Source organism: Anaerotruncus sp. 80, assembly GCF_009936115.1.
Lineage (GTDB): Bacteria > Bacillota > Clostridia > Peptostreptococcales > Anaerovoracaceae > Senimuribacter > Senimuribacter intestinalis.
Genome location: NZ_QWES01000013.1, coordinates 1 through 54,799 on the forward strand (window position 1 = coordinate 1; position 54,799 = coordinate 54,799).

Below are 54,799 nucleotides of genomic sequence, written 5' to 3' on the forward strand. Positions count from 1 at the left end.
TGATATGTGTTTTTTAGGAATCCTTTTGGGACATTTTCTCTTGCGCTTTCTTAAGACATTATCACTTTTGGAGCAGACAATTATGCGAACTGGCTTATCGCAGACTTGACAACTCTGTTATATCAAATACATATTTGCAATGTACTCATCAAAAACCTGTCGCTTTATTACCCTCCGATTTCCAATCCATAATACAAATGGGCAATCTTCTCTATTTGTCATCTCATATAATTTTGCTCTGCCAATCCCTGTATAAGCGACCGCTTCATCAATAGAAAGATTTGTTTTATGCCACAATGGGACTTCATATTTAGACTGCTTTGCCTTCTTATTATCATTCATCAGCCTGTACCTCCTTGTCCCCGGTGGAAGTACACCTTTCATAAATGATATAATCCCAGCCCATATTGTCGCACTTATCGCATTTCTCCCTTTTGGAAGCCAGCGGATCAAGCCGCCTAACAATATAATTCTGTGTTTTCTTATATGCCTGTAAGCAGGCAGGACAAAGGCAGCGAATATCCCCCTTGTGCTTTTGCGGCTTATCCACCCACAAACCAAGCGCTTTCTTTAAGCCGTGATTCACCTTACGGAGCAGATATTCGTTGTCAACAAATCCGATATACTCCACAAGCTCGGACTGATTGACTGTTTTCAGTTGTTCCAGCATAACCATCGAAGGCTCTTTGAGTCCAAATTTATCTCCCAAGATAATATGGGACGGCAAATAACGCTTCTTTATAACTGATGTAAGAGCTGCAACAACCGTTGTCATGCTTGCCTGATTGCCTTCATCGCATTGAACTACAAGAACAGGTCTTACCCCATTCTGAATTGAGCCTGCATTGTTTCCAAAATCATGCAGATAAATTTCTCCACGCTTCACCTTTTCTTTATTCTCTGTTTGCATAGCATTGACCTCGCATTTCCAAGATTAAGTGAAGGGGAAATCTTTATCCGGATTCAAAACAACCCCTTCACTAATTTGGAATCAGTCAGCCAAATGACAACCTATTTTCGGAAAAATCCCTCAAATATTTTTTTCACTTTCTTGATCGCTGCGTTCAAATGCTTTTCAATCGCCTGATGAGATACACCCTCCGCTTCGGCAATTTCCCTTGCGCTTTTATTTGCAACATACCGAGATATGAGGTATTTGTATTGCTTTTCGGTAAGGGTTGAGAGAGCCTTGTCCATCAGCTTCATCTTCAACTGATAACGATTTTCTTCGTATTCCTCTGTTATCTGCTGCTCAAAAAAGTCAGGAACAAAGACCTCCGAATGGAATATCCCTATAAGCTCATCGTCACATCCAAAAGCGTCCTCGTTATTTAAGCTGCGCTTATAGAATTTGCTTTCATTTCTTCTAAACTCATATACTGCCTTTCCCTGTTCAACGGACAGCAGCACGAACGGTATGTAGCGGGATATAATATCAGGGTATTTTTCAAACAGTTCTTTTTCGGATAGTTCTGTAATAACCGCCCATTGCTCCACGCCTATGTATCCCTCATACTCGTACTTCAAATTGATAACCTTACACTCGTTCTGAAACTCCTCTTTCAGAACATCAAATTGGCTTTTTGCCATTTTCTTTACATCCAGTCTGAATTTTCAAAAATGTAAAAATTCAGACCGTAAGGCGGCGAACGGCAGCCGACACTATATAAGGTCGAAATACCACAAAATATAAAAACGCACCTGCATAGCGACAAATTTCGCCGTGCAAGTGCGTTTGTTTCATTGTATTTATGGCATATCAGTTCAGTATGTGAGCCGCATTGTCCTTTTGTGGGGTAAATGCTTTTTTCAATGAAATACTTTCTGATAATACCTTTGTAACAGTTTAATATTCGCTGCTCATCACAAGCAGCGGAACGCCGAGAATAATCCAGCGCATTAAAAAACCTCCGATCCAAAAAAACTCAGAATCGGAGGGTGTAGGCATATTAAATCGCCCTGTCAAAACCTCGTTTTTTTTATTTGGCAGGGTTCATATTTCTTTATAGTTCAGTTATCTGCGAACTGTCAGTCCACTTATAATTGAATTGCTGTGCCATTATAAAGATGGCATAAATCAGTATAATTATATATGGAAGTGGACTGTAAGTGCATAATAAACCTGAAACGCTTGGTTGTATCATTAAGGCAGCTCGTGAACACGCCGGGATCACCATAGAAGCGTTGGCTGAAAAAGCGAATATTACCGAGCGATACCTATATCGGATCGAGAACGAGGGCAAGAAACCGAGCTTCGATGTCCTACATAAGCTCGTCCGGGAATTGAACATTTCTGCGGATTCGATTTTCCACCCTGAGAAGCCGTCCAAAGATTCCGAGGTAGAAAATCTCCTCCGTATGCTTTCAGCTTGCGATGAACGGTCGTTAGAAGTCGTTAAAGCAACTGCGAAAGCCTTAATTGATACTGCACCCGAAAAGTAGCCGCAAGGCTGCTTTTTCTATCAGATTAAGTTTATCAAAATAACATCAAATCTGTTATCGCACTCTGATAAAATCCTTGTAAAGCAAAAACAGAGCCGCAGTTTTTACTACGACTCTGTTTCTCATTATGTTTAGTTTTTAGGAAATTTGATTGTAATTTCAGTACCTTTATTTACAATGCTGTGCAACTCAATTTCCGCATTATGCAGTTTTGCAGCGTGTTTTACAATAGACAGTCCAAGTCCTGTACCACCTATTTCTTTTGAATGACTTTTATCTACTCGATAAAATCGTTCAAAAATGCGCTCTTGATGTTCTGCCGGAATGCCAATACCCGTGTCGGTGATGGTCAGAACAGCAAATTCATTTTCATTCTTTACCCCTACAGATACCGAACCGCCCCTACAGTTATATTTGATCGCATTGTCACAGAGATTGTATATAATCTCCTGAAGCAGCTGCCTGATGCCGTTGATCAAAACAGTTTCTCCATACAGTTCAAATTTTATCCCATTGCTTTCTGCTTCGTCGGCAAGAGAATTTATCGTTTCCTCTGCTACCGCATATAAATCCACCATATCCCATTTCATATCTTCAGCGCCTTCGTCCAAATGTGAAAGCCGTATAATATCTTCCACTAATTGAATCATGCGTTGTGTTTCAGAGTAAATACGCTTTAAAAAGATGGGAATGTCCTCCGGCTTTACCATACCGTTCGCCAAAAGCTCAGCGCTTCCCGATATGGTATGCAATGGCGTCTTTAACTCATGTGAAACATTGGCTGTGAATTCACGGCGTAATTGTTCCGCCTTTTCTTTCTCCGTTACATCAAGTATTAAAAGCACAATCCCGGATACTATATTGTTTGATATAACAGGACTTGCCATCATTTGATACCGACCACATCCAAGTTCCACAACTCTTTCTGAATGTTCCCCGTTCTTCGCCCTATTAAGCAATTGGGCTAATTCCAAGCTGCGGTTTATTGACACGATATCCTCACCTATGCAAAAACAATCTGTCCCAAATAGTTTCGCAGCCGCCTTGTTGATACTCAAAACAGTTCCTCTATTATTCAGCAAAATAATTCCCTCAGACATAGCGGAGGTCATCACTTCAAGCTCATTCTGCCTTTGTCTTAATTCCTCACTTTGCCGACTAATCTCTTTTTGCTGTGTATCAATACGCCGAAGCAGAGGAGAAAGTTCATCGTATCCATTATTATCTAAAGGTTTATCCAAATTTAATTCATTCAACGGCTTAACAATTTTCTTTGACAGTCTCGAAGCTAAAAAAGCTGATAAAATAATAGCAATCACAAATATAATCATAATTGGCTGCAACATACCGAGTGTAAGTATGAGCAGAGAATTCTGTGTTACTGAAAGCCTGATAACAGTTCCATCTGGCAGTCGCTTTGCTCCATAGAGATAACGCTGCGTTAATGTGGAGGAATAACGGGAACTTGCACCATATCCCTCTGAAAGTGCTTCTTTTACTTCTTCCCGTTCAAAATGATTTTCCATTTCATCAGCCTCTGATATGCTGTCATAAAGAACTTTACCATCTGTTCCTATCCAAGTAACACGGTAATCTTTTATATTTAAGTTTTTCAGGTAATCAAGTCCTTCATCTTCAACGCCCTGTGAAGCAAGATCAATTTGCATACGCAGTTGATTTTGTTGGATTCCAGAAAAATAGTCATACAGTACAGTCATAAAAAGTACGGCTGAAGCAATAAATATGCTGATGGCAACAACGAATACAGTACGAAAAATTCTTTTTGTCATAGCTTCGCCTCCATTCGATACCCAACACCTCGGACAGTTTCTATATAACTTCCACATTCTCCGAGTTTTGTACGGAGAGTTCCAATATGAACATCGACTGTTCTTGTTTCGCCTATATAATCAGAACTCCATATTAATTGTAATAATCTGTCACGGGTGAAAACTTTTCCAAGATTATCCATAAACAAATACAAAAGATCGTATTCTTTTAATGTAAGCGTGATACGCTCGCCGCAGGCATAAACAGTATGCTCAGATTCCTTTATTTCAAGATTTCCCACCTTTAAAGTTTTTGGGGTGTTTTTTGGAGCTGTCCGCCTAAGTACAGCTTTCACACGGGAAACCATTTCCATCATTCCGAATGGCTTTGCAAGATAATCGTCTGCACCTGTGTCAAGACCGATTACCTTGTCATATTCAGTTCCTTTGGCTGTTGCCATAATAACCGGAATATCTGCGGTAACAGTATTGTTACGAAGCTTTTTTAGAATCGTGATTCCGTCATCACCCGGCAGCATAATATCAAGTATAATAAGTTTCGGCTGATCCGCTTGCAACGCACTAAAAAATTCTGTACCGTCCGTGAAGCCTTTTGCTTCAAACCCAGCAGAATTTAAAGCATATATCATTAAATCTCTAATTCCATTGTCATCCTCTACACAATAAATCATTGTCATTCTCCTTCTGCATAAAAATACCCATATTATATTATAGCGTAAATCCGCCTCTTTTTCAACTTTGCTTATATGCAATGAAATTATCGTTTATCTCTCTTTCCTTCCAGTAATAGAAAACAATACCCACTTTGCAATTTCCACCGCATGATCACCCATACGCTCAAAATACTTTGCAATCATAAGAAGGTCGAGAACTTTTTCTCCGTTTGATTCAGGATTACCAAATTTTTCTATCAAATCTGTCTTTACTTCGTCAAAGAGACCGTCTACCACATCATCGTAGGTAATGACTGCATTTGCAATCTCTATATCTTTCTTCACAAAGGCGTCAATACTGTCTGTTACCATTTTGATTGTCGCTCTTGCCATATCCTGAATATGCTCCGTATTATCGGAGGGTGAAATGTTCGCCATAGTCACAATTTCTACAATATCGCCGGAATTGTCCCCAATGCGCTCCATATCCGTCACCATTTTCAGTGCGGAGGAAATCGTTCGCAAATCCTTTGCCACCGGCTGCTGCTGAAGGAGCAGCTTCATACACATGGTTTCAATATCCCTCTCTTTTCTATCTATCTCAGTTGACAATTCGGGGACTTTTGCCGCCATTTTCGTGTTGCCCTCTGAGAGTGCTTTTGCCGCCATTGCTATGGCATTTTCACAAAGAGCGCCCATTTCAATAAGCTCTTTATGAAGCAGTTCCAGTTGTTCATCAAATTTTGACCGCATTTAACCAAACCTCCCTGTAATATAATCCTCTGTGCGTTTATCCCCCGGTTGTGAAAACATTGCTTCTGTCTCTGAAAATTCAACCAAATCCCCCAGCAGAAAGAATGCCGTATGATCTGAGATACGGACAGCCTGCTGCATATTATGTGTAACAATGACAATCGTATATTTTTCTTTCAGCTTCATTGCCAGTTCCTCAATATGCGAAGTGGAAATTGGATCAAGCGCCGAAGTCGGTTCATCCATCAGGAGAATCTGCGGCTCTACTGCAAGTGCTCTCGCAATACAGAGCCTTTGCTGCTGACCGCCGGATAGTCCCAAAGCATTTCTTTTCAGCCTGTCCTTTGCTTCCTCCCAAATAGCTGCATCCCGGAGTGAGCGTTCCACAATATCATCGAGTTTTGCTTTGCTTCTAATTCCGTGTGTACGAGGTCCGTAAGCAATATTGTCATAAATGCTCATTGGAAATGGATTCGGTTTTTGAAACACCATTCCGATATTTTTACGAAGTTCGTTTACATCAACTGAATTGTCATAAATATTCTCACCGTTATACATAACTTCGCCCGTAATCTTAACGCTGGAAACCAAATCGTTCATCCTGTTAAGTGTTTTCAAAAATGTGGATTTTCCACAACCCGACGGACCGATAAGCGCCGTTATGCTTTTTTCGGGGATTTCCATATTGATATGTTTAAGTGCCTGTGCTTTTCCATACCATAAGCACAGATTTCTTACTGTCATTATACTGCTCATAGGCTTCTCCTTTTCTTGAAATAACGGCTGACAATATCAGCGGCAAGGTTGATAAGCAGCGTCATAATCATTAGTATTGCGGCAATCGCAAAAGCTATTTCAAATTCACCCTGTTCCTTTGCATAAACATATAACGCTACTGTCAGCGTACTGCCGGAGTTTTGCAGCCCCTCAAATAATCCATATAATTCGTGGGCAAGTCCAGCTGTAAATAAAAGCGCCGCCGATTCGCCAAGAATTCTTCCGATTGACAGGATACATCCTGTGACCACCCCATCCACACAACCGGGAAGTACCACAGTACGAATTACCCGCCATTTTCCGGCTCCAAGTCCGAACGCACCTTCCCGGTAGTTCTGTGGCACGGTTTTCAGGCTTTCCTGCGTAGTGCGCATAACAGTAGGCAGATTCATAATAACAAGCGTCAGCGCACCAGCCAAAAGGGATGTTTTCATATTTAAAAACTGACAGAAGAACAACATACCAACAAGCCCGTAAATGATTGATGGGATTCCCGACAGGGTTTCCGCAGCATATTCAATCGCCGTAACAATTCTTTTATTCTTTGCATATTCCGTTAAATAAATCGCCGCCCCCACTCCAAGAGGTATTACAAAAACAAGCGTGGCAAGAATAATATACAAGGTGTTCAGAATATTTGGCAGAATCCCAATGCGTTCTTCAATATAGCTCGGTTTTGTAGAGAGCAGTTCCCAAGTGATATGGGGAATTCCTTTCACAAGAATATATCCGAGCAAAAACAATACAAGTGCCGCCGTAATTCCCACTGACAGCCAGCAGAGCCACTTCATAGCAAAAATATATCCTTTTCGACTTTTGTTCACTTTGAACCCTCCTTATCCCGCTTCAAAAAGAAATTAAGTGCAGCGTTTATCAGCATAATAAAGAGAAACAGTACAAGGGCGATGGAGAACAATGCCTGCTGTTGTAACCCACTTGAATAAGACATTTCTGAAGCAACTGCTGTTGTAAGAAAACGCACACTCCCAAATAGGGATGGCATATTGGCTACATTTCCTGCCACCATCATTACTGCCATCGCCTCGCCAATGGCACGTCCTACGCCCAACACAACAGCCGCCGCAATTCCGCTTTTTGCCGCCGGAACAGACACCCGGAAATAGGTTTCCACCGGAGTAGCGCCAAGTGCCAAAGATGCGTCCTCATATTCCTTCGGTACAGCTTCCAATGCGGTTATGGAAACTTTGATAATTGACGGGAGAATCATTACCGCCAAAACAATCATTGCCGCAAACAGACTTGCACCGTCCGGCAGATGAAACAGCGTCCGAACTGCCGGCACTAATACAAGCATTCCCACAAGACCGTAAACCACCGACGGGATTCCCGCAAGCAGACTGACCGCCGATCCCATAATGGTTTTTATTTTTTCCGGAGCAAGCTTTGCAAGATATACAGCGGTCATAAAGCCGACCGGTACACCGATTACGATAGCTCCGGCTGTACCGTAAACGCTGGTTAAAATAAACGGCAGAATTCCATAGGAAGCTTTTGCTGCTGTGGAAGCCCAAACTTTCCCAAACAGAAATTTGAAAACTCCAATTTCCCGAATAGCGGGAATACCCGATATGATAAGATACACTGTAATCAGCAAAACAAATCCTACTGTAATAAGCCCCAATATCAGGAATATGCCGTGTATGATGGTTTCAAATAATCTCTTTTTCTTCATCACTACATTCCTTTCAAAATGTGAAAAGCAGCGGTTTCCTATCGCCGTCGCTTTTACAGTCCTTTATTTTACCGGTACGGCTCCTGCTTTCCTGATTAGTTCCGAAGCGTCGCTTGAAGTAATGTAGTCAAAGAATTTCTGTGCTGCATCAGACAGTTTACCCTCGGTTTTCGTAACCAGCACAAAATTACGCTGCACCTTATAACTGCCGTCCTTAATTGTTGTTTCGCTGGGCGTTACGCCTCCGACTTTCAATGCTTTTACGCTGTCCTTTACGGAAGCAAGAGACGCATATCCGATTGCTGCCGGATTCCCCGCAACGGTCGTAATCACATCTCCGGTAGAGGTAAGTTCCTGCTTCAATTTGCATTGATCCTTTGTTCCCGTAATGGATTCAAAGCCGTCACGGGTTCCGCTTCCTGCTTCTCTTCCAATTAAGACAATCTCAGCGTCCTTACCGCCGACTTCTTTCCAGTTTTTAATCTCACCAGTATAGATTTTGGCAATATCCTCAATCGTAAGATCATCTACGGTATTTTCGGGATTGACAATGATTGCAATACCATCATAAGCAATAACTGTTCCTTCAAGTCCTTTTGCTTTTTCTTCATCTTTCAAATCACGGCTGGAAAGTCCGATGTCACAGCGTCCTTCCGCTACTGCTGTAATGCCTGTACCAGAACCAGTGGGATTGTATGTAACGGTAATTCCTTCGTTCTCTGCCTCAAAGGTTTCTTTCAACGAGCCGATTACTTTTTCCATAGAGGTAGAACCATCTGTTGAAACTGTACCTGTTTCCTGTTTTCCACATCCGGCAAGCATACCGAAAACACAAACTGCGCCAAGTGCTAATGCAAGTATTTTCTTTGTTTTCATAATCAAATTCTCCTTTTGTTTTTTCTCCATAATCTTTTCGATTACGGTTTTATTATACCGACCGAACATCAAATTCGTTATCTTGCGATTGTAAAAACATTGTAAAGTTGATTTTATGTAAGCCGCTTGCATTTCTGCAAACGGCTTGTTTTCTAATACTGTGGCACACCGTATCCGTAAATCTGATAATTCCCTATTGAATACTGATTGATTCGGCAGCTATCGCCGGAATTGCCTTCTACGGTGTAAACAATACCGTTTTCGACTTTTTCCACAATTCCAACATGATCGGTTTCACCATCGCTCTCCCAATCAAAGAAAATAATCATTCCGGGAACAGGCTCGGCAGATCCGTCAAGCCATTGTCCTCTGTCCTTAAACCATTGTGCGCCGTTGACGCAGCCCGCAAATTTCGGGATAACTCCAGTATCAATATAGCCGCACTCGTTAGCGCACCAGCTTACGAAACAGGCACACCATTCCACACGAGAATTGAAGCTGTACCAACTTCAGTACGGCTCTCCGCCGACATTGCCGACCTGAGACAACGCAACGGTTACAATCTGATCGCTGCTGTACGAGATACCATAAAGGACAGCCGACCAAAGCGAATTGTTTTCATCTTTCAGCAATTCGGCAAGGTAGTCCTTGTAGTTTGCGAATTGAGACAAAAAATTCCCCTGAGAAGCTTCTTTATCTCAGGGAAACATTGCTATCCACATATTAAAAACCATTTCAAATTGCGGCTTTATTCATAAAGCAAATCTTTTTATAAGCAAATTCCTTCTGCTTTTTCGTCGGCAATATCTTTAATAACTCCTCCTGCGTAAAATCTTCCATCGGCGTTCCTTTTGAAAGAGCAAAAAGCTGTGTAATCAGCCAATCCTGCCATAAGTCCTCCAACATATCCCTGCTGTCCGTATAAGTCGTGACACTGTCAAATCCCTCGTTTGGCATATAATTCTGCAATTTCACAAACCCGAACCTTCCGGCGTCCACCACCAGCACATCATCTTCCTGATAGATTTCCAAAAAGGCATTGGCAACCTTTCTGCATTTTTCCCTTTCTTCCTCTGTTATATATGTCTGTTTATTCATAGGCTTTCCCTCCTGTATTTCCCTTGCAATTACATTGTATTGGAAATCAAAGAAAACTTGAAGTTTGCGACCGGGTACATCGTACAACGCAAAAAAGACCTTGAAAGGTGTTATCCTCTCAAGGTCTTAATTTTAGAAATTATGCAATTTTTTCATCTCTGCACAAGTCTACGCACCATTTGATGTAAGTTTGATGTAAAGATGTAGGGCTTCTCGATTTTTCATGTCCGCAAACCCGCATAAATACTGGGTTTTTAATCCTTGTTGTTCGGTAATGACTTCATCGTCGGGAACAGGATAATATCTCTAATGCTCGGAGAATCTGTGATTAAAATAACCACTCTGTCGATTCCTATTCCAAGTCCCCCTGTCGGTGGAAGTCCAACCTCCAGCGCATTGACAAAGTCCATATCCATCGGATGTGCTTCATCATCTTCACCGGAATCAAGCTGTGCCTGCTGCTCGGTAAATCTCTCGAACTGGTCAATTGGATCGTTCAGCTCGGAAAACGCATTGCAGACTTCCCATCCATTGATGTAGCCTTCGAATCTTCTGGTGATCCTCGGATCTTTCGGGTCTCTCTTTGCCAGCGGCGAAATCTCTACAGGATGTCCCATCACAAAGACTGGTCCGTCCAGATAGCCCGGAACATCTTCGCAGTATTCTTCAAACATCTCAGCAATAATCTTGCCGCGTGTCATTTCCTTCACTTCTTCCGCATCCATGCCATAGGCGATAGCGGCGGCTCTCGCATCTTCGTCAGAGTCAATCTTGTGGAAATCAACGCCGGTAATTTCCTTTACGGCATCGGTCATATCCAGTCTTCTCCAAGGTGGAGTCACATCAAAATCCTTGCCCTGATAAGTGATAACTGGTGTACCGTTTACAGCCATGGCTGCCTTGTAGATTACCTGCTCTGTTACGTCCATCATGCTTTCCATATTGCCGTAAGCCATATAGCATTCCATGGAAGTAAACTCAGGGTTGTGGTTTCTGTCCATGCCTTCGTTTCTGAACATCTTGCCCATTTCGTAAACTCTGTCAAGACCGCCTACAATCAGTCTCTTCAGATAAAGCTCGTTGGAAATACGCAGTTTCATGTCGATGTCCAGGGTATTGTGATGGGTGTTGAACGGTCTTGCGTTAGCACCACCTGCAATCGTAGTCAGAATCGGTGTATCCACTTCCAGGAAGTTGTAATCCTCTTCCAGTACTCTCTTAATCTCATGGATAATCTTTGCTCTCTTATAGAAAGTCTCTCTGACATCAGGATTTACGATTAAGTCCACGTATCTCTTCCTGTAGCGGATATCCGTATCCTTCAAACCATGCCACTTGTTTGGCAGCACCTGCAATGACTTGGATAAAAGTACCAGTCTCTTTACCTGAATGGAAATTTCCCCTGCTTTTGTCTTAAAAATAGTTCCTTCTACACCGATGATATCACCGATATCATAAGTCTTAAACCAGGTGTATTCATCTGTGCCGATGTCGTCTCTCTTGACTACGCACTGGATTCTACCCTGCTTATCCTGAATGTCGACAAACGCCATCTTGCCCATTCTTCTGAAAGCCATGATTCTTCCGGCGCAGGACACTTCCTGATCCTCCATGGCGTCAAAGTTATCTTTGATGTCCATGCTATGGGCAGTCACATCCCATGTTTCGTTGACAAAAGGATTTCTACCAGCTTCCTGCAGTTTCTTCAGCTTTTCTCTTCTGATCAATCTCTGCTCATTCAGATTTTCTTCCGAAAGTTCCTCAACTTCCGGATTTACATTCATGTTGTTATCTTGTGTACTCATATCTATCATCCTTTATACTACTTGGTTATTTCTTCAATTCTGTAGTGCAGCACCCCATCCGGAACTACGATTTCGGCAACCTCGCCGATTCCTTTTCCGAGGAGTCCCTGACCTACAAGTGATTCGTTGGAAATTCTGGCAGGCTCTGCAAACGGGTCTGCTTCGGTAGAGCCTACGATAACAAAGGACTGCTCCTCACCGGTCTGTGTCTCTACTACTCTTACAGTCAAACCTACGTTTACGTGATCGCCGGAAACTTCATCTTCGTTGATAATCTTTGCATTTCTCATCATGGTTTCCAGTTTGTGGATTCTCTCTTCCAGTTCAGCCTGCTCATTTTTAGCGGCATCGTATTCTGCGTTTTCGGAAAGGTCTCCGTAAGAAATCGCTTCCTTCAATCTTTCGGAAACTTCTTTTCTTCTAACGGATACCAGCATGTCTCTTTCGGCCTCTAATTTATCATAACCCTCCTGGGTTAGAAGTATTTCTTCTGACATATTCTAATTCTCCTTTCAGCAATGCCATAGTCCGAGTATTATACTCTAAAATTGTGCATTTGTCAATGTTTTCGCCCTTTACTTGTTTCCTTTTTTGTTTCCTTCGACGAAACGTTTAATTTTTTTACCTGTGGTCTTCTCAAAATCCTCCCTGCGGATGTGAAGCTTTTTGATTTTTTTATAATACGGAAGTCTTTCATTGATCTGATCAACGGCTTCCCATACCAGTCCTTTTACATCCTCTTCGGTAAAGGCTTCTCCCAGCGCTTCGCTGATTTCCTCTTCATCTAAAGTCACTGTCGCTGCGATGGTCATATCGTTTCCATCTTCAACCTCATCTCCCCAAACCATACTTTCTGAAATATATGGTACAGCGCTCAGATAGTATTCCAGCTCTTCCGGAAAAACATTCTTACCGTTCTTAGTGATGATCACATTTTTCTTTCTTCCTGTAATATATATGAAGTTCTCTTTATCCACATAACCCAGATCACCGGTATGAAGCCACCCATCTTCCATTACCTCTGCGGTCCCTTCAGGATTCTTGTAGTATCCCAGCATTACATTATCGCCTTTGTAGCAAATCTCGCCAACGCCGTCTTCGTCAGGCTCTGCGATTCTGACTTCCATGCCAGGCAGCAGATGTCCCACAGAAGCAAGTCGCATATCTTTTTCGACGTCCGGATTCAGCGCTGTCATCGGTGAGCACTCCGTCAAACCGCAGCCCTGCACACAAACAATGTCCAGGTCATTGAAGAACTGTAAAATCTCAGGGTCGATTGCCGCGCCGCCGGAAATGATAACACGCATTCTACCGCCAAATACTTCCAGAATTTCCTTGGTAAACGGCTTGCTGATGGACACACCCATCTTCTTGGTCTTTCTATTCATTGTCAGAAGCCGTTTCAGCATCTTTTCTTTGCCTTTTGCTCTGACATTTTTCCAAATCTTCTTATATAAAGTCTCAATGAGCACCGGCACGCCAAGAAGCATAGTCGGCTTCACCTCTTCAAGGTTCTTTGTGATATATTTCAAGCCCTGGCAGTACGCGATTGCGGCGCCTTTGTAAAGCGGCATCAGGAACGCGCAGGTACACTCGTAGGTGTGGTGCACCGGCAGTACCGAGAAGAAAATATCAGTCGGATTGACTTTCAAAATCGTCGGTGCGCTCATCAGGTTGCTCGCCAGATTGTAATGAGACAGCATAACGCCTTTGGCAATTCCAGTAGTACCGGAAGTATACAGGATAACACTCATCTCATCACCGTAAATTTCTGCATCCAGGAACTGTCTGTCTCCCTGCGCAACCAACTCCTTGCCCTCTTTGATGAGGGACTTCCAGGAAAGAGTTTCCTCTTCATGCTCTTCTGTGTCAAAGTTTACCAGAATTTCTAATCCAGTTTCTCCGCTGCGTTTCATGTCGCGGAACATATCCGCAAATTTTCCGCCGAAGATAACGCCGGAAACCTCGGCATCGATAATCTGTGCTTTCAGTTCTTGCTCGCCAAGTTCTTTATCCAGAGGCACTACAACACCAGTTCCGCATAACACTGACAGATAAGAAGACTCCCACTGATAGCAGGTTTCCCCAATAACTGCAACGCGTTTTCCTTTGAGACCGCGGTTAATCAGCGCCGTTCCCAGACCGTTGACATCGGCAAGCGCCTGTTTATATGTGATTGCTGTATACGGAGCGTCTTTCTCAAATTTCTGCATAAAGGCGACGTTGTCCCCGTAAAGGTCTGCGCTGGTCTCGATCATGTGCTTGATATCCGTAATCGGACGGCTCTCCTTATATCTTACGTAAGGATCCGTGCTTTCAGAAATCGCTTTCACAAAAGCCTTTGCCCTCTTCATCTCAGCATCCTTCATCTGCGCATAACCAGGCTTTTCCTGCGGCTCTGTCTGCACGCTGTCCGCTGCAAAGTTACCGTAGCGCTTAATCTTTCCGGTGGTCGTCTTATCAAATTCTGTTTCTCTGATATTGATGCGTTTGATTGCCTTATACGTCGGCATTTTTTTGTTGGTTTTGTCGACCAGTTCCTTGTAAAAATGATAGACATCGCTGCTGCTCATCTCGCCAAAACGCTCTTTCAAAAGCGGGTAATTCGGGAAAATATCGGCGGTAATCATCACATTGCCGACTTTGTCGTCTTCTCTGCCATACACCAGCGCTTCCTGTATCAGTTCATCTTCCATGAGCACAGTTTCCACTTCCTCAGGGAAGATATTCTTGCCGCCTTTGGTAACGATGACGGTCTTCTTTCTGCCGGTCAGGTAGAGGAAACCGTCCTCATCAAGATATCCCAAGTCGCCAGTGTAAAGCCAGCCGTCTTTCAGCACCTCGTCGGTAGCTTCCTGATTGTTGTAATACCCAATCATGACGGAGTCACACTTGCAGACCACTTCACCGATTCCGTCTTCGTCGGGGTTCTCAATGCGAACCTTTGTGCCAGGCATCGGTTTTCCGACTGAGGCGGCTTTGCTGTATCTGTCCTGATTTACTGCGATAATCGGTGCGCATTCACTCATGCCGTAGCCTTGAATCATCGGAAGCCCCATAGCCTCAAAATCTTCGATGACTTTCGGATCGATTGCAGCGCCACCTGCGATGAGCAGGGTGATATTGTTGCCGAAATTCTGATGAATTGCCTTAAACAGCTTTTTCATCAGCTTCGGATTGTTGTAAAGTTTCAGTTTCTTGGACAGGTCAATTGCCTTGCGCAGCTTTTCCGCCTCGCCCTGCTTTTCAGCCTGCTTCCACATGCCTTTGTACATTTTTTCGAAGACGAGAGGCACGCCTAACATAATCTGATTATGAACTTCGTTCATGTTTTTCTGGATATATTTGATTCCCTCGCATATGACAACAGTTCCTCCCTGATAGAAGCAGGTGCAGATGTCGCAAGTGAACTCGTAAGCATGGTGAATCGGCAGTATAGACAAAGTCTTTGTCCCAACTGGCACATGAACCAGCTTGGACATGCTGACTACATTGGCAACGATATTCTTGTGGGAAAGCATAACGCCCTTGGACGTACCCGTAGTACCGGAAGTAAACATCAGGGTCGCCAGCTGCTCTCTGTCAATCTCTGCGTCCACATAATCGCGAATGCCCTCTTTCAAAAGCTGCTCGCCCTCTTCAATGAGTTCATCCAAGGAAAGCGCCTTCTCGCTGTGCTCGCTCTGCCCCATGGAAATAAAGTGTTCCACGTCATATTTTTCTTCAAAAAGAGGCGCCAGCGCCTTTTCGCTGCGTTTCGTATATACCAGGGCGCTTGCACCGGAGCGCTGCACCAGACTCTTCATCTCATCGATAGGCAGGTTCTTATCCAGCGGTACGATAACGCCGACACCGCAGACCACTGCAAAGTAGGTCAAAATCCACTGCCAGCAGCTTTCACCGACCACTGCGATTTTCTTGCCTCCAAGTCCCAGGTCAAGGAGCCTGGTTCCCAGAGCATCCATTTTCTCTTTAAATTCGCCAAAGGTAATCGGCTGAAAAGTTCCGCCCGGCTTATCCTTCTGTAAATACGCAGGCACATCTTTATAAAGCGACGCGCTGCTTTCAATCATGTCTTTTAAGTCCGCAACTTCCCGCACCGGGTAGTATACGCCGTCATATTTCTTGTTGTTCATATCGATTTATCTCTCTTTTCTCCCGCCTTCTATGGGCAAAATTTTACTTAACCATTAATTTATTATTTTACCATTTTTAGGTGGTTTCCGCAATAGATTTGCAGAAGTCATGAGGAAAATATTTAAAAAATTTTAAAGAAATAGGGCGGTTTTCAAGCCGTAAGATAATTTCGGAGTTGTAGCCGCCGGTTTGTAACATCTTCCTCAAGATTTTGGGGACTGTGTGGAACGGTTTTCTTTGATGGGGCTTAGGGCGAAACGTGGAGCAATGCAGCACTTTGCCAGCAGCGCACTGCAAATAAAAAACGGCGGCAATCCGTTATGATACCGTTGCCGCCTTTCTCTCTTCAATGTACAAATCGATGTCTCTGATAATATAATTTTCTCCTGTGGTGTGCAGCGCCTCAAAGCAGGAATAGATGTAATTCCAGACCTTGTATCGGCTGAATAACTCGGCCACCTGCGCGCCGGTCAGATTTTTTGCCGACTTATACTGCTCCGTGCAGTAAATCAGAAAATCTCCTTCTCTGCTCATCGTCATGCCTCCTCCGGAAACGTAAACGTTCCCCTTTGTTTTTCTTCGTCAAACATATTGAATATGGTCAGTGGGCTAAAATGCCACAGCTTAGTATCCTCCTGTTCCAAAAAAGAATAGACTTTGGAACTGTAGAATTCCTCTGAAGCAGTTACCTCGCTGCAGCAATACTTTTCTGCAATCAAGCCGACCACCTGTGGAACAAGGAGTATCAGCATCGCTTCAAATTTTTTCTTTTCCATTCCTGCCTCCATCAAAGTTCTTCTTCCGGCACAGTCCCGATAAACCGCAGATAGCTTAACGCATGTTCGGAGGTCAGTACCAGCTGATTGTACAATTTCTTGATTTTAAGTGCCTCCAAAGCCTGTTCTTTTGTCAGCGCTCCGGCACTATAAAGCGTAAATGTCGTATAGACGTCGTCGTCAGCGACAGGTCCATAGATGATGTCATATTTGTCCCCGTCATATGTCCCCGCTCTGTTCTCCGATACAAAATCCAACCAATCTTCGTCAGGAAACGCAAAACGCAGTACAAAGCATTCCGCAAAGGCGACAGTTTCGTCAATTTCATATATATTCACAACTCTGCTACCTTCTCTGCTACGCTTATATACCTTGTCCGCAAAGGCAATCGCCTGTTCTCTATTCGTCGTAGTATAAAATCCAAAACCAAAATCCAGGAACCGATTCTGCCGAATCAATTTAGGTGCGGGTACCTCCACATTACTCCCATGATATAAACGCATCCTGCACCTCCAATCAAGTCTTCAATCTCCCGCAGGCAGGGGAGGATTTTACCCCCTCGCTTATTTTCTTAATCCTAACATAATCAGAGTCATTTTACAACGAATTTGTAACATCTTGTATAGTTTTTAATCGCATTCTATCACATATTTCCGCATCTTGTGACAAAATAGAACTCGTTTCGTCTGGTATTTTTTCAGTTCTTTAATTAGATAGTAATTCATCTAGTTCCCCATACAGGAACGAAATTTACAAGTTGCAGCAAAGCGTACACAATATGGCACTACGATAAAAGTTGACAACAGTAAAGTTGCTGGAATTTGCGAATCTTGTGGAATTGCATTTATAACCAAAAAGTAATTACAAACTATAATATTTCTCTCGCAAAATTTTTACTGATATTTCTCCCAATACTTAATCAGTGCTCTTGCCGTTGCCTTGCCGTAAGCCACTAGCTCTTTCTTCGTGTCAAAACCTTTCCGGTCGGTCTTGTTATCAATAAATCCATATTCCACCAGTACCGGCACGCCAACGCCCTTGAGGAAGTACAGGTCATTGGTGTACTTAACGCCTCTGGTATTCTGACCTTCCTTTTTCAGTTCCGCGATAATCAGGTCAGCCAGCACCTTGCCGAGGCGGCTCTTTGTCACGGTGCCTTTCCATACCCAGACTTCGTCACCATCGCCGCCACCGGCATTAAAATGTCCGTCAACGGACACTACTCTGTAGCCTTTCGCTTTGTACCTCGCCATGTCTGCAACGTGCACCGCAAGTGACATGCCGCTGCCGTCCTTTTCCGGATATGCCACTTTATATGTACGTCCCTTATGCGCCAGCAATTCCTTTCTGCATGCTGCCATCACAACTCTTGCCATATCTGCTTCCACAAATTTTCCGCTGACGGCACCGGGATCTGCGCCGCCGTGCCCTGCAGATAAGTAGAATAAAATTGGTTTTTTTGCCATCGTTTTTCACCTCCAAATAAAAATCCCCGCCAAACGGCAGGGTAAATTGACTATTGCATAATCTCTTCATTCGTGGTATATTGGTGTCAAGAGGAAACCGGAAAAAACGGTTAACCATGTTAGCTAAAAATAGCCGCCTAGGTCGCTAAACTATCGGCGGTTATTTTATTTCCTTCACAATTCTGTAAAGAATCAGCAGATAAACTACATCAAATATGTACTCTGTCATGCCATCACCTTCCTTGAAATCCAAAACCCCTTTCGAGTTTTGGGGAAGGTCAACCGCTTTCTTAGTTCGTCCTCTTGACTATATGTATTATACCATGCCTTGTTCCTGCGAACAAGGTTCTTTACTTTTCATCGACTTCCGGCAATCCTGCCACACTGGTAAGCATAGACAAAATACCTGCCAGCGCTGCTGATGATGCCGTGACCTGCCAGCTTACATCTTCCAGCACAACGCTTGTCCCGATCATGGCAACGGCTGCCTGTGCCATTGTCTTAATTGCTCTGATTCCTGCTGCTTTAAGCCATTTCTTACTCATTTTCATATCTCCTACTTTCCTTTATGTTCTAAATATGCAATTTCTGCCTTATTCTCATCAACCCGCTTGAAAACAGTTTTCACATCCCGTTCCAGCACTGCGGTGCGCTCAATAAGATTGTTATGCTTGTCCTGCTTTTCTTCAAGGCGCTGGATGTCTTTTCTTACCTCGCTCAGTGCCGCATCAACCTTAATGTCCTGCGCCCGCTGCTGCCGGCTGGATACGATTAGCTGCACGATAATTAGTCCCGTTGCGGTGATTGCAGCTGTCATAATCTCTGTCATATGTACCTCCTTTACTTTGTTACTTTTTTCCATAGACTTTCTATCCCTGTCATATCAACTTTTTTGATAATGCTTGTAATTCATTTTATATCCGCCTTTAACTAGATGGTTCCCATGTTACTGAATAATACGAATATTTTCTATTATAAGCGATCCATATATTATCATTACAACATAGATAATTAAAATGTCCGCTGTCTATATTTGATTGAGTCCAATTTTTTCCGTCTAATGAATAGTATAAACCAGTATCGCAACCTGCTATCCATATACCATTTGAATTTTGAATTTCAAAACAATTTATTCCAGTTACATTTGATTGACTCCAGGTTTTTCCATCTAATGAATAGTATAAACCAGTAGAATGTCCCATAACCCAAATATCATTTTTATAATATATACTATAAAAATATCCACTGTCTATATTTGATTGAGTCCAGGTCTGTCCATCTAATGAATAATATACCCCGGTGTTAAGATCATTAGCTGTTATCCATATACCATTACAATTATAGACAGAAGAAAAATTGGCAGAAGTTATATTTGATTGAGTCCAGTTTTTTCCGTCTAATGAATAATATAAGCCCTTACCGCTTCCAGCAACCCAGATGCCATTTGCAAAATATGCCTTATGAAAATATCCACTATCTATATTTGATTTAGTCCATGACTTACCATCCAATGAATAATTAAGGCCACTATTACTACATGCTACCCATATACCATTACAATTATAGACAGAGGAAAATTCACCAGAAGTTATATTTGATTTAGTCCATGACTTACCATCTGATGAATAATAAAGACCGCTATAACTGACAGCAGCAACATATAAATTGTTAGCGCCGTATACACAATTAACCCCGGTGGTTAAATTACTTTTAGTCCATGTCTTACAATTATCTTCTGAATAATAAAGACCATTGTATAAACTACCGCATAACCACAATCTATTAATATAATCTATAAAATTGAAATAAGAACCAGTTATATCACTTTGATTCCATATTTTCCCATCTTTTGTATAATATACTCTATTATAAGCTGTAATTACGCATGTGCCATTAGCATTGTAAAAATTAAGAGGTTCTTCAACAGAAATAAAAATATTTGTAATATGTCTACAATTATCCTCAGAATAATATAATCCGTTACCTCCAATAACCCATATACCATCAGAGTACTGTATGTTGCTAAAATTTCCACTAGATACATCGCTTTGCCAATCTCTTCCGTTAATAGAATAATAAAGGCCACTATTACTCCCAGCGACCCAAATATCGTTTTTATAACATATACTCATAAAATTTTTGTCGGTTATATTACTTTGCGTCCAAACCTTTCCATCGTCTGAATAATATAAACCATCTGAACCGCCGGCAACCCAAACATCGTCATTGTAATCTACAAAATTGAAAAATCCACTAGTAATATTGCTTCTTGTCCAAGTTTTTCCGTCTGTTGAGTAATGCAACCCATAATAATCAGAATATAAAATAAAAATATTATTATTATATTTTATACCTTTAACATCTCCAAATGTTATATTACTTTTTATCCAAGCTTTTCCATCTTCTGAATAATACAGCCCATTAGTACAAGTTATATTCCATATTGAATTATAATAATATATTTTTGAAGAATTATGGATTTCTGTATTTTTCGTCCATAATTTACCATCTGTTGAGTAATATAGCCCATTTGCACTACTTACAATCCATATATCATTATTATAATATATATCATAAAAATAGTCTTCGTCTACTCCGCTACATTGAATCCAATATTTACCATCTAAAGAGTAATACATTGAATCATACTGACTACCTGCTATCCAAATATCATTTGCGTAGTATATAGTCATAAAACTATTATTGGTCACATTACTTTGTGTCCATGTCTTACCATCGGTTGAATAATAAAGACCATGTTCAGTACTACCAATAACCCAAATTTCACCGTTATAATAGATAGAATCAAAATTAACTCCAGTAATGTTGCTTTGTATCCAAGTTTTTCCATCTTCTGAATACATAAAACCATCGCTGGACAATACCCATAAATTATTATAATTAACGAATTTGCCAATAGGTTTTATATTACTCTGCATCCATTTAGTCCCATTAGGAAAACTGCTGCCGCTTCCCCCGCCGGTATTCTTCACACTAATACTCATTTCCTCTTCACCTCCATAATCACCGGCACATCCACTGCCGGCACATCTCCAAATGCTTTTAATACATTTGCAGATACACTACCTACAACCTTCGCACTGCCCCACGCTTCAAGCTGTTCTTCTGAGCAGCTGCTGTCCGGCTCCACTGCAAGATCATAAGAACCTGCCGGATACTCGGTCTCAAAGCTGTAGGTTTTGTCCGTCTGATCCCAGCTTTGCGCTCTCACCACACCCAGTACAACTGCAGACTTTTCGGCTTTACCTGCGACACCTTCCGCAAGCTCCGCAAAATCAGCCGCCTTCGCATACCGTCTGTCTGCGGCAAGTTCGGTCAAAACTCCCGCCTGCGGCACTTCTACGGTCACGTTTTCCGTATCCGACACCTTTATACAAAGATTCCACTGAATAGAAAATGCCGGCTGTTGTGCTTCTGTCGGAATTTCTTCACCTTCCTCCGCTAAAGTCTGACTGACCATGTAGAGAATTTCTCCAAGGTCCGGATCCTGTGCATAGATCCCCAGAGTCTGCATATGGTAAGACTCTGTAAGCCCTTTATTGGTAAGCAAAACGGGCAGAGTAATTTCGGCTGCGTCAGTATTCGTTTCCTTGTCCAGTAAAACCAGCTGCTGCTTCGGCTCCGGCTGCTGAGCCAGCGAAACAAGCTGCGCCGGATCAATACGCCCAGCGCCTGCTATCGCCTTCGTAAGTCGAAGAGGCTGCTCCTTGCTAATCAGCTTCATATCCAGCGCTTTTCCCTGCTGGGTTCTACAAAAATTTGTCCATGTTGCCATTTATTCTTCCTCCTTTACCTCATACATTTTAAACACTCCGGCTTTTGCTGCCAGATATCTTGCTGTCACCATTTCATAAAAAATCGAAGTGACTATTTCATAAATCAAATGGGCGGGTTTCAGTATATTCAGTTCCCGTCTCACTGCTGCTATGACATCTTGCGGCACTACATCGCCAAACATCACAGTAAACTTGTTTTTTCCCGTATTTTCTTCAATGCGCACATCCACGCCGGTCAAATTTTCAACGATTTCTATTGCCTTGGCAGGCGGCATCGGCGCACGGGTTCTGCGCCTGTTCACAATCTGATTTCGCCGCTGAGAGAGACTCAGTTTTTCATCGGGCAAAATTCCGTATCGCTCTTCCCAGTAAGGCAGCGACCAGGTAGCCGTCTGGGGCATAACCTGTTCAGCAAACTCTCTCGCCCACTGTTCCAGACGAGAAAGACTCATGCCCACCTCCTCCAAAAGCCACAAAAATACATAGGCATCGCTGTATACCGGCGGAAACCAGCCGAGAATTTCCCGCGCCTTATCGCTTTTCAAAATCTCTTCAATTCTCTCACTGCTGTAATATTCCATCCTGTCACCTAGCGCCTTTCTGCAAGGGAAATACCGTCTTGCTCAATTTGCGGGAACTGATTGACTTCTACAGCAATATTGCTGCGGTCATCGTTTACAAGAAGACTTTCATAATCGTAATCCTTCACGCCCTGGGTTTCCGAAAGCAATGCCCCAATACGCGTATAGCGGATTTCCTTTTCCAAAGGCACTTCTGCCAAATATCTTCTTATCTTTTCTGCAAAAGCACTTTTAACTGCTTCCAAAGATACACCCTCCATCAGATTTACCGTCGCTGAAATATGCACCGGCAAAATCGCCGGCGGCACTACAGAAAGCACAGCGCCGTTAATTGGCGCTTTACGCCTTTCCGGCTCATCAGGACTTACAATATAGTCATAGACTTTTTTGCAAAGGCTCTCCGCTGCGGGATTCCCCTGACTGTCTGTCAGCACGATCGTCACAAGCCCCGAATCATCGTCTTCCGAAGGCGGCACCACCACGGCTGTTCCCGTGCCGTCCACTTCCTGCGCCCAGCGCTTGTAATCGCTGGTATTTCCTACAAAGGAAAGACCCTGCATTTTCTCGTATTCCATAATCCGCGCTATAAAGCTTGCGTCGCTTTCCTCATCGGTTCCACCTTTTGCAGCTTCTGGATTTGTCACTGCAGAAATCCCCTCAATAGGGCTTTCCTGCAGGATAATCGTGTTTGCGCCTACATTTCCGCCTGTTCCCGGCGCTTCTGCCCTTACGGTAACTCGTCCGCAGCCGTTCTCATCCAGCGTCACAGCTTCCGCAGAAACAAAACTCACCGACGCCGTATCATTGACACTGGCTGTTGTAAAAACCGTTCCTGCAGGGATTACCGCTTCTGCTGTGCCCGTCACGGAAAGCTCCGCCTCTGCATAAGCAGCCGCCTTTCTGCTCATCCCGTTTACCTGTCCATGATAGTCCACATATTCCGGTTCTCCTTCGCAAAACTGTGGAAAGATTCTTTTCATCGCTTCTGCCAGGATAAACTGCGCAAAATACGCTTCCTGCTTTGCCGTAGGCGCAAGGAGGTTGTACGGGTGACTGCCCTCGCTCACATCAATATCCTCCGGCAAATCTGCGGTCATCTCTTCCATAATTTCTTCAAAATCTCTGTTTAGAAATTCCGGCATAGTCCATTCTTCTGCCATCTTTCTCACCTTCCTTCCAAATTCACTTCAAAATCTATGGCAGCACCATCAATGCCAACCACTTCTACTGTTACTTTTACGCTGTCACTGCCCCAGTCAAAGGTAATCTCCCCGACATAGTCAGTCCTGCCATAAGGGTCTGCTTCCAGGGCTTCCTTTGCTTCTGCCCGAAACATCGCCTCTGCCTCAGCTCTGGTATCCGCCTGCAAAATCTCTGTCAGAGAAATGCCAAAATCCGAAGAATACAAGGGACTTGCATACCGCTCCATGGATAGGCAGTTAACGCACCACTGTTTCCACGCATCCATAGGACTTGCTGCCCGCACACAGTTTTTTCCATCCCTTACAAAGTCTCCATCAAAGGCAGGCGCTCCCACATAGCCTGCCGCTTCACCTGATTCCAGCACATCTTCATCTGGTTCTATCTCTTCCAAATCCTCTGGGAATAAATATTCGTCCTCCACATTATTCACCTCCTTCCTTTGCAATTACATCAATGACAACCGGCTCGCGCCCGCACCAGCAGAGCAAAACCCGGTCGCCGGCTTTCAATTTCTCGTAGCGAAAATCCGCTGTCACTTTACCTAATACAGCTCTGCAAATGGAATACTCACCCGCAGGAATCGGTCCCGGTGACACATCAGGCAAAAGCACTCCGCCCGACCCTATTTCTGCAAGTTCCAGCAGTGTGCCGCTGCCGGACTGCTTCACACTTCGCATTCTGCCTTGCAGAGTCTCTCCCAGCTTTTCAATATTGCTTGCCATATAACCCCTCCTTTTTATTCGAAAAACCTCTTAAAACTGCCCTTTTTTCTCAAAATGGGGCAGTTTACGCTAACACGGCAGTATCTCTATACGTTTTCACTATACACATTCTATCAGTTTTTTTAGCCCCTTTTGCACAGTGTTGCCCTGTCCTTATTTTTTCTTCATACGCCGTACATTCAAGGTCATAGTTGCCTGATCGCAGTTATGGGTAATTTCGTTGACAACACAGTCGTGGTATGTACCCTTGTTGAACTCAATCCGTACCCGATCTCCTTTGCGAATCCACGGAATATCCAGCGCAGTCACCTCGTACTCCCGCTGCGGCGTCGCATTTTCGTCCAGAATGTAGTTCGCTTCTTTCTTCACCTCGGAAAGCTTCGTATCCTCATCCTTATAAATGATCTTTGCTAAAGTGCCATAGGTCTTCCTGTTTTTATCAACCCGCTCCTCTATCTTGCGCTTTCCGTTTTCATCGCTTTTTCCGGCAATTATTACGCTTGTTACCATGCCATCCATGGTGACAGACCTGTTATAGCTTTGCATAATACTCTGCGACCCGCGGGAAATGCAGTACGCCTTCTCATTGCTTCCCTGCTTGTCGATATAAATCTTTCCTTTTTTGCTTTTAACCACATACTTTACGCCCTTCTTTTTCTGCACCTCATCGAGAAGTTCAGAAGTCAGCACGTCAGCAAGGGTTCCGGACAGCGGCAGTTTGGGATGGGTGATACTGCTGTAGTTATAGGTCAGCTTCACGCCCCGCCTTTCCATCAGGGTCTTTACAATCTCCTTGGTGGATTTTCCCTTGGAAAAGTAAGTCAAAATCTGGGAGTTCATAAAGTAAATCATATTGTCGTAGCAGGTCAGGGTCAGCTGGGTTCCATTTCCCAGGCTATAATCGGTGTCCCACACGTAGCCACGAAAGACCTCCTCTCGCTTCGTTTTTCCACCGCCTTTTGCGTAAATAAAAACACGGCTTCTCACAGGAAAAAGGTTACTGGGATATCCGTGTTTGCTAATATATCTATTAAACATTCTGATTGTCGCCCGCTGCGCCAGCTGGCTTTTGGACTCGGTCAGCGTCAGTCCTGTTATAATGCCTGCTGTATCAAAGGTCTTGCCATCCGGCGATTTAACCACGACCTTATATGTCGGTATCTCATAATTCATTTTGCTCCCTCCTTATTTCTTCGGTAATTTCAGTACCAGCCCCGGCCAGATACGGTCGCCGTGGTTTGAGGAACTGAACTTATGCTTTTTCGCCGCATCCTCTATTGCCTTTTCATTGAGATTATAAATCTCTTTGTATCTGTTTCCATTTCCTAATTTTGCTTCTGCAATACCCCAGAGGGTGTCTCCGCTTTTTACGGTATACTTCGTAAAGCTTTTCGACGGGCGAGTCTTGCCGCTCTTGCTCTTTTTTGCCTTAGGTTTTACGGTAACAGAAACTGGCTTGTAGGCAATCCATTCGACGGAATACTCAAGGTCGCCCAGTCCGCCCGCATAGGAAGACGAGTACTGACTGACATAGCACTGGAATTTAGAAATATTGGTTCCTTCTATGGTCAGGCTAATTCTCTTGCCCTTATCACGCCATCTACGCAAAAGCTCGTCACATTCCATCGGATCGCGCCACGGCCCTGCCAGCATAGACAGATCCTTTCTGCTTTCCCCCGGAAAACGTCCTTCCCACGAGATGCGCCGCAGACCTTTGCCGCCGGGTCTTACGATTTCACCTCTGTCCAAAAGATTATAGCTGGCAAAACTTATATCGCCGCCGCTGTCTTTGATTTCCAGCGGCAGCCAGTCAAAGTCCAGTTCTTTCTTGCTGTTATTTACTTCTCTTGCAACAATTCTCATCATAATCCTGCACCTCCTGCTGCCGGCGTATTAGCAAACTGTCCCTTAAAGGCTGCGTTAAATACGCCTGCGATTTCTTCACTGATTGCTTCTTTGTTCTCTCTGATAGTTTCGACCAGGGACTGTCCATCCTTTGCCTCCACCTTGATTTCCACACCGCCGACTTCGATTGCGACCGGTGCGCCGCTGCCTCCTGCAACACCGCTAAGACTGCCAATGCTGCCTACGATACCTCCCGCTGCAAAGCCTTTCGGAGAAAAGCCTGGCGCCTGCAGATAGCCGCCGACCTGGTTGAAAAGCTCAAGCGCCCGCTTTCTTCTGTGCCTGCCCAGCGGGATAATCGCCTCCGGCGTGCCCTCTTCCGCTACCGTAATCAGCTGGGCGCCGCCGTGAACGTAGCCGCCGTCTGCGAAAGCTGGGGCAATGATGCCGCCGCGGTATTTATGGTTAACTAATTTTCCTCTATTTCCTGATGGTTGTGGTAGTGATGGTGCTTCTCCAACAATTTTATTGCCTTTAATATATACATCTACTGGTGCTTGTATAAATTTAGGAATTCCAAAATCCTCCGGTGTAATATTTATCTGTCCATCAATTACTTTTTCACCATCTACCTGTAATTGTGTCGCAACTGTCGCAGTTCCACCACCCTCCTGGGAACTTTCTGTTTGTGGCGTTTGTGCAGCGCCTGCCAGATAATCATAGTTATCCGTCTGGAATTTTCTATTAGCATTATCACTTAACCAATTCATCGCTTTGTCATCTGCGACATATGCGTAAAAGTCCATTTGTTTTAAATATTCTTGCATTTCTTGTGGCACAGCAACTCCAGCAGCTTCAAATTGTTTGGCTAACTCTAATATTTTTTGTGTAGTGCCAGCCATACTGTCAACATATTCTCCTACAGCCGCTCTTGTTTCTTCATCCGCACGCAATGCATTGCCTTGGTCTCTAAACTTCTTAAAACTTTCATAAGGATTCTCTTTCATCTGTGCACTTATTTCAGTTATCGATGATTCTCCGAAATACCCGAGTTCACCTTTAAAACGATTTTTGAACTCCTCATTTGTAGTCTTAGCAACATCCATATAAAGATTTGTCTTTTCCGCATATAGACCTTCTTCTCCATTTCCGTTTTTACCCCACAGTGCTATCTTTCTTTCCTCAGCGTTGAACTGCGATCCAACGCTGTTATAAGCATCCTCCAGAACCGCTGCTTTTTCGTCCGCACTGCTAATTCCACCAGATATAATGTTCTGAAAAGAAGCCCAATCCATATCCTTCAAGCTGCTTACTGCCATATTCTCAAAAGGATTTATCTTTTTTTCGGTCTGATCTTCATTCTTATCAGAGGTACTCGTCCCATTCTCAAGCGCTTCTATATCCTGTATTATTTTATCAAGCCCACTTTGTTCAGCTTTGTCAATATACCCATCTTCCAGTGCTTTAGCAGTCTTTTCCTTTAACTTCGAAACTAATTTTTGTGCTTCATCAATTTTCTCTGTATATTTCTCATTTATACTATCGATTAGTATTTCACCAGATTCTCCTTCCCCTGCTACAGCTTTAACCGCTTCAATATCTGCATACTGTTTATCCTTTAAATATGCAATTTGTTCCTCTCCGAAATTGTCAGCAGAAAACTTTAAATTATTTTGTTCAACTGAATCTAGCTTTTCCGATGACGAAAGCCACAGAGTTTTTTTAAATCCAGCGTTATTTTGCTGTAATGTATTAAAGGCCGTTTCAACCTCTGATATCGCAGCACTTGCATTATTAATTCTTGCAGTTTGTGCTGGGTCAAATAATCCTTTAACCACTTCCGATAGTTCTTTTGCGGAAAGTGTAATCTTCCCAAACTTTTCATCTAATTTAGATTTTGCCAGTTCTGCCTGCTTCTGTCGATATTCCTCTAAACGTTCTGCTGCCTCTGGGGATATGGCAGCATTTTTCATTGCACCTAGTTTTCCTCCCCCGGCCCATTTTGCTATCGGATCACTAAGATATTTTCCTGCAAGATAACCAACTCCAGCCCCCACTGCGGTTCCAAGAGGGCCAAACGCAGAACCAATTGCGGCACCTGTTCCTACGGCACCTATTTTCGCAGCACCTTTAGACATTTCATATGTTCTTGCATAGCTATTATCTGCTAAAATTCCATTCCCAATATGATCTATTCCCTCTGCTATCCCAGCAGCTCCCAGCGCTAAACCAAATGTTTGAGCCGCGCTAGTCACAAGTGCTGGAGCGCCCACCTCAAGGCTTTGTACCATCGGCACCTCTGATGTAAGCATAGGAACACCACTTGTTGTATTTACCCCTCCTGAAAACTTCATTTTAACTTTGTTTAAAACGCCTTTTAATCGTCCTGCTGGAGATGCAGGATCCGCCGTTTCAAAGCGGGTCTTCAAGTTTTTATATTTCTCCACTGTGGACTTATATTTTGAGGCTGTATCCGTTAAGTCCTTCCACTCCTCTTTCATACTATCAAGCGTCCATTTTTTTGTAGCTGAAGATAATCCATCTTGTGTCTTTATTGGATTACTAAACTTTATTCCACCAGAACTGCTAAATCCTTTTTCAGACTGCTGGACTCCGATTACAAACGGCTGGTTCAGTTCACGCCTTATTTTTCCAATTTCCTGCAACACTCCTGCAGAATTTATTCCTATCTTAATTTGATAGTTACGATTGGCAAGATTATATAAACGAGACTGTATTTGTCGCACCTTTAGAGATGTTTTGTCACTTAGCTCCATAGAAGCCACCCATTTCTTTTCCAAACGATTTAATTTAGACTCAGAATCCTTTACGCTCTCCAAAAACTTTGTATTGTCTAATGTTACTTTAGGTCTTACATTCATCTTTCCAAATGTTTTTACTGTATCTTTGATTCCAGTAATCTGTTTTGAGAGTTCCCCCAGTTGTTTTGTTGTTTTGTTTGTAACTTTATCATCAATCGCAATTATAACTTTATCTGCCATTTTCTCTCCTTTCTTGCATTATAATGTATTCGTCCCCATTATCTCTTTAAACCAAAAGACGGCAACCCCTTCTGTGTATGCCGTCCTTTTATCATCTCTATTCCACTTCTTTTTTCCCAAAGCTGCTGACTTTGACAGGTACGAAGCCCTCTTCCACCGCCAGCAAATCCGACGCCATCATGAAAGTACGCTCGCCGGGGAGTACCAGATCCTGGCAGGTTCGAAGTCCCATCAGAATGCCGGGTTCTTTGTTATGATTCTGATAAGCGAAGTGAAGCCACTGCGCCAGTCCGCTTACCTTAATTAGTTTTTTGCGTAGTTCTCACTGCCGATTTCTTCCTCATCCTCATCGTCAGTCATTCTGCTGATATCAAAGATCAGATCAATGAGCTGGGATTTTTCACCAGCAATCAAAAGAGAATTGATGGACTCCACCGGTTTCAAATGACCTAATTTTTTCATCATTGCGGCATTGCCCCAAATTTTTTCTCTGTCAGCCTCTGTCGTTGCTAAATATATAATCCATGAGTTAAATAGGTTGCTATCCAACTCACCCCTAACTCTCGGCAGCTTTTTACCCTGTGGATTCTCATAATATTTGGAGGCTTTCTTTCTAGCAAAGGAAATATCTTCCTCAGATACCGGGTGAACATGCACAGTGAAGTACAGTTTTCCCTTTCTTCTGATTTCCACCTCTTTCACCATCTCAGGCGCCTGCTGATACTCCGCTGCTGCAAGAAGTGAGCTCACCAAATCGTATTCATCTTCCTTCTCGATTTTCTCCGCAACCTTTGCGGGAATATCCGGATCGGTTACCGGTGTAATATATGTGCTTCTCATCGTTTCCTGTGTGTTGTTTTCCATGTTTTAATCTCCTCCTGTTAGCTTCTGCGTAGTGAAATTCTTATCGTCCCCTACGTTTTTCTTTAATCGGAAGCTGCCGCTGGCGGCAGCTTCCATAAACTTTAGCCTGAATTTTTTATAAGTCTTTTAACCAATCCTGAAAATCCGGTGCGCCATTAACTCTGAAAGACTGATTTCTCTTGATGATTTCGCCCGGTGTCAGGGTCATCAGGTCAAATTCTCCATCTGGAATACATTCCTCAAGCACCAGATGTGCCTTTGTATCGTCAGGTCTTTTCACCTTCGCTCTGAACGTAAAGCTAATATTCTTTCCGGCCTTCGCTGCGTCCATCAGCGGTTTCATAATGATATCATCTCTAACAACCGCTTCCGTAAAGGTCAGCGTATAGGATACGTCTGCCGGTACGCCGAATTTCTGATAAGAACCAACCGGCTGGTAATCCAGATTGGTATAGTTTGCTTTGACAGAATAAGTGTCGATTTCAAAAAGCTCTACAGTATCATCTCCAACTGAAATAAACAAGCTTCCATCCTTTCCTGTCATAAGATTTTTTACAAGTGTTTTCTGATCTAACATATTTTTTCCCCTTTCGTCATTCTAAAATTTTAAGCATTGGTCTGTGTATTACTGAATCTGTAGTGCAGGTAAATCTTTTCCAGTGTATCGATATCGTCAACCTCTACGATGAACCAAGCGCTATCGCTGGTCTGCGGATTTTCTGTATCCAGCGTAAAGATGCCTCCCTGCATAATCTTCTTTTCTCTTGCCATGTCGTTCAGTACTCGGATACCGGTCTGAATTACATCGGCAATGCCGTCACTGTCGCAGTTCACTTTGCCGATTTTCTTTTCCATAGCAACGTGCAGTCTGCGCATTAATTCATTTCTTACCTTGGTACGCTTCAGCTTTTTCCAACCTGCGTCCTGATTTTCATCCAGATTTACCAGTGTAGTAACACCGGAGTCAAACCAGACCTGACCATCCGCACTCCTGGAAAGCAGTACTAAACCGTTCTTTATTGCTTCCTCGTACTGAGTGCCTGTGAATCTTTCTGTCACATCACCAGCACCCTTCAGCGCTTTATGTACGATACTCTGGTTTGCAGGTGTTGCAGCTACTGCGCCTGCCAGATGAGCAACTGCACAGTTCATCTTTGCTGCAATTCCGGTCAGTTCCGTATAAGTATTACCGATCATGGCAATCTGACCGTTGTTCTTTTCTGCTGCCGCTGCCATTCTGTCTGTCAGTGGCTTTGTGCAGTCTGTACCCATTACGGCAATAGGAAACTTGCCGGTTTCCACAACTTCTTCGATGTAAGCTGCCAGCACATTCTGGATGCTGTCAGAAATGGTATCGCAGCAGATGACATTATAATAGTACGGTTCCAGCGCATAGAAGCCATCCAGATAATCGTCTGCGACAGCCTTTGGATCCTCACCACCGCTGAGCGCTGTTTCAAATTCTTCCACAGTGCCGGTTTTGCCCTCTTCTGCTGTGACATATGCACTTGCTTTCAAAACGCTTGCCAATTCTGCCGCTTCATTTTCACCGCCGGCTGCAAAGGTATAGACTTCCTTTACCTTGTCGTCTGCAATAACCAGACACTGTTTCTGCTTTCCGCCCGGCAGCGCCAGAACTTTTACTTTAATCGGGCGACTGCCTTCATATTTTGCGGTAATCACCACATTGTCACCCTGAGTCAGGCTGGCCTTTGCACCGCCTGTACCTGCTCTGTACACATATACTGTGCTTGCGCCTTCAGCAAACATAATTGCTGCCATTTCTACGCCATCGCAGGTTCCATAGGCTTCTGCCAGGTCTTTTGCATTGTAAAATGCTTTTACCTCACCCAGCGGTCCCCACGGCGCTTCCATCACCAGTGCATTGATGCCGTCTGTTGCGCCAACTGTTTCTTCTCCTCGAACGTCATAACGATAATATACGTCCGGTCTTACTTTCATTTCTCCTTCTTTAAAAATCTGAGCCATTTACTTTACCTCCTTTTGTTTAAACATTTTAATTACTTTTCTGGCTTCTTCCTCTGTATACCTTTCTCGACCATCTGTTAAAAGAGCCGCTTTTACCAGCACGCTTCTGCTGCCAAACACACCGGCAGCATCTGCCAGCTGGTCTACAGTGTATACAGATTTGTTTTTCTTTTCTTTCATTCTTCTCTACTCCCTTTCTTTCATTGCTACTGATACATGCTGCAGCTTTTCGCAGGCAGGTTTGTCTGCTGTGATCGGATATATTGCTTCCACCGTCAGCTGCCCGGTTTGCGCCGGACTTTGGGTCAGATCAAGCCCCTGACTTTCGCCGATTAGAATAAAGCTCCCGCTTCCTTCGATACGGCTCTCGCGCAGCAGCGCATGTTCGAGCAAAATCGCTATAGCATCAGCTCTTGCGCTGTTTCCCGGCACGATAATATGACCGCATATAATTCCGCTTCGCCATAATGTGCCGCTGCCGCCTTTGAAAGTCTCGCATTTTCCAGTTTTGCAAAGCCGCCAGTAAATCGCCGGTTTTTCCTCCGATGGCTTAAAGGCGCGCTGCAATGTCACATCATTTCTGCCGAGCAGATAACATGGCGTGCCGAGGATTTCCGGCAAATGTTCCTTGCTCCATTCAGAAAGCAGTGCAGCGGGATTTTCTGCGAAAAGTGTCTGGTCTTGGTATTCTGTAACTTGAAAGGTTACGATGGTCTTTCCCTCTATAGACTCCATGGACATCCACTGCGCCGATATGACTTTTTTCGCTTCTGCGAAAAACCAGCCGTCAAGGCTTTCACGCACTGCATCTATCAGCGCATATTCCGTCTGACTGTTTTTCTCAGACAAAACCTCTACAGTCAGTCTGCTTTTTGCCTGACGCTGCGGGTCGTCCTGCATTGCCAGATGCAAAATCAGCTGGCCGAAGTGTTTTTCCTCATCCCAAGCCGGGTCCAGCTCTGACGGCGCAGTGTTAAAAAAGACTGCCGGCAGTCCGTTATAGCTGGCAAGGTGGGATTTCAGTTTTGCCTGTTCCTGCAAATGCTGCAGTATATACTCTTCAATCATGGTTACCTCCTTTCTGGTGAAATTCATTTTTTCACTGTACACATCTTAGCACGATTTTGGGTCCCTGATGCACACACCTGTTTTTCAAACCAAATCAAGTTCTTCTGCCACCAGTTTGATAAAATCGCCCTGCCATTTTCCCGCTGCATTGCGGTGACACGGGACTTTCATGGCGGCGCCTTCAATGGTGTGAGACTGTCTGAAATACACCAGATCGATGATTTTCAGCCTGTCCTTCGCTGTTTCCGGATGTGTCAGCCGCGTTTTTAAAATTGCATTGGTAACAGCGTCATACTTTCGCTGCTTCTTCGGCGGTAAATCGTGAATAACACAGGTCTGTGTCGGATCGCTGATTTTCCCGCCGCTTCTTGCGTCAAAAGAAATACTGAGCCTTTGCTCCAGCGGCTTTGCCATTTCCTTTTCCAGCTGCGGATACTCCTTAATGATAGATTTTACGTAGTACCAATATGGTTCTTTCGGTTTTGTCATTTCTCTAACCTCCCTTTTCATTTGGCTTCACTCACATTCTCATTTCTTGCATATTACGTAAGTTTTTGCAGAAAAAAATATGGTTTTCATACTGAACTTGCGTTTTACGTAAGTTTCATCGTGTCATTACACTAACACAAGAACATACGTTTGTCAATAGGCTTTTCGAAAATTTTTTACGTAAAATGCAAGTTTTTACGGTTGCAAGGGGCGAACATATGTGCTAAAATTTTCCTAGGAGGTATCTCATGAGTCTTTTTACTACCTTAAAAGAACTCCGCAGAGCCCGCGGATTCACTTTGCTTGATATTGCAAAGAAAATGGATGTGTCCGAGGCTACGGTTCAACGCTGGGAATCCGGCAACATTAAGAATATGAAGTACGATAATATCGTAAGGCTGGCCGAGATTCTCGATGTGTCTCCAGCCGTGCTTATGGGCTGGCAGTCAGAAGCACAGGAAGAAGTGCATACTATTGCAGCACACCATGACGGCACCGACTGGACAGCAGAAGAACTGGACGAAATTGAGCAATTTAAGAAATATATATTATCGAAACGCAAGAAGAAATAACCTTGATTTGCAATTTAGCAGCATGTATGATTGCAATGGAGCGATCCTTTGCATATAGGTAAGCTCGCCTGCTTTTCTGCAAAGAAGGGATCGCGAGGTGATAACTTTGAGTAAAAATCCTATGAGCAAATACGAAGATTTAATCTGCGAGTACGAAGATACGCTGGATATTGAGGAACATTCCATGCTCCACGAGGGGCTTTATGGCGATGATACAATCTGGATTAAGAAAGGTCTTACCGAGCAGCGGAAGGCTTGTATTCTGGCGGAGGAGCTTGGACACTACGAGACTTCGGTGGGCAATATACTGGATCTAAATGAGTTAAACAACGCCAAGCAGGAGCGTGCTGCCAGACTCTGGGCATACAACAAGCTGATTCCACTGGAACATATTAAAGAAGCCTGCAGAAACGGCTGCACCGATATTTACGAAATAGCAGAATATCTGGATATTGATGAGGCTTTTCTCAGAGAGTCTATCATCTGTTACGAATCTAAGTATGGTGATATTTGGCAGGAGGAGAAACAACAGGCGTTTGCGGATGCACTTTTGAACTGCACCCGCAATGCTGACATCGATATACTGGAATAGTTTCAGGGGATTGTATTGCCTGATAATATTAGGAGATGAATTTAGAATATATGAACGAATATGTACGCGTATTACTTTTGAATCTTCCCGTGGAAATTGACGGACGCACGGTCATTTGCGCTGATGACACCTATATCATCATGATCAATGCCAGGTTTAGTCATGAGCGTCAATGTCAGATTTATGACCGCGAGATCGGTTATATTGATAACCACCAGCTGCATATGATGATTCCAGCCTCAGCTTTGGAAGGATTTACAGCCTTTGATCAAGTAGTTTAAAAAGTGATGCAGGAATTTCTAAGAAACTCTTGCATCACTTTTATTTTTTGCGAGCATATTTGTCAAGAAAAGCAAAAAACGCCCGCAGGCGTTTTACAAAATTCTCGATTTTTATAGCTTCCGCACCTGATACATCTCATTGAGCACTTCAGAATTTGCCGGAAAGTAGTCCATTATGTTCCAATACCCCACTCCTGCCAAATCGTACTCTTCAACCAGCGCCAGCTTTGCACGAATGCTGCGAATGTCTTCAAACCAGACTACGTGCTTATTTCCAGCCGGATCAAAATAGGTGAAATACGGCGCTTGAGAAAGCTGATCGTACACCACTTCCGCATTGTAGTACTGCGCCCGCCAGAAAGCCCCTTCGCTGGACATTTTTTCTGCCCGGGTTTCTCCTTTGACAAAGGGGAGTTTCCAATCATAACCGTAATTAGGCATGCCCATCAGAATTTTTTCCCTTGGAATTTCACTGACCGCGTAGTCCAGCACTTTCCGCACCTGATTGATTGGCGAAACCGCCATAGGCGGTCCGTATGTGTACGTACATCAATGATGGATGCTATTTTTTATCAGTAATTAAATCAAAAAATGTTTGTAAAAATTGTCCTTTTCTATTGACAAATGCACGCATTGCGTGTATAATATAATTAAAGATAAGGAAAGGAGGAAAGCACATGAATGGGTAAACATGATAAGAAAAAAGACCCGCGATTACATAGTATAGCCGATAACATGATCGCAGGTCTAATATCAGGACTGGTGCTCCTGCTGGTAGATAAATACCTGCTGTGAGCACCGGGGCGAAAGCCCCTGTCTGACTATATTTTACCCTTAAAATTTTCGTGTGTCAACAGCTATGGGAATCGTAGGATATATTGGTATTGCAGTCATCGTCTGCACAATCATTTACGGTGTTGTTGAACTGTGTAAGTATTACAAGGAGAAAAAAGATGGAAAACAAGATTAAAGAGGCACGTAAAGCCGCTGGTCTAACGCAGAAACAAGTCTATGAGATTTTGGGCATTCCTGCACGGACACAGCAGGACTGGGAAGCTGGGAAGCGTAATCCCGCCCCGTGGCTGGAAGAGATGGTTGTCAGAGAATACGAGCGAATTGCAAAAAATGAAGAAAGCCAGGGCTAATGCCCTGGCTATAATGTTTCGACACAATGATGTTCCCAAATTACATCATCATTAATCAAATCATAATACCCTCCCTTATAGGATAACTCCCATGGTCCATCTGGTTTGTGAGTTAAATTGACCAATGACGTCGCAGACTCTTGACCATATTTTTCTATTGTCTCATCTATACTTTTCATCTTCTCCATACCATTTCCAGCAAATAAAATCCTGCTTCTTATCGATAATTCCATTTCTTCATCTTTTGGAATTTCTACTTTATCTGCGAGAATAACACTGGCATCTTTTCCTTTATATTTATCGTAGACACTCTTAACAATTGGACCATATTTAAAAGCACAAATATCATCATCGAAAAGTTTTTCTTTAGTTCTGCATAAATGTTCTGCATAACATAAATAGACCATTTTTTCTAGTTTTAAATGTGTACATGATAATTTAGTAAGAATATATTTTGCAACATCTAATCCAGTCAACACTCTATCTGATTTCACTAGTTCTATAAATTTTTCTGCTGATTTAATCACTTTTACACTTTCAAAAAAAGTGTCTGTATCAACAACATCTTGCCACAAATCTGTGTGTGTAACGATTGTATGAATCGAATATAAAACATCCTCTCCACATTCTCTTTGTATCCTTTCAATACATTCCGTTACATCATTCGTATCGCTCCCCTCGGAAATAGGAAAATCTAGTGCAATTCGTTTTCCCATTTTATATGAGCTACTTAAAATAATGTAATGTCTAATCATACCGTTCCACCTCCTTCATTGTAATCATTTTCCCATTCAGTATAGCCCTGTTTGTATGTCTTGTGTAATTCAATATTCTTGCTTTCATCAGACGCATTCCAGATCTGCAACTCCCATGGAAGTTCGAAATTACTTTCACTAAAATACACATGCACTGCTTTGTAACCATTTTTACTTGCATTAAGACATTTCAATTCCGGAAAAGTTTCATTAATATGATCAATTATAGTATCAAATTCTATATCATTACTTAGTATAATTCTGATACCATATAAATCATTCAAGCACTTCTTGATTGCTACTTTTCCCCTCAAGTCACCTACGAGGTAAATTTTTATTTTCTGCACTATCGAATTATAAGTCTTTACTCTCGTATTAATTCTGCAATTACATGCATGTAAATTTTCGAGAGCACAAAACAACTCTGTTAACTTTAGTATGTTAATATTTAGTAACGACCTATATTGAAAGATTCCAGCTAACAAATTATCATTATTAATTAAATCGGTAATTTGTTTTTTCTTGTAATTCACTTTTTCTTTTCTTATTTGTTCCCATATACCTGCAAATATTTTATGATATTCGCATATAATCCGAATTATCTGATCGACAATATCCATATAATCATAACTCGCTTTTTTTGTTTTGAATAAAACTTTCCATTTATATTATATCACATTTGTCAACCCGCTACATATGGTATATTACCACAAATTCATGTACCTGATGCACACTCATCACCTTTTTTCAAAAATAAAAAAGTCTTGCGAAATCTGCCGGGAGAGCCTATCTGCCATTATCTTATTTGTGTTTTTCTCAGTACTTAGTGAGCGCTCCCCTCTTAGCACTTATAAAAAGATACAATATACCTAAAATCTAAAAGAAAGGTATGTTATATCATGGAACTGAATTTCAAAAAAATCGGAGAAAAAATCAAAAAAGCAAGAAAAGAAAAAGGTTTAACACAGGAAAAGCTGGCTGAGTTGACACATCTTTCCGTCACCCACATCAGCGCTATCGAAACTGCCCGCTCCAGTTTCAGCGTCTCCACACTAGTTGATATCGCTACAGCCCTGGAAACATCCACCGACTGGCTTTTGTTCAACGGGCAAGAAATAAGTTGCTGCATCGAACATCAAATAAACCGTGTGCTTTTCGATTGCAGTGAAAAAGAAGTGCTGATGCTTTTAATGCTCATGGAGAGCAATAAGGCTGCCATACGGAAATTTACTGATATGGAATATTAAAAAATGCCAGGGCTTACACCCTGGCTAAAATTTTACCTATATTTTTCCCAATACTTAATCAGCGCTCTTGCCGTTGCCTTGCCGTAGTTCTGCAGTTCCTTCTGCGTGTCAAAGCCTTTCCGGTCAATCTTATTGTCCACAAAGCCGTATTCCACAAGCACTGGCACGCCGACGCCTTTCAGGAAATACAGGTCTTTGGTATATTTGATGCCTCTGGTGTTCTGACCTTCCTTTTTCAGTTCGGTAATGATAAGGTTTGCAAGCACCTTACCGAGGCGGCTCTTTGTCACGGTTCCTTTCCAAACCCAGACTTCATCACCATCACCGCCGCCGGCGTTAAAGTGAGCATCTAAAGATACCACTCTGTAACCTTTCGCCCTGTAACGTGCCATATCGGCAACGTGTGCCGCAAGGGACATGCCGCTACCATCCTTTTCCGGATACGCCACTTTATATGTACGTCCTTTATGCGCCAGCAGTTCTTTATAGCAAGCTGCCATTACGGTTCTCGCCATGTCAGCCTCAACGAACTTTCCGCTGACTGCGCCGGGGTCTGCGCCGCCGTGCCCTGCGGATAAGTAAAATAGAATTGGTTTCTTTGCCATACTATTCCTCCTTGTTTTTTAACAGTTCAATCGCTTTGGATATCTGCTTAGGTACTGGCAACCCCATGATTCCTGCATTTTCAATAATACTAATTACCTCATTACAAATAAACCCAATAACTACTGCGTCACGTATGTAAGCCGTACTAAGCGCTAAATCAAGCCTGTACGCAACTAAGACGAACAACATCGTCATACATTTACGACAAAGTCCTTTCCAGCCAGCTTTTGACTCTAAAGCACCAGTCTTAGATTTTGGCGATTGTCCAAACACGCCAGCTACGATTAATCCTGTAATATAGTCCACAATCATGCAGATTAGTAATGTTGTCATGCCGCTTGTCCACCCTCCGAAAAATCCTGCAATCACGCTTCCTGTAATTCCTGTAACTGTGCAAATCGTCTGCTTCATTGTTCTACCTCCATAAAAGCGTTATTTAACTTCCTTCCATAAACTTTCTGTTCCTACTGCACCCGGCTCCCAGACGTTGCCGCCGACCAGAGATTCCCACGTCTTGCCACCGTGGATTACCTTGTCGCCTGTTACATATGCATTGGTACTATCTGGCTGCTCCCACTCAGGGATTACATCTGGATCCGGGATAAGTACTTTCGCCCAAAGCGATGGGCTGTCCGGCGGTGTCCACGTTTCCTGTGTATTGTGCGCCTGCAGACAGCGGTACAATACGCCATCATATGTAAGCCTGTCCCCAGCCGTTACGTGGATATCTGGGTGCCACTGCGGATACCAGTCCGCATGTCGCAGTGCCACCTCATCCGTGGCAGTTGGCAAGATTACTTTTAAAAGATTAATCAACGATTTCTGACTCTGTGTTAACATTTTGTGTTACCTCCGTTTTAATGTCTTCAACTACCCGGTCAACCATGCTATAAGCCAATCCGTACGCCGTTGATTCCGGCATGGCTGTAGGTATATAAGCAATTCCTGCTGCGCTTGGAAGCATAGACTTTTTCGAGATGCCGTACACCAAATCATTGTACGGTTTTACATAGTGTGTAAATTCTCCTGTGTTCGCATTAAAAGCCACAGGTTTCACATTAATATCCAGTTTAATTGAGCTGCCATCAACTCTATTTGTTACTCCCCAGACAAATTTGGGTCGATAATAGAAATTCATGTTATAGCTTCCCATATTGTCCGAATCAATCCTCTGTGCATTTGCTGATTCAAATGTAGCTACAGCTCCTCTATCGAATACTGCTGGTTTAGTATCATCAGAACAAGTTAGTTGGACACTGTTAGAGAATTCGCTAGTTAATTCTTGTGTAATTACCAACGATAAATCGTCCGAATTGGATATATTAATTTCCATATAAGCTGCAGAACTCGAATACAATGCTATATAGCGTCCCGTATCCTGCCGAAATATTCCCGTAAATACCCCAGGAATAAGACTTTTTGAAGTGGTCGGTGCAGTACTTGTTGATTTGATGACCACTTCTCCACTGCTATCTAAAGATAGAAGCGCTGCCCCATGATAGTCGGATGAACTTTTAGCACATTTCATACATAGCAGTACACGAGACTTGTCTAAGGCGCGGCTAGCCCAATATGTTGCTCCATCGTACGGGATATTTTGTGATATTTGTGTGCTTGTCAGTCTCTTGACTATAGTCGGCGTACCATCATCTACAATTCGCACCTGAATTCCTCTGTATAGTCTGCATAAATACAAAGATTCAATCAAGACATCATTTTCTCCAATGACTTCACTAAATGCGCCATATTTAGAGGAATTCACCGTTGTTGTTGAATTGTCCGCTACTCTTTGGTATAGATTTGTAGTGGTCTTAGTAAGATTCGTTACATAGCATGTTAGATATGAATCAATGCAGAATATACTTACTAAAAAAGCACCTATTACATGCGAGTTTATGAATACGCACGCCGTACTACTGCTATGTTGCCTTGAAAATGTCGTCTCCTCTACAGTAAAACTTCCCGATGAATTAGGCCGAAATACCAAAAGCGTTGCTTGATAATACTGCGTTGAACTGGATATTCCAGTTGGGGTATATGCAAAAGCACTCGTAAATACTCCTTTGGCATATTTTATATCCTGTACAACCGATTGACCATTTTGGCTAAGGCATGAAAGAGTATAAACAGGTACACTATGTGCAAATGCGCCTGCTGTAAGATTCATGCCGTCAAGAATAATGTGCTTATATATCATTACACTGGGAGTACTAGTTTGCTGAAACTGCATTACAAGCATGATATTACCGTTTTCATCTTCAGCGCATCCTATGTCTATTAATGCATCCGAAAGGCTTAAACCATTTCCAAGCAGCGGCAGATCCAGAGTGTTGGAATGAACAACTGTGCCATTTACGTTTTTAAATACGGTAGCGTAAATCGTCGTATCTTTTGAGTATGTTCCATTTGAACTTTGCGTACATACTAGCACGCTGTGGTCTGCAAGCTCAACTGATTTGACAGTATGACCGCTTCCACTTGCAAAACTTCCATAAGATACGGTAATACCATTATCAATATCCACAGCGGGTACTCTTTGCAAAAACATGTTGCCGTCAATTTTCTGGTTAGTGGCGTTTATAACATTTCTCTCCATTGAATTTTTCACCTTTAGGGTGCCCCCCCCCCCCCCGATAATTTTGCACTTACCCATTGATAACTCCTTCCTGCACTTGCGCGATAACACTGTCAACAATTTCATTGTACTGCTCATCTGTTAATCCATATGGATTCGGCTCTTCGTAATCCGGATTTAGATAAAATCCGTCTTCCTCTGTATAACAGTATTTACCTGCTACAACGTTTTCTGGTATATCTACGCCTGTAAAAACCTCAATGTCATCAGCGACAAATGCAATGTCCTTGTTCACCAGTCTGGGATAACCGTTGCGCATATATTCGACTTCTGTGTCAAAATCCACCAATACACGTGATATTCTGTCTACAATTATGTTCATAGCGTCATTCCTCCATATTCTCTAGAATTATAACTTTACCGCTTGAGTTGTATTTCATATTATTTTTTGTAACTCCATCTATCCAGCCAGTACTGATATCCCAAGTCTCAAACAGCGGTATCCAAATGTTATCCAAATAAGCAGTACTGCTAACTCCGTGCGTAACACTGGCTATTGATACAATGGAATTCGCATGTATTACAGGTTTCTCCACGGTGCTTATACTTTTCAGACTTCCAGAGCCTACATCTGTACCATTTGCGATACCACTTTTAATAACAGCAGCTGTAACGATATTACTTGCGTCCACATGGACCCATGATGTTACTAAATCCGGATAACTGGTATATATGAGTAATGGCTCTGTATTTACATAATCAAAGGCTGTGAGCAGATGAACTCCACTCGTAGCGTTGTTATTCTGCATAGGGATGTCAACTGTTGCCGATGCTATGGACAATACGAAATCATTAGAAACGGTTAAGATAACACCTCTTAGTACACCATTTGAGCCGGAAGAAGAAGTCTTTGCTGCCCACAATATCAAGAATTTATTATCACTGATTTGTGCATGCGCGCTCGGAACTAAGATTACTCTGTAATTACCGTATGTAGGATCAACCTTTAGTTTCGTACCGTAGGTTATTTCATAATTATCATCTATCGTGATAACCCGTGCACACAAACCATCCCCCTCATAGGTTCTCTCTGAATAAACCATAAGCAAATGATTTGCGTCAAGGGGTGTAATGTCAATGTAATAATCGTTTCTTGGGTCGCCCGTTGCTTTTTCTTGGGTTACTATGACGTATGGATTGCTTGAATCATTTGTAAACTGTACAATCATGCAAGCCAGCCAATTGTTGCTTCCGCCATCTACAAATAACAACATTTTGTCATTATCTTTGTCTAACCAAAACATATGCATATCCTGCTGGTATCTTCCTGAGGATCCCGATGAACGCAGTGTCTTAGTCCAATCTTTCGTAATTGACATATCGCTGTAATTAACTGATGCTTGCACAAGCACTGTGTCATAAGAAGATTTTCCAGAAGAATAATGCTGCCCATACCCGATAATGATTTTTCCGTTAGCCCTACAGGATATATCTAATGCCCCTACAGGTCCTGCATACCCTAAGTCTAGCACTGTGGATTTCGTAAGTGAACGTGTATCGTCATCCAATGTAACAATGTAAGCATATATATGCGCATAAGTATTGCCCGTACCCGTGGACTTACTGTTCGTTACCGCATAGGCAACAGCTACGTGGGTATTGTCAATCGCACACTGTCTTATGAGCGTTGTGTCACTTGCCCCTGATACTGCCGAAAACGCATAGCTATTATCAATCCGCTGTACAAAGTTTCCAGATTCAATTACAGCACTTGTGCTATATCCAAGCTGTTCAATACCGTTTTTTATATTAATTCCGCCTCCGCCACCCATAATTTTTGCTTTACCCATTTCATTCTCCTCTCAATTCCACCAGGAACTTTACTGTAGGAATCTCTGACATATATATACGATGATATAGCCATTTTATACTCCCTCAAATCTTATATTGATATCGATGTCCGGCACGTCCAGTGTTTTAGCGATAACATACCCGTCATACGTTTCAAACTCCATGATTTGACTAAACGCCGTGCGTTCGTCCTCAGCAAGAGCAGCTGATGTAATCTCCAAAAGAACATCAGGTCTATAAGCTTCTCTCATTTCGTTGATTTCAATATGATTCGTATACCAGCCGTCACTGTTTACAGTTTCCGACCAATCCGCCTTGCTGACCGTTGCATACAGAACTTGCACCGCCCGCCCAAAGGCCTGCGACGGTGTTCCATCATTCAGCCCATATCGCGCAGACATTACATCATCAAAAATATTCACCTTATTCAGTGCGGTTCCTTCTTCAGTCACCATTCCCGGAAGAGGTATCAAATCATAAACACCAACCTCTCCCTCGACCGCTTGCAGCCGAAACCGATTCGGGTGCTCTACCAGTCTGTCTTTCATTCCATCAACTCCTTTGCGGAAGCACTAAGTCCTGCCCGCATGAAAAAGTCCCGCAGTACTTCCAACTCTGTATAATTAAGTCTGCAGCAGCTTTCAGTTCCACCAAAACCTCTTCAACTGCGTTCATCTTTGCGATGTCTGGTATCTCCATATTCTCCGGTAAACTTGTGGCCATGGCATAGAAACTATCGCATAATGCAGCGATGTTATCTACAAGCCTTTGCAGATCATTTCTGACCGGCAGAGATTCTCTGCTCCAATCTTTTTTGTAGGCAAGTTTTTGCACCGCGAATCCTAAACGTCTTATCAGCTCTTCAAGGAAACAGGTATTGCATTCAATTCGGTTCAAAGTGATATGATTCAGGGTTCCTATCATGTCTCCTAAGAACTCCATCTGCTCTGCAGCGGTAAGGTTTACCCATCCCACTGCATAAATCCGTTCCTTTAAAGATTTGGCCGCCTCGACATCAAACTCTGTTCTCTCTGTTACCGGTGTAATCCACGTCATCTCTCTACCTCGTTTAATACCAGCAGCTTACTGCTTCCCGAAAACGCTCCATTATAACTCATCTCATTTTCTGTTACAGTTGCTTTAATATTGTCCGTAAACAATGTATTGACTGTAACATTATCTGTTGTATCAATTTCCGGAAATCCCCGGTCTTTAAACGTATATTCCGCTCTGCGCATAATTACCGAAGCTACCCACGCCACATACTCCCTGGCATGGGTCATCGATGTAATCAGAGGATTTGACACCGGGCATTCTTCCCCGATGGTATCATATGCAAAACGCACCGTTGCGCTGCCTGATTCTACTGCTTTCCCCATTACAGTAACTGTTCCGCTTCCCGTCAGTGTTACTCTGCACATATTGGCATAAAACTCTGTCACGCCGGCCGTCAATCCGCCAGCTAAAGACAGCGATAAGTCCACAGCGGTATCATCAAAATTCAGCTCATAAATCGTTTCCTCCGCTTCTACAATATCCATGGATATCAGTTCGGTTTCCTCCGTCTGTACTGTATACTGAAAAAGTGTTATCAGTATGTCCTTCAAGAGCGGATATTTCTTTGTGGTCGGCGGCGCTTCCAAAACCACAGATTTATCATAGATAAAATCCATCATCTCTGCAGATACCTCTTCAATAAAAATCTTTCCATCTCGATCCACGTCGACCACACACATTCCGGCATTAGCGATAAGCTGCAAACAATCCTTTGCTTCACCCACTGGCAACGGCGCTGTCGTAACATAACTTTTCAGTTTTTCACTAATGCGGTATTCTTTGTTTCCGTTATCGTCTACAAGCCCTGCCCACTGCAGAATACCGTCTGCCAAATCATACAAAGTCACTCCGTCCGGATTGTAGTTTCCCTCTCTATAGATATCCGTCAACGTCTGCAGTCTTGATATCGCAGTGAAGCTGGCCTTTGACAGCGCAGCAGAGCTGCTGATAGCAGGCTCCCCATTAGTGTAATTGGTTCCGCCTTTCACCCATTCAATACTCCCATCGTCCAGCTCAATGCCATACTCAAAGGTTACTTCTTGCCCATCTTCCAAAAAACGCCAAATACCTTCTGGATTATCCGGGTTATACTCACCGTCGGCATCCAAGAAGGTAAATGAGAATTCGTTTTTTGCAATGCTGGTATTCATTAAATCATTTTTCCTGCTCCACTTTGCTTCAGTAATGTTTCTGCAGGTTAAAGTTTTTATTACGCCGAGGACGATTGAGCCAATCCTCACTCTCCTGCAAGGTATTCCGCTATTAAGTATCTGCAGTGTAATCTTATTCAGGTACTCGTCTCCTGGCGGCAAATTTCCCTCGTAGGAAAAAACTTCTCCCATAACAGGAAAGATTCTATCAAAGACCTGTTTTCCGTCCCTCTCTGCGGTGATTTTTATGCTTATCGGGTGCTCATGCTCCGCTTCATCGAAGTATACTGCAATTCCACGGAAAGCATAATACCCATTTGCGAAAGTGATGTACATTTCAGGCTCTTTCTCGTAGGTACAATCTTCTTTGCTGATGTCTGTTCCAACATACCCTTGCAAAGAGTACGGGCCTATATTCGGTGCAGCATCAATCGTTCCGTCTAATAACCAAAATCCAGGCTCCAAGGTTCCATACCTGCGTTTGGCGTCGCTCTGCCCATCCAGCGTCGGTACCGAGCTATAGTGCAGCTCTCCACTATTACTGATAACTGCATTTTTGTTTGCTTCCGGATCCTGAATGCCAAAGCGAACCCTGATATAACATGGATTTCGCACCGGATCTCTAATCTGCACATTATATGCCTCACTTGTCTGATACATTATGTCACCTCATAACCCATATCAATGATATTGCATTTACAGGATTTGTACCGTAGAACCTTACCGGACTTATCCACCTCCAAAGGAGTCTCCGTGGAATCGCCCCAGTATACTTTTCTGGTTGTAAATTTCTGCGTCAAATCATCGTAAAATTTCAGTGTTCCCTTAAATTTTTCGATTTCTACCAGAATATCATGCCATTCCTTTGCGGTCAGATACGACCACTCTAAAGAATCCAGCTTAATCATCCTTCGATTAATCTTCGTGGCGACGACATCACCACTTGCATTTCTTGCACTGTCTACCAGCTGCTGCCTTGCGACCGCTAGGTTATTATTTGGCGACGGCAGTTTCTTTCCATTAATCCAAATCATCTTGCAAATGCCCCCATTCCTAAGTCATATCCTCGTGCCCGCTGCACTTTCTGGTTGGAACGATATAATACCTCTCCGTCAAGAATCAGTTCAATCGGTCTGTCATCATCTTTGTTCAAGATAACCTGTTTCAAGCTTTCTATTGCCGCAACAATCGCAGATGTATCGCCCTGACTGCTCTGCGCAGCCAGTTTTGCCATTTCAAGCAATTTGTTTTCCGGAGCAACCACTTCTCCGTATCTCGGATTATCACCAATCATTGCAAGCTGCGGAGTATTCCGCTTCACGTAACCACCTTCTGCAAGGCGAGGCAGTGAAACCGGACTGATAGAACCCAGGCTGAAGCCAAGAGACTTGCCTCCAACTCCCGGTACCCAGTCAGGAATATCTACTTTCAAGCTATTCAGGCCATCAATCATTTTGTTGATGCCACGAATAACACCGTTAACCATAGATTCAATCCCTCCTAAGATACTGTTGCAGACTTTCTTCACCCCGTTCCAGAAGGTATCAAATCCATTCTTAATCGGTGTTAGAACCTTCTTGCTAATCCAGTCAGAAACCGTTCCCAGAGCTGATTTAATCTTAGCTACCATACCTTTTACCGGCGTGATGACTTTATCATTGAGCCAATTCGTAAAAGGTGAGAATACAGCTTTAATGGTTTCCCAAATTCCGCTGAAAATTCCTTTTACCCCTTCCCACGCAAGTTTCCAATCGCCGGAAAAGACTCCTTTAATAAAGGTAATCAGGCCATTCAGCGTAGTTAAGAGTCCGCTTACGATATCTGATATCCAGCCGAATACCTTGATGAAGACATCCCAGACACCTTGTAGCCCCTCTGAAATTACCTTGACAAATTCACCTGCGATATATCCCACGAACGGAGATATTGCATTCCATATTGTGGCAATACAATCCACAACGTTTCCGACCAGCTCCAAAAACTTGTCAATCACCTTTTGCAGATGTTCATCTTTCAGTTTCTTGAAACCATCAGCAATACTCTGCAGCGTCGGAGCCAGATATTTGTTGTACGCATCCAGCACCGAACCAAATACTGTGCCTAGACCCTCCGAGATTTTACTAAACGCAGGACTGATATAGGTATCATAGACTTCACTGATCTTTTTCGCTGTATCTGTCACCAGTTCCCTTACCGTGCTGGTAAAGGTCTGAATCGGCGCCAGCGTCTGATTCAGCGCTTCTTTAATCTTGTCTTTATTGTTGATGATAGGATCAGAAATCAGGTTTACTATATCGCCGCCGAATTTCAGAACCAGTTCACCAGCTTCCAGAAAACCATTACTGAAAATTGCTATAATGTCGGCAGTAATCTGTTTCGCCTCCGGACTTCTGAATACGGTAAAAATTTCAGCAACTGTTGTTGTCAGCGCGCCAATTTTTAACGCAACAGCACCAGAGACGTCGAACATATTCACAATTTTAGACTTAATAAAGTCTTTATTCTGGTCAAGATATTTTGCAATACCGCCGGTCAGATTGTCTGCAATCGTTAATCCGGCAGATGCAATAGAACCGGCAGTGTTTCCAAGAGCGAAGGCCAGTTTATTCAAATAGGCATTTGCTGCTTTGACAACCGATTCATCGGTAAAAATATCTTTCAAGCTGGTACCAATTTCATCACACTGATTCTTAATAGAATCCAGTACCGACAAATCCCCGATGCCGATTTTCCAACCCCCAACAAACAGGTTTTTCAGTTCTTTGATTCTCTCAATCAGTGCAGCATACTTGCTGTCAACCTCGTCCAGTACCGTTTCACCTTCTGCCAGCTGACCGTAGTCAACCTCTGCGCCTGTGCTGGCGCCTCCGCCTGAACCACCGGAGCCTCCACTGCCGTCATCAGACTGGTCCGGAATTGTATTCAGTTCATCAATGCCCAGGGTGACATTCTTTAGTTCTTTCGCAGCTTTGGCCGCTTTTCCTGCACTGTCTCCCACGCCGCCTACTGCTCCGGCTGCATCTCCAGCACTATCTGCCGCAGCGTCAGCCGCTTTTCCCGTTTGGTCGAGCACTCCAGCTCCGCTTTTCGCTTTCTTTCCGGTAATCAGCTCCGTGAACGCCTTAAAAGCATTCGCTAATGTCGCAAGCTTGGAAAGCACCACATTGATAATCTTTATAATCGGTGTAAACAGATTGATAAACCCCTGCCCCAGCGTCGCTTTCAGTGAATCAAACTGCAGTTTCAGGATTCTAACTTGATTCGCCCAACCGTCCTGCGTTCTGATAAAATCACCGGTAGCCAGCTGCAGCTGATTCTGCACGAACTTATACCGTAAAGCGACCTTTTCCTGCTCGCTCATGGCTTGAGTTGTCTTTCCGAAGCCGTTTGCAAGAGCGTAGGAATCCAGCGCGCTCTGCGTCATTACAACACCCAGGTCTTTCAGGGTTTCTGTCTCACCCGTAAAAACTGATTTCAGCTTGGTATACGCTTCGTCCTGTGCAATGTTATAGAATGACGCCACATCACCGGCAAGTCCAGTGAGGGTCGTCGACATTTCATAGGCTTCCTTTTCGGTGAAACCAAAAGCCTTGGACATAGATCCAAAGGTACCCGCATACCGCTTCGCCATCGTTTCCGATAGGCCAAAGGATGTTGCCGCACTCTTAGACCATTTATCCATTTCTGCACTCATGTGCGGAAATGCTACGTCGACAACATTCTGTACTTCCTGCAGGTCCGAGCCAAGTTCAATACAGGAAGCCGTAAAATCCACCAGCTTTTTTACAGCAAATGCGCCAGCTAAAGCAGCACCCGCCTTTTTCGCAAGGCTGGTGATACCTTTCATCTGTTTATTAAATTGATTTTGGTTTACAACTAGGTCAAGACCAATCTGGCCAACACTTTCAGCTGCCATACTCCACCTGCCTTTCTATTTTTAAAAAGCAGGCACCGGCTCGCTACTCTACTGGTGTGGCTCTAGGCTCTGTCTTAACATGTTCCATTTTAATTCTATTGATTTTTTTACAGCGCGGACATTTCATTTCAATATCTGCATGGTTGGCAAATAATAATGTCTGTCCGCAGTTCTTACACTTAATTTTTACAATCACTATCACCTGCCATTTTGATAAACGCCTGTTTGTATGCTTCCAGCACCCGTGCCATCTCTTCTTTCGATACCTGCTTAGCAGCTTTATTCCGATATTCATTTCGGATTCTCCGCTGCTCCGGCGTGAAAGCTTTCAACATATCCTTATCGTCTTCAGCACGAATCGCAACAATGCGCCCCAGCGCCGTATTCGGGTCAAGCCCGGAAAGGAGAGCCACAAACTCAGCCCAGGTTACATCTTCAAAAGACTTTGACAGCATACGAATTCCATACTGAGACAGTATAGACGACACAATCAGGTCAAAGTCATCTACTAAATCATACCAGGGCTCTACTGCTCCCCCTCAGAGTCTCCTGCCGCCAGTTCGATTGCCTCCCTTACCAGTGTCGCGAAATCACCAAAGTTTAGCTGCAGGCTGTCTACCGTTTTTCTTGCGGTTTTGTCAAACAGTAATTCATAAGCTTCCAAAATTTCTTTTGACCCTGCCTCATCACCCATCAAGCCCATCACCTTCAGGATGGTCACAGCACTGTTGTCTATTTCGATTTCCTTGTCTTTGACCACTAACACAGGTTTCTTGCTAAAATTCAGCTTTTCTGTAATATCTAATCGTTTCATGTTTCCTCCAAAAGATTGGGCGGGGATTTACCCCGCCTCCCGTTATGCCGCCGGTGTAATTTCCGGCTTTCCGTTGCTCAAAATTTCAAATTCAAGCGGTGCCACCGCAGTGGAATCGCCAGCGCCTACATTGGTCACGTTGATAACTGCGTCAGCAAACTTGACAACAGTACCGTCAGGGAAGGTCCACTGAAAATCTCGCTCCGTATCTCTTCCGTTTGCCCAAGCAAGCTCTGCAACAGCATCGTTGCCCGGATCTCCTACATTTCTCTTTGCAGTTACCGACACTGTAATTGATTTTGCCGTCTGCAGCCTCCTGGTCCAGCCTTCCGATTCAAACGGCGTCCATTCTTCCACACCGTTATCAAAGCTGACGCCAAAGGATTCACATTCAGCAATATTTTTCATCGCCGGAGTTTCCGCACCCGGCGCCGCAGTGTCAATTTGAAACTGATTTTTATAGCAAGGGTATACCCCTTTCTGTGTGCTTGCCATTTTCTACCTACCTTTCGTAATATAAATCAAACCAGATTACCCGCTCATATATCCCATTGTCATCGGTTCCCACATCCTGGGGCTCCGGTACCAAAAGCATGAGATAATCAACATGAGTTTCTCCGATTTGCACATTGGTGACTTCTCTTAATTTCTCCCAAAACGCAAGAGCCGCCTCTTCCGTTTCTTTCGCATTTTGATTCCAGTGCAACAGCACTGAGATTCTCTTTACGTCATATCTGGTATTATCCAGCCCGCCAATGGTTATGCGGGGTGTACCGGTTTCTTTTCTCTGATACACCCCGATTGACTTCTGTTTTTTGTTGTCCAGCTTCCCGATATAGTAGTGCTCTGCAAAACCAAAGGATTTCAGCCAGTCACGTACATCAGCTAAAGTCAGCATTATAGACCACCCTCCTGTTTGTACAGTTCCTTAAACGTTTTCACCGCAAATTTTTCCTCTTTTCCACCAGGCAGCCAGTCCTCAAACCACTCGCCCTTTGCGTTAGGGTTTTCATGAGTCCGAAAATTATATTCCGGATGATAGTAAAGACGCCGAGCATAAGGCGTGCTGTGGACAATCGTAACAATACCTTTTGACGCTTCGGAGTAATCTACAAACATGCCTTCATTTTGCAAATTACCAGTATCGAAAGGCACCACCTGCGCCTGCACCACCTCAGTATGCAGTGCCTCTGCTGTCTTTTCCAGAGCTGTTACCGCAGCACCCGTCAGCTGACCGATTCTTGCAGTGTTTATTGTGATTTTGCTGTTTGCCTTAATCATAATAACCTCAGTTCTGTATAATTCACTGTGCCGTCTGGATTCCGAGCCTTTCGCCCTTCTGCAATAATTCTGCGCATGCCGTGTACTTCAGCTATGCCTCCCGTGATATTCACAATGTCCGGGCAGATATCTCCGGGAAAAAGTGCAGTGCCGGAAACCTGTACTAATTTCTGTTCCTCCGTCAAAATGCGTTTTCCTCCATCCTGATAATTGCATTTGATGGTTGCAGAAAATGCAGGAATCGGCGCTCCATCTTCTGTAATGCCCTCTGCTTCAATTTCCACATAGATATCTGTCCTGCAAAGCTTCTCGGGTACCAGGCAAGGATATCTCATCCGTGCCACCTCCTAAGCGTTCTGTCAGTTAATCCAGTTTGTTTCAGCAGCTCATAGGTGTCTTTTCTCATTGCAATTCCATTTTGCACCATGACATTCCAGCCACCCCCAAACTGCACAGAAACACCGTTAATCGAATAACTCGAAAGCACCGTGTCAATTTCATCTGCATTCTCATATTCAAAATCCGCCTGCAAACATACGATTTCAACGATGAGTTCATGCTGAAACGGTGTCAGCATTTCAAAGCCACAGCCTACAATCCGATTAAATGTCAAGGAGTCAATATGCCTGCTGGCCAACTTAAGATATTTTTCCAACTGATCGGCTGGAATATTTCCGTTCCCGTATACCACATAATCAGAAGGGCCTGCATATGCCTCATACATTACGCTTTCTCCGATTCATCCAGCTTTTTAACAAGCCCTGTGACAGTGGTTGTATTACCAATATCAATTCCTTTTTCACTGCAATACTTTTCAAGTGCGGCAAACGCATTTTCTCCCTGCTTTTTCAGCTGCTCGTTTTCCTTTTTGAGCGCTTCCAGTTCTTTGGAGTCATTAGAGTTCTTTGCCGCCTCGAGTTCCTCTTTTAAGACGGCATATTTCTCATAAGGCACGGTCTTTCCTCTTCCGTAGCTGATAACTTCTCCCGCGTCATCTACAATATCAAAGCCAGCGTCAGTATAAAACTTCTGCTGGCTCTCTGTGATGGTATAGACTTTATTATCTTTAATTGCTTTCATCCGTCTCCCTCCTTACTCGCTGACATTCATTGCACAGCCTTCTACTTTACGTTCTAGCAGGAACAAATCTCCGTAGTTGCGGTTCTGATACAGATAGCCGTCCGCGGTACGAGAATCAGTGCCCGGAGTAAACAACTTGATATAGCTGTACTTGTCTCTGCATACAACGCAAGATGGGTGAATTAGAATGCAGTTAATCTGTTTTGCATCTTCCGCTGCTGCAAATCCGTCAGTAAAGTCATACTTGCTCTTCATTCTTGCTGCCGGTACCATCTTCTTTGTCACATCGTCCAGGCTATGAACATTTCTGTTGACGCTGGACGGTGTAGATACCATCATGACCCTCTGAATTCCCTCGGCCTCCTTGAGGATTTTATTCATGCTCGGAGTAACATATAGGATTCTTCCCTCTTCAGGTACAGACGCTTCGTCCATTCTTGCCATTTCCTCGTCAAACCATTCGAGGAAGTTCGCCGCAGTTACGACCGTGGTATCAATTCTTCCACTGAGATTTGTCAGTTCTGCATGGAGCTTACTGAATCTGTAACAATCCTTTTCCGGAATTGCCTGTTCCGTCTCAAAGGTATTCTGAATGTTTGCCACAGATAAAGTCAGATTCGTTTCATCAATATCCATTGGATCCACGAAGAACTCAATGTCTCTATCGTGACTCAGTTTCTTTGCTTCCCAGTCATTGCTCAAAGAGCCGGAATTAAATCCCGGAGTTCTGGTGTGGTCCTTATATCCAGATACAGCCATTCTCGGAAGCTTGATAGTCTGCGCATTAATAAAAGTTACCCCGGTGTTACTCTTTGTCAGAGTATCAGAACAGAGTTCCTTTGCGTATTTCTGCTGCAATAAATTAGTGAATTTTTCAGCGTATTCATATACTGCCATGTTCTTTTACCTTCCTTTCGTTTTTAAAGCCCAAATGCCGCCTTTAACTGGTCATCTGTGGCGGTATTGTTTCCACCGCTTCCAGATGCGCCGAATTTAAAGCCGTTTCCGCCGTTTGTTTCAGTCTGTGCTTTCAGCTGCGGTACGTCTTCTAACACTTTGTTTATGGCTTCTTTGAGCTTTTCCTTATCAACTTTGCCTTCCACAATCACATCTTTTACGTCCGCCATTTTCATCAGATATGGAATTGTCTTTAAGTCTACTCCAATTTCACCTGCCATGAGCAGCGACTCTTTTTCCATCTCTGCCCGAAGTGCCGCCGCCTGCGCCTGCTGTGCCTGCACCTGCAATGCGTTCGGATCAGGCTGGTTTTTCGCTTTTTCAGCTTTAAATGCATCAATCGCCTGTTTCATTTCTTCCTGCGACAGTCCCTGATGCTTGAAATAGCTTTTCAAGACTGTATCCTCTGTCACCGATTGCTTTCCAGTAATAATACTGGCCAGCTTTTCGTAATCAAAAGCCGGAGCCTGCTGTGTCTGCTGGTTCGGGTTGCTCCCAGTCTGTGCACCAGAGCTACCCGTGTCGCCAGCTCCTTCTCCGCCTCCGGTTCCTTCCGGCGCCATAAAAGGCCTAATTTTTCCAAATTTGTGTTTCAGCATGTGTTCTCTCCTTTCAGTTTTAGGTGTGTCTCACCATATCAGTTTTGTCTCGGGTGTCTCCCGCAGCGCTTCTTTTAAGCTCTTCTCGCACTTGGAGCAATAAAAAAGAACCCTACTCTAAAGGTTCTGATTTAACTGATTCTGTTTTTCTTTTTACTAAGCCCTTCTGCAGAAGTAACTCTGCCCGCTTCTTTGTGACTTCAATTTCAGTACCCGCTTCAAGGACTTTTTCAAGTTCCAAGTCGTAGTACCGTCTCGTTACAATGAGTTTCATTTCTTCCCTCCCGTCTTTGCTGCTATTAAGCATACCGCTATGATAGTACAGCATATAATTCCTGTTATTTGTACCGCTGGATGCATAAGACCTCCTCCTTTTCGATATTAAAAAAGACCAGTCCAGTTGAACTGATCAGCTTAGCGTTCCCAAAGTGAGTCAAATCGTTTCTCGATTATTTCGTCTTTTGGCCGTGAGATTATCTTCCCTGCTTCCACACA

68 protein-coding genes and 2 pseudogenes (1 of these 70 cut by a window edge) are annotated in these 54,799 nt (G+C 43.4%); 6 read left to right on the top strand and 64 right to left on the bottom strand.

Translation table 11 applies throughout. The annotated features are described in order from the left end of the window. Window positions 1-117 precede the first annotated feature (117 nt). From D1155_RS07600 to D1155_RS07610, 3 genes are all read right to left on the bottom strand, one after another. The gene (locus D1155_RS07600; protein WP_160201798.1) at window positions 118-342 is read right to left on the bottom strand and encodes an excisionase; all 225 of its coding nucleotides are present in this window, start codon (window positions 340-342) and stop codon (window positions 118-120) included. After that, on the bottom strand, window positions 335-910 hold the full coding sequence (locus D1155_RS07605; protein WP_160201799.1) for a type II toxin-antitoxin system PemK/MazF family toxin: 576 nt from the start codon (window positions 908-910) through the stop codon (window positions 335-337). Before D1155_RS07605 ends, D1155_RS07600 begins: the two co-directional genes overlap by 8 nt. A 101-nt stretch (window positions 911-1,011) precedes the next feature. Then, a complete protein-coding gene (locus D1155_RS07610; RefSeq protein WP_160201800.1) occupies window positions 1,012-1,590 on the bottom strand; it encodes a sigma-70 family RNA polymerase sigma factor in 579 nt (192 codons plus the stop codon). Window positions 1,591-2,109: 519 nt separating this feature from the next. Between D1155_RS07610 and D1155_RS07615 the strand changes: the two genes are divergently transcribed. Continuing rightward, window positions 2,110-2,442: a helix-turn-helix transcriptional regulator gene (locus D1155_RS07615; protein WP_160201801.1), complete on the top strand. Its 333-nt coding sequence runs from the start codon at window positions 2,110-2,112 to the stop codon at window positions 2,440-2,442. Window positions 2,443-2,573: 131 nt separating this feature from the next. On the opposite strand, the gene D1155_RS07620 is transcribed toward D1155_RS07615, so the two are convergent. From D1155_RS07620 to D1155_RS07780, 34 genes and pseudogenes are all read right to left on the bottom strand, one after another. Beyond that, window positions 2,574-4,232: an ATP-binding protein gene (locus D1155_RS07620; protein ID WP_160201802.1), complete on the bottom strand. Its 1,659-nt coding sequence runs from the start codon at window positions 4,230-4,232 to the stop codon at window positions 2,574-2,576. Further along, a complete protein-coding gene (locus tag D1155_RS07625) occupies window positions 4,229-4,903 on the bottom strand; it encodes a response regulator transcription factor (RefSeq protein WP_160201803.1) in 675 nt (224 codons plus the stop codon). The genes D1155_RS07620 and D1155_RS07625 overlap by 4 nt, the downstream gene beginning before the upstream one ends. Window positions 4,904-4,996: 93 nt before the next feature. Further along, window positions 4,997-5,638: a phosphate signaling complex protein PhoU gene (gene phoU / locus D1155_RS07630; protein ID WP_160201804.1), complete on the bottom strand. Its 642-nt coding sequence runs from the start codon at window positions 5,636-5,638 to the stop codon at window positions 4,997-4,999. Then, a complete protein-coding gene (gene pstB, locus D1155_RS07635) occupies window positions 5,639-6,394 on the bottom strand; it encodes a phosphate ABC transporter ATP-binding protein PstB (protein ID WP_160201805.1) in 756 nt (251 codons plus the stop codon). Then, entirely contained in the window at window positions 6,391-7,206 is an 816-nt protein-coding gene (gene pstA / locus D1155_RS07640; RefSeq protein WP_160201919.1) for a phosphate ABC transporter permease PstA, read from the bottom strand. The genes pstB and pstA overlap by 4 nt, the downstream gene beginning before the upstream one ends. A gap of 29 nt (window positions 7,207-7,235) precedes the next feature. Further along, entirely contained in the window at window positions 7,236-8,108 is an 873-nt protein-coding gene (pstC, locus tag D1155_RS07645) for a phosphate ABC transporter permease subunit PstC (protein ID WP_160201806.1), read from the bottom strand. A gap of 63 nt (window positions 8,109-8,171) precedes the next feature. Then, window positions 8,172-8,984: a phosphate ABC transporter substrate-binding protein gene (locus tag D1155_RS07650; protein WP_160201807.1), complete on the bottom strand. Its 813-nt coding sequence runs from the start codon at window positions 8,982-8,984 to the stop codon at window positions 8,172-8,174. Window positions 8,985-9,136: 152 nt separating this feature from the next. Next, window positions 9,137-9,634: pseudogene (locus D1155_RS07655) on the bottom strand (CHAP domain-containing protein); the annotation flags it as partial. A gap of 85 nt (window positions 9,635-9,719) precedes the next feature. Beyond that, window positions 9,720-10,082 carry a hypothetical protein gene (locus D1155_RS07660; protein ID WP_160201808.1) on the bottom strand — a complete coding sequence of 121 codons (363 nt, stop codon included), beginning with the start codon at window positions 10,080-10,082 and terminating at the stop codon, window positions 9,720-9,722. A 254-nt stretch (window positions 10,083-10,336) separates the two neighbouring features. Further along, window positions 10,337-11,887, bottom strand: coding sequence for a lysine--tRNA ligase (lysS, locus tag D1155_RS07665; protein ID WP_160201809.1), 1,551 nt, complete (start codon window positions 11,885-11,887; stop codon window positions 10,337-10,339). A gap of 17 nt (window positions 11,888-11,904) precedes the next feature. Then, window positions 11,905-12,384, bottom strand: coding sequence for a transcription elongation factor GreA (gene greA, locus D1155_RS07670; protein WP_160201810.1), 480 nt, complete (start codon window positions 12,382-12,384; stop codon window positions 11,905-11,907). Between the two features lie 78 nt (window positions 12,385-12,462). Next, a complete protein-coding gene (locus D1155_RS07675) occupies window positions 12,463-16,023 on the bottom strand; it encodes an AMP-binding protein (RefSeq protein WP_160201811.1) in 3,561 nt (1,186 codons plus the stop codon). A gap of 319 nt (window positions 16,024-16,342) precedes the next feature. Then, window positions 16,343-16,558 carry a DUF3791 domain-containing protein gene (locus tag D1155_RS07680; protein WP_160201812.1) on the bottom strand — a complete coding sequence of 72 codons (216 nt, stop codon included), beginning with the start codon at window positions 16,556-16,558 and terminating at the stop codon, window positions 16,343-16,345. Between the two features lie 2 nt (window positions 16,559-16,560). After that, on the bottom strand, window positions 16,561-16,800 hold the full coding sequence (locus D1155_RS07685) for a hypothetical protein (protein ID WP_160201813.1): 240 nt from the start codon (window positions 16,798-16,800) through the stop codon (window positions 16,561-16,563). Between the two features lie 11 nt (window positions 16,801-16,811). Beyond that, window positions 16,812-17,303, bottom strand: coding sequence for a DUF3990 domain-containing protein (locus D1155_RS07690; protein ID WP_160201814.1), 492 nt, complete (start codon window positions 17,301-17,303; stop codon window positions 16,812-16,814). Window positions 17,304-17,693: 390 nt separating this feature from the next. Next, window positions 17,694-18,266 carry an N-acetylmuramoyl-L-alanine amidase gene (locus D1155_RS07695; RefSeq protein ID WP_160201815.1) on the bottom strand — a complete coding sequence of 191 codons (573 nt, stop codon included), beginning with the start codon at window positions 18,264-18,266 and terminating at the stop codon, window positions 17,694-17,696. A 350-nt stretch (window positions 18,267-18,616) separates the two neighbouring features. After that, window positions 18,617-18,811, bottom strand: a complete 195-nt coding sequence (locus tag D1155_RS07700; RefSeq protein WP_201759558.1) for a holin — start codon at window positions 18,809-18,811, stop codon at window positions 18,617-18,619. Between the two features lie 11 nt (window positions 18,812-18,822). Then, window positions 18,823-19,095, bottom strand: a complete 273-nt coding sequence (locus D1155_RS07705) for a hypothetical protein (RefSeq protein ID WP_160201817.1) — start codon at window positions 19,093-19,095, stop codon at window positions 18,823-18,825. A gap of 97 nt (window positions 19,096-19,192) precedes the next feature. Continuing rightward, entirely contained in the window at window positions 19,193-21,271 is a 2,079-nt protein-coding gene (locus tag D1155_RS07710; RefSeq protein WP_160201818.1) for a hypothetical protein, read from the bottom strand. Beyond that, complete coding sequence (locus D1155_RS07715; protein ID WP_160201819.1) at window positions 21,268-22,062, bottom strand: hypothetical protein; 795 nt, start codon at window positions 22,060-22,062, stop codon at window positions 21,268-21,270. The genes D1155_RS07710 and D1155_RS07715 overlap by 4 nt, the downstream gene beginning before the upstream one ends. Then, window positions 22,063-22,644, bottom strand: coding sequence for a putative phage tail protein (locus D1155_RS07720; RefSeq protein WP_160201820.1), 582 nt, complete (start codon window positions 22,642-22,644; stop codon window positions 22,063-22,065). It abuts the gene before it with no gap. Window positions 22,645-22,652: 8 nt separating this feature from the next. Continuing rightward, window positions 22,653-23,804, bottom strand: coding sequence for a baseplate J/gp47 family protein (locus D1155_RS07725; protein ID WP_160201821.1), 1,152 nt, complete (start codon window positions 23,802-23,804; stop codon window positions 22,653-22,655). A 5-nt stretch (window positions 23,805-23,809) separates the two neighbouring features. Next, window positions 23,810-24,268, bottom strand: a complete 459-nt coding sequence (locus tag D1155_RS07730) for a DUF2634 domain-containing protein (protein ID WP_160201822.1) — start codon at window positions 24,266-24,268, stop codon at window positions 23,810-23,812. A gap of 1 nt (window position 24,269) precedes the next feature. Then, on the bottom strand, window positions 24,270-24,569 hold the full coding sequence (locus tag D1155_RS07735) for a hypothetical protein (RefSeq protein WP_160201823.1): 300 nt from the start codon (window positions 24,567-24,569) through the stop codon (window positions 24,270-24,272). 153 nt (window positions 24,570-24,722) lie between these two features. Next, window positions 24,723-25,742, bottom strand: a complete 1,020-nt coding sequence (locus tag D1155_RS07740) for a hypothetical protein (RefSeq protein ID WP_160201824.1) — start codon at window positions 25,740-25,742, stop codon at window positions 24,723-24,725. A gap of 12 nt (window positions 25,743-25,754) precedes the next feature. Next, window positions 25,755-26,435, bottom strand: a complete 681-nt coding sequence (locus D1155_RS07745) for a LysM peptidoglycan-binding domain-containing protein (RefSeq protein WP_160201825.1) — start codon at window positions 26,433-26,435, stop codon at window positions 25,755-25,757. Beyond that, window positions 26,432-29,416, bottom strand: coding sequence for a hypothetical protein (locus D1155_RS07750; protein ID WP_160201826.1), 2,985 nt, complete (start codon window positions 29,414-29,416; stop codon window positions 26,432-26,434). The genes D1155_RS07745 and D1155_RS07750 overlap by 4 nt, the downstream gene beginning before the upstream one ends. Before the next feature lie 97 nt (window positions 29,417-29,513). Next, window positions 29,514-29,648: a hypothetical protein gene (locus D1155_RS15965; protein ID WP_279261623.1), complete on the bottom strand. Its 135-nt coding sequence runs from the start codon at window positions 29,646-29,648 to the stop codon at window positions 29,514-29,516. Between the two features lie 71 nt (window positions 29,649-29,719). Further along, window positions 29,720-30,280, bottom strand: coding sequence for a hypothetical protein (locus D1155_RS07755; RefSeq protein ID WP_160201827.1), 561 nt, complete (start codon window positions 30,278-30,280; stop codon window positions 29,720-29,722). Window positions 30,281-30,395: 115 nt separating this feature from the next. Continuing rightward, window positions 30,396-30,857, bottom strand: coding sequence for a phage tail tube protein (locus D1155_RS07760; protein WP_160201828.1), 462 nt, complete (start codon window positions 30,855-30,857; stop codon window positions 30,396-30,398). A gap of 29 nt (window positions 30,858-30,886) precedes the next feature. Then, window positions 30,887-32,269, bottom strand: a complete 1,383-nt coding sequence (locus D1155_RS07765; RefSeq protein ID WP_160201829.1) for a phage tail sheath subtilisin-like domain-containing protein — start codon at window positions 32,267-32,269, stop codon at window positions 30,887-30,889. After that, window positions 32,270-32,449, bottom strand: coding sequence for a hypothetical protein (locus tag D1155_RS07770; protein WP_160201830.1), 180 nt, complete (start codon window positions 32,447-32,449; stop codon window positions 32,270-32,272). 6 nt (window positions 32,450-32,455) lie between these two features. Next, window positions 32,456-33,337 (bottom strand): hypothetical protein, encoded by an 882-nt coding sequence (locus D1155_RS07775; protein ID WP_160201831.1) that lies wholly within the window; start codon window positions 33,335-33,337, stop codon window positions 32,456-32,458. Window positions 33,338-33,421: 84 nt separating this feature from the next. Beyond that, complete coding sequence (locus D1155_RS07780; protein WP_160201832.1) at window positions 33,422-33,826, bottom strand: hypothetical protein; 405 nt, start codon at window positions 33,824-33,826, stop codon at window positions 33,422-33,424. Between the two features lie 248 nt (window positions 33,827-34,074). Here D1155_RS07780 and D1155_RS07785 point away from each other — a divergent pair, with 248 nt between their 5' ends. The 3 genes from D1155_RS07785 (at window position 34,075) to D1155_RS07795 (ending at window position 35,271) form a co-directional block, all read left to right on the top strand. Further along, window positions 34,075-34,398 carry a helix-turn-helix transcriptional regulator gene (locus D1155_RS07785; RefSeq protein WP_160201833.1) on the top strand — a complete coding sequence of 108 codons (324 nt, stop codon included), beginning with the start codon at window positions 34,075-34,077 and terminating at the stop codon, window positions 34,396-34,398. A 121-nt stretch (window positions 34,399-34,519) separates the two neighbouring features. Continuing rightward, complete coding sequence (locus D1155_RS07790; RefSeq protein ID WP_160201920.1) at window positions 34,520-34,990, top strand: ImmA/IrrE family metallo-endopeptidase; 471 nt, start codon at window positions 34,520-34,522, stop codon at window positions 34,988-34,990. A gap of 50 nt (window positions 34,991-35,040) precedes the next feature. Continuing rightward, window positions 35,041-35,271, top strand: a complete 231-nt coding sequence (locus D1155_RS07795) for a hypothetical protein (RefSeq protein WP_160201834.1) — start codon at window positions 35,041-35,043, stop codon at window positions 35,269-35,271. A gap of 111 nt (window positions 35,272-35,382) precedes the next feature. Here D1155_RS07795 and D1155_RS07800 read toward each other — a convergent pair whose 3' ends face one another. Next, entirely contained in the window at window positions 35,383-35,796 is a 414-nt protein-coding gene (locus D1155_RS07800) for a glycosyl hydrolase family 18 protein (RefSeq protein ID WP_160201835.1), read from the bottom strand. A 428-nt stretch (window positions 35,797-36,224) separates the two neighbouring features. Here D1155_RS07800 and D1155_RS07805 point away from each other — a divergent pair, with 428 nt between their 5' ends. Beyond that, on the top strand, window positions 36,225-36,416 hold the full coding sequence (locus D1155_RS07805; protein ID WP_160201836.1) for a helix-turn-helix transcriptional regulator: 192 nt from the start codon (window positions 36,225-36,227) through the stop codon (window positions 36,414-36,416). Between the two features lie 8 nt (window positions 36,417-36,424). Here the strand turns inward: D1155_RS07805 and D1155_RS07810 are convergent, their stop codons facing one another. After that, the gene (locus D1155_RS07810) at window positions 36,425-37,171 is read right to left on the bottom strand and encodes a type II toxin-antitoxin system antitoxin SocA domain-containing protein (protein WP_160201837.1); all 747 of its coding nucleotides are present in this window, start codon (window positions 37,169-37,171) and stop codon (window positions 36,425-36,427) included. Next, the gene (locus tag D1155_RS07815; RefSeq protein ID WP_160201838.1) at window positions 37,168-37,791 is read right to left on the bottom strand and encodes a hypothetical protein; all 624 of its coding nucleotides are present in this window, start codon (window positions 37,789-37,791) and stop codon (window positions 37,168-37,170) included. Before D1155_RS07815 ends, D1155_RS07810 begins: the two co-directional genes overlap by 4 nt. A gap of 279 nt (window positions 37,792-38,070) precedes the next feature. On the opposite strand from D1155_RS07815, the gene D1155_RS07820 reads away from it, so the two are divergent. Next, a complete protein-coding gene (locus D1155_RS07820; protein WP_160201839.1) occupies window positions 38,071-38,418 on the top strand; it encodes a helix-turn-helix transcriptional regulator in 348 nt (115 codons plus the stop codon). 32 nt (window positions 38,419-38,450) lie between these two features. Here the strand turns inward: D1155_RS07820 and D1155_RS07825 are convergent, their stop codons facing one another. The 24 genes and pseudogenes from D1155_RS07825 to D1155_RS07940 form a co-directional block, all read right to left on the bottom strand. Next, complete coding sequence (locus D1155_RS07825) at window positions 38,451-39,023, bottom strand: N-acetylmuramoyl-L-alanine amidase (RefSeq protein WP_160201840.1); 573 nt, start codon at window positions 39,021-39,023, stop codon at window positions 38,451-38,453. Between the two features lies 1 nt (window position 39,024). Then, window positions 39,025-39,435, bottom strand: coding sequence for a phage holin family protein (locus D1155_RS07830; RefSeq protein WP_160201841.1), 411 nt, complete (start codon window positions 39,433-39,435; stop codon window positions 39,025-39,027). 21 nt (window positions 39,436-39,456) lie between these two features. Continuing rightward, entirely contained in the window at window positions 39,457-39,864 is a 408-nt protein-coding gene (locus D1155_RS07835; RefSeq protein ID WP_160201842.1) for a carbohydrate-binding protein, read from the bottom strand. After that, on the bottom strand, window positions 39,833-41,677 hold the full coding sequence (locus tag D1155_RS07840; protein WP_160201843.1) for a hypothetical protein: 1,845 nt from the start codon (window positions 41,675-41,677) through the stop codon (window positions 39,833-39,835). Before D1155_RS07840 ends, D1155_RS07835 begins: the two co-directional genes overlap by 32 nt. Beyond that, complete coding sequence (locus tag D1155_RS07845; protein WP_160201844.1) at window positions 41,670-41,981, bottom strand: hypothetical protein; 312 nt, start codon at window positions 41,979-41,981, stop codon at window positions 41,670-41,672. The genes D1155_RS07840 and D1155_RS07845 overlap by 8 nt, the downstream gene beginning before the upstream one ends. A 4-nt stretch (window positions 41,982-41,985) precedes the next feature. Then, window positions 41,986-43,449, bottom strand: coding sequence for a hypothetical protein (locus tag D1155_RS07850; RefSeq protein WP_160201845.1), 1,464 nt, complete (start codon window positions 43,447-43,449; stop codon window positions 41,986-41,988). Between the two features lie 75 nt (window positions 43,450-43,524). After that, window positions 43,525-43,998 carry a hypothetical protein gene (locus D1155_RS07855; RefSeq protein WP_160201846.1) on the bottom strand — a complete coding sequence of 158 codons (474 nt, stop codon included), beginning with the start codon at window positions 43,996-43,998 and terminating at the stop codon, window positions 43,525-43,527. 4 nt (window positions 43,999-44,002) lie between these two features. Then, window positions 44,003-44,506, bottom strand: coding sequence for a hypothetical protein (locus tag D1155_RS07860; RefSeq protein WP_160201847.1), 504 nt, complete (start codon window positions 44,504-44,506; stop codon window positions 44,003-44,005). Beyond that, a complete protein-coding gene (locus D1155_RS07865) occupies window positions 44,503-46,317 on the bottom strand; it encodes a hypothetical protein (protein WP_160201848.1) in 1,815 nt (604 codons plus the stop codon). The genes D1155_RS07860 and D1155_RS07865 overlap by 4 nt, the downstream gene beginning before the upstream one ends. Further along, the gene (locus D1155_RS07870; RefSeq protein ID WP_160201849.1) at window positions 46,317-46,691 is read right to left on the bottom strand and encodes a hypothetical protein; all 375 of its coding nucleotides are present in this window, start codon (window positions 46,689-46,691) and stop codon (window positions 46,317-46,319) included. The genes D1155_RS07865 and D1155_RS07870 overlap by 1 nt, the downstream gene beginning before the upstream one ends. After that, the gene (locus D1155_RS07875; RefSeq protein ID WP_160201850.1) at window positions 46,688-49,573 is read right to left on the bottom strand and encodes a hypothetical protein; all 2,886 of its coding nucleotides are present in this window, start codon (window positions 49,571-49,573) and stop codon (window positions 46,688-46,690) included. The genes D1155_RS07870 and D1155_RS07875 overlap by 4 nt, the downstream gene beginning before the upstream one ends. 43 nt (window positions 49,574-49,616) lie before the next feature. After that, window positions 49,617-49,868, bottom strand: a complete 252-nt coding sequence (locus tag D1155_RS16105) for a Com family DNA-binding transcriptional regulator (RefSeq protein WP_160201851.1) — start codon at window positions 49,866-49,868, stop codon at window positions 49,617-49,619. Then, a pseudogene (locus D1155_RS07885) lies at window positions 49,753-50,088 on the bottom strand (Gp15 family bacteriophage protein); the annotation flags it as partial. The gene D1155_RS16105 and the pseudogene D1155_RS07885, both read right to left, overlap by 116 nt. A gap of 11 nt (window positions 50,089-50,099) precedes the next feature. Further along, a complete protein-coding gene (locus tag D1155_RS07890; RefSeq protein ID WP_160201852.1) occupies window positions 50,100-50,387 on the bottom strand; it encodes a hypothetical protein in 288 nt (95 codons plus the stop codon). Window positions 50,388-50,429: 42 nt separating this feature from the next. Further along, the gene (locus D1155_RS07895; protein WP_160201853.1) at window positions 50,430-50,882 is read right to left on the bottom strand and encodes a hypothetical protein; all 453 of its coding nucleotides are present in this window, start codon (window positions 50,880-50,882) and stop codon (window positions 50,430-50,432) included. Window positions 50,883-50,889: 7 nt separating this feature from the next. Then, a complete protein-coding gene (locus D1155_RS07900; protein WP_160201854.1) occupies window positions 50,890-51,285 on the bottom strand; it encodes a minor capsid protein in 396 nt (131 codons plus the stop codon). Further along, a complete protein-coding gene (locus D1155_RS07905; RefSeq protein ID WP_201759559.1) occupies window positions 51,285-51,668 on the bottom strand; it encodes a hypothetical protein in 384 nt (127 codons plus the stop codon). The genes D1155_RS07900 and D1155_RS07905 overlap by 1 nt, the downstream gene beginning before the upstream one ends. Then, window positions 51,665-52,003, bottom strand: a complete 339-nt coding sequence (locus D1155_RS07910; RefSeq protein WP_160201855.1) for a hypothetical protein — start codon at window positions 52,001-52,003, stop codon at window positions 51,665-51,667. The genes D1155_RS07905 and D1155_RS07910 overlap by 4 nt, the downstream gene beginning before the upstream one ends. Continuing rightward, window positions 52,000-52,392, bottom strand: a complete 393-nt coding sequence (locus D1155_RS07915; RefSeq protein WP_160201856.1) for a hypothetical protein — start codon at window positions 52,390-52,392, stop codon at window positions 52,000-52,002. The genes D1155_RS07910 and D1155_RS07915 overlap by 4 nt, the downstream gene beginning before the upstream one ends. After that, complete coding sequence (locus D1155_RS07920; protein WP_201759560.1) at window positions 52,392-52,748, bottom strand: hypothetical protein; 357 nt, start codon at window positions 52,746-52,748, stop codon at window positions 52,392-52,394. Before D1155_RS07920 ends, D1155_RS07915 begins: the two co-directional genes overlap by 1 nt. Before the next feature lie 12 nt (window positions 52,749-52,760). Further along, on the bottom strand, window positions 52,761-53,645 hold the full coding sequence (locus D1155_RS07925; RefSeq protein WP_160201857.1) for a capsid protein: 885 nt from the start codon (window positions 53,643-53,645) through the stop codon (window positions 52,761-52,763). A 23-nt stretch (window positions 53,646-53,668) separates the two neighbouring features. Beyond that, window positions 53,669-54,304 carry a hypothetical protein gene (locus tag D1155_RS07930; protein WP_160201858.1) on the bottom strand — a complete coding sequence of 212 codons (636 nt, stop codon included), beginning with the start codon at window positions 54,302-54,304 and terminating at the stop codon, window positions 53,669-53,671. A gap of 112 nt (window positions 54,305-54,416) precedes the next feature. Further along, window positions 54,417-54,578, bottom strand: coding sequence for a hypothetical protein (locus D1155_RS07935; protein ID WP_160201859.1), 162 nt, complete (start codon window positions 54,576-54,578; stop codon window positions 54,417-54,419). A 140-nt stretch (window positions 54,579-54,718) separates the two neighbouring features. Further along, on the bottom strand, window positions 54,719-54,799 hold the 3' end of the coding sequence (locus D1155_RS07940) for a hypothetical protein (RefSeq protein WP_160201860.1). The gene runs 141 nt beyond the window's last position; only the last 81 of its 222 coding nucleotides appear in the window; the start codon falls outside the window, past its right edge; the stop codon is at window positions 54,719-54,721.

What these genes read in the sequence shown, in the direction of transcription:
- D1155_RS07810 (WP_160201837.1), bottom strand. Translation starts at nt 37,171, where the DNA reads ATGATTAGACATTACATTATTTTAAGTAGCTCATATAAAATGGGAAAA.
- lysS (WP_160201809.1), bottom strand. Translation starts at nt 11,887, where the DNA reads ATGAGTACACAAGATAACAACATGAATGTAAATCCGGAAGTTGAGGAA.
- phoU (WP_160201804.1), bottom strand. Translation starts at nt 5,638, where the DNA reads ATGCGGTCAAAATTTGATGAACAACTGGAACTGCTTCATAAAGAGCTT.
- D1155_RS07790 (WP_160201920.1), top strand. Translation starts at nt 34,520, where the DNA reads ATGAGCAAATACGAAGATTTAATCTGCGAGTACGAAGATACGCTGGAT.
- greA (WP_160201810.1), bottom strand. Translation starts at nt 12,384, where the DNA reads ATGTCAGAAGAAATACTTCTAACCCAGGAGGGTTATGATAAATTAGAG.
- D1155_RS07720 (WP_160201820.1), bottom strand. Translation starts at nt 22,644, where the DNA reads ATGGAATATTACAGCAGTGAGAGAATTGAAGAGATTTTGAAAAGCGAT.
- D1155_RS07860 (WP_160201847.1), bottom strand. Translation starts at nt 44,506, where the DNA reads ATGACGTGGATTACACCGGTAACAGAGAGAACAGAGTTTGATGTCGAG.
- D1155_RS07800 (WP_160201835.1), bottom strand. Translation starts at nt 35,796, where the DNA reads ATGGCGGTTTCGCCAATCAATCAGGTGCGGAAAGTGCTGGACTACGCG.
- D1155_RS07805 (WP_160201836.1), top strand. Translation starts at nt 36,225, where the DNA reads ATGGAAAACAAGATTAAAGAGGCACGTAAAGCCGCTGGTCTAACGCAG.
- D1155_RS07610 (WP_160201800.1), bottom strand. Translation starts at nt 1,590, where the DNA reads ATGGCAAAAAGCCAATTTGATGTTCTGAAAGAGGAGTTTCAGAACGAG.
- D1155_RS07785 (WP_160201833.1), top strand. Translation starts at nt 34,075, where the DNA reads ATGAGTCTTTTTACTACCTTAAAAGAACTCCGCAGAGCCCGCGGATTC.
- D1155_RS07705 (WP_160201817.1), bottom strand. Translation starts at nt 19,095, where the DNA reads ATGACAGAGATTATGACAGCTGCAATCACCGCAACGGGACTAATTATC.
- D1155_RS07850 (WP_160201845.1), bottom strand. Translation starts at nt 43,449, where the DNA reads ATGGGTAAAGCAAAAATTATGGGTGGCGGAGGCGGAATTAATATAAAA.
- D1155_RS07600 (WP_160201798.1), bottom strand. Translation starts at nt 342, where the DNA reads ATGAATGATAATAAGAAGGCAAAGCAGTCTAAATATGAAGTCCCATTG.
- D1155_RS07795 (WP_160201834.1), top strand. Translation starts at nt 35,041, where the DNA reads ATGAACGAATATGTACGCGTATTACTTTTGAATCTTCCCGTGGAAATT.
- D1155_RS07815 (WP_160201838.1), bottom strand. Translation starts at nt 37,791, where the DNA reads ATGGATATTGTCGATCAGATAATTCGGATTATATGCGAATATCATAAA.
- D1155_RS07605 (WP_160201799.1), bottom strand. Translation starts at nt 910, where the DNA reads ATGCAAACAGAGAATAAAGAAAAGGTGAAGCGTGGAGAAATTTATCTG.
- pstA (WP_160201919.1), bottom strand. Translation starts at nt 7,206, where the DNA reads ATGAAGTGGCTCTGCTGGCTGTCAGTGGGAATTACGGCGGCACTTGTA.
- D1155_RS07840 (WP_160201843.1), bottom strand. Translation starts at nt 41,677, where the DNA reads ATGGGTAAGTGCAAAATTATCGGGGGGGGGGGGGGCACCCTAAAGGTG.
- D1155_RS16105 (WP_160201851.1), bottom strand. Translation starts at nt 49,868, where the DNA reads ATGAATATCGGAATAAAGCTGCTAAGCAGGTATCGAAAGAAGAGATGG.
- D1155_RS07700 (WP_201759558.1), bottom strand. Translation starts at nt 18,811, where the DNA reads ATGAGTAAGAAATGGCTTAAAGCAGCAGGAATCAGAGCAATTAAGACA.
- D1155_RS07660 (WP_160201808.1), bottom strand. Translation starts at nt 10,082, where the DNA reads ATGAATAAACAGACATATATAACAGAGGAAGAAAGGGAAAAATGCAGA.
- D1155_RS07830 (WP_160201841.1), bottom strand. Translation starts at nt 39,435, where the DNA reads ATGAAGCAGACGATTTGCACAGTTACAGGAATTACAGGAAGCGTGATT.
- D1155_RS07875 (WP_160201850.1), bottom strand. Translation starts at nt 49,573, where the DNA reads ATGGCAGCTGAAAGTGTTGGCCAGATTGGTCTTGACCTAGTTGTAAAC.
- D1155_RS07890 (WP_160201852.1), bottom strand. Translation starts at nt 50,387, where the DNA reads ATGAAACGATTAGATATTACAGAAAAGCTGAATTTTAGCAAGAAACCT.
- D1155_RS07745 (WP_160201825.1), bottom strand. Translation starts at nt 26,435, where the DNA reads ATGATGAGAATTGTTGCAAGAGAAGTAAATAACAGCAAGAAAGAACTG.
- D1155_RS07915 (WP_160201856.1), bottom strand. Translation starts at nt 52,392, where the DNA reads ATGTATGAGGCATATGCAGGCCCTTCTGATTATGTGGTATACGGGAAC.
- D1155_RS07690 (WP_160201814.1), bottom strand. Translation starts at nt 17,303, where the DNA reads ATGCGTTTATATCATGGGAGTAATGTGGAGGTACCCGCACCTAAATTG.
- D1155_RS07625 (WP_160201803.1), bottom strand. Translation starts at nt 4,903, where the DNA reads ATGATTTATTGTGTAGAGGATGACAATGGAATTAGAGATTTAATGATA.
- D1155_RS07760 (WP_160201828.1), bottom strand. Translation starts at nt 30,857, where the DNA reads ATGTTAGATCAGAAAACACTTGTAAAAAATCTTATGACAGGAAAGGAT.
- D1155_RS07910 (WP_160201855.1), bottom strand. Translation starts at nt 52,003, where the DNA reads ATGAGATATCCTTGCCTGGTACCCGAGAAGCTTTGCAGGACAGATATC.
- D1155_RS07865 (WP_160201848.1), bottom strand. Translation starts at nt 46,317, where the DNA reads ATGTATCAGACAAGTGAGGCATATAATGTGCAGATTAGAGATCCGGTG.
- D1155_RS07685 (WP_160201813.1), bottom strand. Translation starts at nt 16,800, where the DNA reads ATGGAAAAGAAAAAATTTGAAGCGATGCTGATACTCCTTGTTCCACAG.
- D1155_RS07620 (WP_160201802.1), bottom strand. Translation starts at nt 4,232, where the DNA reads ATGACAAAAAGAATTTTTCGTACTGTATTCGTTGTTGCCATCAGCATA.
- D1155_RS07680 (WP_160201812.1), bottom strand. Translation starts at nt 16,558, where the DNA reads ATGAGCAGAGAAGGAGATTTTCTGATTTACTGCACGGAGCAGTATAAG.
- D1155_RS07920 (WP_201759560.1), bottom strand. Translation starts at nt 52,748, where the DNA reads ATGAAAGCAATTAAAGATAATAAAGTCTATACCATCACAGAGAGCCAG.
- D1155_RS07765 (WP_160201829.1), bottom strand. Translation starts at nt 32,269, where the DNA reads ATGGCTCAGATTTTTAAAGAAGGAGAAATGAAAGTAAGACCGGACGTA.
- pstB (WP_160201805.1), bottom strand. Translation starts at nt 6,394, where the DNA reads ATGAGCAGTATAATGACAGTAAGAAATCTGTGCTTATGGTATGGAAAA.
- D1155_RS07735 (WP_160201823.1), bottom strand. Translation starts at nt 24,569, where the DNA reads ATGGCAAGCAATATTGAAAAGCTGGGAGAGACTCTGCAAGGCAGAATG.
- D1155_RS07725 (WP_160201821.1), bottom strand. Translation starts at nt 23,804, where the DNA reads ATGGCAGAAGAATGGACTATGCCGGAATTTCTAAACAGAGATTTTGAA.
- D1155_RS07905 (WP_201759559.1), bottom strand. Translation starts at nt 51,668, where the DNA reads ATGATTAAGGCAAACAGCAAAATCACAATAAACACTGCAAGAATCGGT.
- D1155_RS07755 (WP_160201827.1), bottom strand. Translation starts at nt 30,280, where the DNA reads ATGGAAAACAACACACAGGAAACGATGAGAAGCACATATATTACACCG.
- D1155_RS07895 (WP_160201853.1), bottom strand. Translation starts at nt 50,882, where the DNA reads ATGGCAAGCACACAGAAAGGGGTATACCCTTGCTATAAAAATCAGTTT.
- D1155_RS07825 (WP_160201840.1), bottom strand. Translation starts at nt 39,023, where the DNA reads ATGGCAAAGAAACCAATTCTATTTTACTTATCCGCAGGGCACGGCGGC.
- D1155_RS07835 (WP_160201842.1), bottom strand. Translation starts at nt 39,864, where the DNA reads ATGTTAACACAGAGTCAGAAATCGTTGATTAATCTTTTAAAAGTAATC.
- D1155_RS07900 (WP_160201854.1), bottom strand. Translation starts at nt 51,285, where the DNA reads ATGCTGACTTTAGCTGATGTACGTGACTGGCTGAAATCCTTTGGTTTT.
- D1155_RS07750 (WP_160201826.1), bottom strand. Translation starts at nt 29,416, where the DNA reads ATGGCAGATAAAGTTATAATTGCGATTGATGATAAAGTTACAAACAAA.
- D1155_RS15965 (WP_279261623.1), bottom strand. Translation starts at nt 29,648, where the DNA reads ATGGGACTTCGAACCTGCCAGGATCTGGTACTCCCCGGCGAGCGTACT.
- D1155_RS07770 (WP_160201830.1), bottom strand. Translation starts at nt 32,449, where the DNA reads ATGAAAGAAAAGAAAAACAAATCTGTATACACTGTAGACCAGCTGGCA.
- D1155_RS07695 (WP_160201815.1), bottom strand. Translation starts at nt 18,266, where the DNA reads ATGGCAAAAAAACCAATTTTATTCTACTTATCTGCAGGGCACGGCGGC.
- pstC (WP_160201806.1), bottom strand. Translation starts at nt 8,108, where the DNA reads ATGAAGAAAAAGAGATTATTTGAAACCATCATACACGGCATATTCCTG.
- D1155_RS07715 (WP_160201819.1), bottom strand. Translation starts at nt 22,062, where the DNA reads ATGGCAACATGGACAAATTTTTGTAGAACCCAGCAGGGAAAAGCGCTG.
- D1155_RS07650 (WP_160201807.1), bottom strand. Translation starts at nt 8,984, where the DNA reads ATGAAAACAAAGAAAATACTTGCATTAGCACTTGGCGCAGTTTGTGTT.
- D1155_RS07925 (WP_160201857.1), bottom strand. Translation starts at nt 53,645, where the DNA reads ATGGCAGTATATGAATACGCTGAAAAATTCACTAATTTATTGCAGCAG.
- D1155_RS07855 (WP_160201846.1), bottom strand. Translation starts at nt 43,998, where the DNA reads ATGAAAGACAGACTGGTAGAGCACCCGAATCGGTTTCGGCTGCAAGCG.
- D1155_RS07870 (WP_160201849.1), bottom strand. Translation starts at nt 46,691, where the DNA reads ATGATTTGGATTAATGGAAAGAAACTGCCGTCGCCAAATAATAACCTA.
- D1155_RS07775 (WP_160201831.1), bottom strand. Translation starts at nt 33,337, where the DNA reads ATGATTGAAGAGTATATACTGCAGCATTTGCAGGAACAGGCAAAACTG.
- D1155_RS07845 (WP_160201844.1), bottom strand. Translation starts at nt 41,981, where the DNA reads ATGAACATAATTGTAGACAGAATATCACGTGTATTGGTGGATTTTGAC.
- D1155_RS07930 (WP_160201858.1), bottom strand. Translation starts at nt 54,304, where the DNA reads ATGCTGAAACACAAATTTGGAAAAATTAGGCCTTTTATGGCGCCGGAA.
- D1155_RS07675 (WP_160201811.1), bottom strand. Translation starts at nt 16,023, where the DNA reads ATGAACAACAAGAAATATGACGGCGTATACTACCCGGTGCGGGAAGTT.
- D1155_RS07780 (WP_160201832.1), bottom strand. Translation starts at nt 33,826, where the DNA reads ATGACAAAACCGAAAGAACCATATTGGTACTACGTAAAATCTATCATT.
- D1155_RS07710 (WP_160201818.1), bottom strand. Translation starts at nt 21,271, where the DNA reads ATGAGTATTAGTGTGAAGAATACCGGCGGGGGAAGCGGCAGCAGTTTT.
- D1155_RS07820 (WP_160201839.1), top strand. Translation starts at nt 38,071, where the DNA reads ATGGAACTGAATTTCAAAAAAATCGGAGAAAAAATCAAAAAAGCAAGA.
- D1155_RS07935 (WP_160201859.1), bottom strand. Translation starts at nt 54,578, where the DNA reads ATGAAACTCATTGTAACGAGACGGTACTACGACTTGGAACTTGAAAAA.
- D1155_RS07740 (WP_160201824.1), bottom strand. Translation starts at nt 25,742, where the DNA reads ATGAATTATGAGATACCGACATATAAGGTCGTGGTTAAATCGCCGGAT.